General features: G+C 59.4%; 45 protein-coding genes and 4 pseudogenes. 37 read left to right on the top strand and 12 right to left on the bottom strand.

The features are described 5' to 3' along the window. Together putA and ACIPLA_RS10220 are read left to right on the top strand one after the other, a co-directional pair. A pseudogene (gene putA / locus ACIPLA_RS10225) lies at positions 1 to 2,842 on the top strand (trifunctional transcriptional regulator/proline dehydrogenase/L-glutamate gamma-semialdehyde dehydrogenase); the annotation flags it as partial. Between the two features lie 245 nt (positions 2,843 to 3,087). Beyond that, positions 3,088 to 4,890, top strand: a complete 1,803-nt coding sequence (locus ACIPLA_RS10220; protein WP_401173056.1) for an acyl-CoA dehydrogenase — start codon at positions 3,088 to 3,090, stop codon at positions 4,888 to 4,890. 143 nt (positions 4,891 to 5,033) lie between these two features. On the opposite strand, the gene ACIPLA_RS10215 is transcribed toward ACIPLA_RS10220, so the two are convergent. The 4 genes and pseudogenes from ACIPLA_RS10215 to ACIPLA_RS10200 form a co-directional block, all read right to left on the bottom strand. Further along, complete coding sequence (locus ACIPLA_RS10215) at positions 5,034 to 5,765, bottom strand: methyl-accepting chemotaxis protein (protein WP_401173074.1); 732 nt, start codon at positions 5,763 to 5,765, stop codon at positions 5,034 to 5,036. A 135-nt stretch (positions 5,766 to 5,900) separates the two neighbouring features. Continuing rightward, positions 5,901 to 6,938 (bottom strand): annotated as a pseudogene (locus ACIPLA_RS10210) (cache domain-containing protein); the annotation flags it as partial. Positions 6,939 to 7,083: 145 nt separating this feature from the next. Further along, positions 7,084 to 7,386 (bottom strand): cell division protein ZapA, encoded by a 303-nt coding sequence (locus ACIPLA_RS10205; RefSeq protein WP_007903196.1) that lies wholly within the window; start codon positions 7,384 to 7,386, stop codon positions 7,084 to 7,086. Then, the gene (locus ACIPLA_RS10200) at positions 7,383 to 7,613 is read right to left on the bottom strand and encodes a hypothetical protein (RefSeq protein ID WP_007903194.1); all 231 of its coding nucleotides are present in this window, start codon (positions 7,611 to 7,613) and stop codon (positions 7,383 to 7,385) included. Before ACIPLA_RS10200 ends, ACIPLA_RS10205 begins: the two co-directional genes overlap by 4 nt. Before the next feature lie 209 nt (positions 7,614 to 7,822). Here ACIPLA_RS10200 and ACIPLA_RS10195 point away from each other — a divergent pair. The 5 genes and pseudogenes from ACIPLA_RS10195 to selO form a co-directional block, all read left to right on the top strand. Then, positions 7,823 to 8,659: pseudogene (locus ACIPLA_RS10195) on the top strand (MCP four helix bundle domain-containing protein); the annotation flags it as partial. Beyond that, positions 8,642 to 9,514 carry a methyl-accepting chemotaxis protein gene (locus ACIPLA_RS10190; RefSeq protein WP_371317140.1) on the top strand — a complete coding sequence of 291 codons (873 nt, stop codon included), beginning with the start codon at positions 8,642 to 8,644 and terminating at the stop codon, positions 9,512 to 9,514. The pseudogene ACIPLA_RS10195 and the gene ACIPLA_RS10190, both read left to right, overlap by 18 nt. 256 nt (positions 9,515 to 9,770) lie before the next feature. Beyond that, the gene (locus ACIPLA_RS10185) at positions 9,771 to 11,513 is read left to right on the top strand and encodes a potassium/proton antiporter (protein ID WP_007903190.1); all 1,743 of its coding nucleotides are present in this window, start codon (positions 9,771 to 9,773) and stop codon (positions 11,511 to 11,513) included. Positions 11,514 to 11,547: 34 nt separating this feature from the next. Continuing rightward, positions 11,548 to 14,898 carry a mechanosensitive channel MscK gene (gene mscK / locus ACIPLA_RS10180; protein ID WP_218397091.1) on the top strand — a complete coding sequence of 1,117 codons (3,351 nt, stop codon included), beginning with the start codon at positions 11,548 to 11,550 and terminating at the stop codon, positions 14,896 to 14,898. Positions 14,899 to 14,946: 48 nt separating this feature from the next. Further along, positions 14,947 to 16,410, top strand: a complete 1,464-nt coding sequence (gene selO, locus ACIPLA_RS10175; RefSeq protein WP_218397089.1) for a protein adenylyltransferase SelO — start codon at positions 14,947 to 14,949, stop codon at positions 16,408 to 16,410. A gap of 16 nt (positions 16,411 to 16,426) precedes the next feature. Here the strand turns inward: selO and ACIPLA_RS10170 are convergent, their stop codons facing one another. Next, positions 16,427 to 16,645 carry a hypothetical protein gene (locus ACIPLA_RS10170; RefSeq protein WP_218397086.1) on the bottom strand — a complete coding sequence of 73 codons (219 nt, stop codon included), beginning with the start codon at positions 16,643 to 16,645 and terminating at the stop codon, positions 16,427 to 16,429. A 215-nt stretch (positions 16,646 to 16,860) separates the two neighbouring features. On the opposite strand from ACIPLA_RS10170, the gene trxC reads away from it, so the two are divergent. Further along, positions 16,861 to 17,295 carry a thioredoxin TrxC gene (gene trxC / locus ACIPLA_RS10165; RefSeq protein WP_218397084.1) on the top strand — a complete coding sequence of 145 codons (435 nt, stop codon included), beginning with the start codon at positions 16,861 to 16,863 and terminating at the stop codon, positions 17,293 to 17,295. A 132-nt stretch (positions 17,296 to 17,427) separates the two neighbouring features. On the opposite strand, the gene ACIPLA_RS10160 is transcribed toward trxC, so the two are convergent. After that, entirely contained in the window at positions 17,428 to 18,198 is a 771-nt protein-coding gene (locus ACIPLA_RS10160; protein WP_123499893.1) for a ParA family protein, read from the bottom strand. Between the two features lie 358 nt (positions 18,199 to 18,556). Here ACIPLA_RS10160 and ACIPLA_RS10155 point away from each other — a divergent pair, with 358 nt between their 5' ends. From ACIPLA_RS10155 to ACIPLA_RS10055, 21 genes are all read left to right on the top strand, one after another. Further along, entirely contained in the window at positions 18,557 to 19,282 is a 726-nt protein-coding gene (locus ACIPLA_RS10155; protein ID WP_218397082.1) for a beta-ketoacyl synthase chain length factor, read from the top strand. Next, positions 19,258 to 20,067, top strand: a complete 810-nt coding sequence (locus ACIPLA_RS10150) for a 1-acyl-sn-glycerol-3-phosphate acyltransferase (protein WP_008071041.1) — start codon at positions 19,258 to 19,260, stop codon at positions 20,065 to 20,067. Before ACIPLA_RS10155 ends, ACIPLA_RS10150 begins: the two co-directional genes overlap by 25 nt. Then, the gene (locus ACIPLA_RS10145) at positions 20,048 to 20,308 is read left to right on the top strand and encodes a phosphopantetheine-binding protein (RefSeq protein WP_401173055.1); all 261 of its coding nucleotides are present in this window, start codon (positions 20,048 to 20,050) and stop codon (positions 20,306 to 20,308) included. Before ACIPLA_RS10150 ends, ACIPLA_RS10145 begins: the two co-directional genes overlap by 20 nt. 9 nt (positions 20,309 to 20,317) lie before the next feature. Beyond that, a complete protein-coding gene (locus ACIPLA_RS10140) occupies positions 20,318 to 20,572 on the top strand; it encodes an acyl carrier protein (RefSeq protein WP_007903178.1) in 255 nt (84 codons plus the stop codon). Beyond that, the gene (locus ACIPLA_RS10135) at positions 20,569 to 21,114 is read left to right on the top strand and encodes a hypothetical protein (protein ID WP_007903177.1); all 546 of its coding nucleotides are present in this window, start codon (positions 20,569 to 20,571) and stop codon (positions 21,112 to 21,114) included. Before ACIPLA_RS10140 ends, ACIPLA_RS10135 begins: the two co-directional genes overlap by 4 nt. Then, positions 21,111 to 22,790, top strand: a complete 1,680-nt coding sequence (locus ACIPLA_RS10130; RefSeq protein ID WP_401173054.1) for an AMP-binding protein — start codon at positions 21,111 to 21,113, stop codon at positions 22,788 to 22,790. The genes ACIPLA_RS10135 and ACIPLA_RS10130 overlap by 4 nt, the downstream gene beginning before the upstream one ends. A gap of 164 nt (positions 22,791 to 22,954) precedes the next feature. Beyond that, positions 22,955 to 23,689 (top strand): glycosyltransferase family 2 protein, encoded by a 735-nt coding sequence (locus ACIPLA_RS10125; protein WP_401173053.1) that lies wholly within the window; start codon positions 22,955 to 22,957, stop codon positions 23,687 to 23,689. Next, a complete protein-coding gene (locus ACIPLA_RS10120) occupies positions 23,686 to 24,633 on the top strand; it encodes a glycosyl transferase (RefSeq protein WP_401173052.1) in 948 nt (315 codons plus the stop codon). The genes ACIPLA_RS10125 and ACIPLA_RS10120 overlap by 4 nt, the downstream gene beginning before the upstream one ends. Further along, positions 24,614 to 26,158 carry a histidine ammonia-lyase gene (gene hutH / locus ACIPLA_RS10115; protein WP_401173051.1) on the top strand — a complete coding sequence of 515 codons (1,545 nt, stop codon included), beginning with the start codon at positions 24,614 to 24,616 and terminating at the stop codon, positions 26,156 to 26,158. The genes ACIPLA_RS10120 and hutH overlap by 20 nt, the downstream gene beginning before the upstream one ends. Continuing rightward, positions 26,151 to 26,576, top strand: coding sequence for a thioesterase family protein (locus ACIPLA_RS10110; protein ID WP_218397074.1), 426 nt, complete (start codon positions 26,151 to 26,153; stop codon positions 26,574 to 26,576). The genes hutH and ACIPLA_RS10110 overlap by 8 nt, the downstream gene beginning before the upstream one ends. A gap of 143 nt (positions 26,577 to 26,719) precedes the next feature. Further along, positions 26,720 to 27,298 (top strand): outer membrane lipoprotein carrier protein LolA, encoded by a 579-nt coding sequence (locus ACIPLA_RS10105; protein WP_401173073.1) that lies wholly within the window; start codon positions 26,720 to 26,722, stop codon positions 27,296 to 27,298. Continuing rightward, the gene (locus tag ACIPLA_RS10100; RefSeq protein WP_401173050.1) at positions 27,282 to 29,621 is read left to right on the top strand and encodes an MMPL family transporter; all 2,340 of its coding nucleotides are present in this window, start codon (positions 27,282 to 27,284) and stop codon (positions 29,619 to 29,621) included. The genes ACIPLA_RS10105 and ACIPLA_RS10100 overlap by 17 nt, the downstream gene beginning before the upstream one ends. Beyond that, positions 29,618 to 30,778: a sodium:proton antiporter gene (locus ACIPLA_RS10095; protein ID WP_401173049.1), complete on the top strand. Its 1,161-nt coding sequence runs from the start codon at positions 29,618 to 29,620 to the stop codon at positions 30,776 to 30,778. The genes ACIPLA_RS10100 and ACIPLA_RS10095 overlap by 4 nt, the downstream gene beginning before the upstream one ends. Beyond that, the gene (locus tag ACIPLA_RS10090) at positions 30,765 to 32,012 is read left to right on the top strand and encodes an NAD(P)/FAD-dependent oxidoreductase (RefSeq protein ID WP_401173048.1); all 1,248 of its coding nucleotides are present in this window, start codon (positions 30,765 to 30,767) and stop codon (positions 32,010 to 32,012) included. The genes ACIPLA_RS10095 and ACIPLA_RS10090 overlap by 14 nt, the downstream gene beginning before the upstream one ends. Beyond that, a complete protein-coding gene (locus tag ACIPLA_RS10085; protein WP_123499914.1) occupies positions 32,009 to 32,734 on the top strand; it encodes a class I SAM-dependent methyltransferase in 726 nt (241 codons plus the stop codon). The genes ACIPLA_RS10090 and ACIPLA_RS10085 overlap by 4 nt, the downstream gene beginning before the upstream one ends. Beyond that, on the top strand, positions 32,734 to 33,216 hold the full coding sequence (locus tag ACIPLA_RS10080) for a hypothetical protein (protein ID WP_401173047.1): 483 nt from the start codon (positions 32,734 to 32,736) through the stop codon (positions 33,214 to 33,216). Before ACIPLA_RS10085 ends, ACIPLA_RS10080 begins: the two co-directional genes overlap by 1 nt. Then, complete coding sequence (locus ACIPLA_RS10075) at positions 33,213 to 34,409, top strand: beta-ketoacyl-[acyl-carrier-protein] synthase family protein (RefSeq protein WP_401173046.1); 1,197 nt, start codon at positions 33,213 to 33,215, stop codon at positions 34,407 to 34,409. Before ACIPLA_RS10080 ends, ACIPLA_RS10075 begins: the two co-directional genes overlap by 4 nt. Next, a complete protein-coding gene (locus tag ACIPLA_RS10070; protein ID WP_123499920.1) occupies positions 34,406 to 34,864 on the top strand; it encodes a hotdog family protein in 459 nt (152 codons plus the stop codon). The genes ACIPLA_RS10075 and ACIPLA_RS10070 overlap by 4 nt, the downstream gene beginning before the upstream one ends. Next, positions 34,864 to 35,592 (top strand): 3-oxoacyl-ACP reductase FabG, encoded by a 729-nt coding sequence (fabG, locus tag ACIPLA_RS10065; RefSeq protein WP_192346773.1) that lies wholly within the window; start codon positions 34,864 to 34,866, stop codon positions 35,590 to 35,592. Before ACIPLA_RS10070 ends, fabG begins: the two co-directional genes overlap by 1 nt. Next, a complete protein-coding gene (locus ACIPLA_RS10060) occupies positions 35,592 to 36,818 on the top strand; it encodes a beta-ketoacyl-ACP synthase (RefSeq protein WP_401173045.1) in 1,227 nt (408 codons plus the stop codon). The genes fabG and ACIPLA_RS10060 overlap by 1 nt, the downstream gene beginning before the upstream one ends. Before the next feature lie 29 nt (positions 36,819 to 36,847). Then, positions 36,848 to 37,291 (top strand): excinuclease, encoded by a 444-nt coding sequence (locus ACIPLA_RS10055; protein ID WP_218397057.1) that lies wholly within the window; start codon positions 36,848 to 36,850, stop codon positions 37,289 to 37,291. A gap of 36 nt (positions 37,292 to 37,327) precedes the next feature. Here ACIPLA_RS10055 and ACIPLA_RS10050 read toward each other — a convergent pair whose 3' ends face one another. After that, positions 37,328 to 38,242, bottom strand: a complete 915-nt coding sequence (locus ACIPLA_RS10050) for a LysR family transcriptional regulator (RefSeq protein ID WP_401173044.1) — start codon at positions 38,240 to 38,242, stop codon at positions 37,328 to 37,330. A 131-nt stretch (positions 38,243 to 38,373) separates the two neighbouring features. On the opposite strand from ACIPLA_RS10050, the gene ACIPLA_RS10045 reads away from it, so the two are divergent. The 5 genes from ACIPLA_RS10045 to queC all read left to right on the top strand — a co-directional run bounded on the left by ACIPLA_RS10045 (position 38,374) and on the right by queC (position 41,901). After that, positions 38,374 to 39,144, top strand: a complete 771-nt coding sequence (locus ACIPLA_RS10045; RefSeq protein ID WP_401173043.1) for an iron-containing redox enzyme family protein — start codon at positions 38,374 to 38,376, stop codon at positions 39,142 to 39,144. Then, a complete protein-coding gene (locus ACIPLA_RS10040; protein ID WP_401173042.1) occupies positions 39,144 to 40,040 on the top strand; it encodes a DMT family transporter in 897 nt (298 codons plus the stop codon). The genes ACIPLA_RS10045 and ACIPLA_RS10040 overlap by 1 nt, the downstream gene beginning before the upstream one ends. Positions 40,041 to 40,059: 19 nt before the next feature. Further along, complete coding sequence (locus ACIPLA_RS10035; protein ID WP_401173041.1) at positions 40,060 to 40,401, top strand: (2Fe-2S) ferredoxin domain-containing protein; 342 nt, start codon at positions 40,060 to 40,062, stop codon at positions 40,399 to 40,401. Next, a complete protein-coding gene (locus tag ACIPLA_RS10030; RefSeq protein WP_401173040.1) occupies positions 40,401 to 40,679 on the top strand; it encodes a DUF6953 family protein in 279 nt (92 codons plus the stop codon). The genes ACIPLA_RS10035 and ACIPLA_RS10030 overlap by 1 nt, the downstream gene beginning before the upstream one ends. Positions 40,680 to 41,211: 532 nt before the next feature. Next, the gene (gene queC / locus ACIPLA_RS10025) at positions 41,212 to 41,901 is read left to right on the top strand and encodes a 7-cyano-7-deazaguanine synthase QueC (protein ID WP_401173039.1); all 690 of its coding nucleotides are present in this window, start codon (positions 41,212 to 41,214) and stop codon (positions 41,899 to 41,901) included. Positions 41,902 to 41,949: 48 nt separating this feature from the next. Here the strand turns inward: queC and ACIPLA_RS10020 are convergent. Then, positions 41,950 to 42,820: pseudogene (locus ACIPLA_RS10020) on the bottom strand (queuosine precursor transporter). Beyond that, the gene (locus ACIPLA_RS10015) at positions 42,813 to 43,409 is read right to left on the bottom strand and encodes a helix-turn-helix transcriptional regulator (RefSeq protein WP_401173038.1); all 597 of its coding nucleotides are present in this window, start codon (positions 43,407 to 43,409) and stop codon (positions 42,813 to 42,815) included. The pseudogene ACIPLA_RS10020 and the gene ACIPLA_RS10015 overlap by 8 nt, the downstream one beginning before the upstream one ends. Before the next feature lie 396 nt (positions 43,410 to 43,805). Between ACIPLA_RS10015 and ACIPLA_RS10010 the strand changes: the two genes are divergently transcribed. Together ACIPLA_RS10010 and ACIPLA_RS10005 are read left to right on the top strand one after the other, a co-directional pair. After that, positions 43,806 to 44,189, top strand: coding sequence for a DUF6124 family protein (locus ACIPLA_RS10010; RefSeq protein WP_401173037.1), 384 nt, complete (start codon positions 43,806 to 43,808; stop codon positions 44,187 to 44,189). 37 nt (positions 44,190 to 44,226) lie between these two features. Beyond that, positions 44,227 to 44,481 carry a hypothetical protein gene (locus ACIPLA_RS10005; RefSeq protein WP_008009183.1) on the top strand — a complete coding sequence of 85 codons (255 nt, stop codon included), beginning with the start codon at positions 44,227 to 44,229 and terminating at the stop codon, positions 44,479 to 44,481. A gap of 43 nt (positions 44,482 to 44,524) precedes the next feature. Here ACIPLA_RS10005 and ACIPLA_RS10000 read toward each other — a convergent pair whose 3' ends face one another. Then, a complete protein-coding gene (locus tag ACIPLA_RS10000; protein WP_401173036.1) occupies positions 44,525 to 45,427 on the bottom strand; it encodes a LysR substrate-binding domain-containing protein in 903 nt (300 codons plus the stop codon). A gap of 152 nt (positions 45,428 to 45,579) precedes the next feature. Between ACIPLA_RS10000 and ACIPLA_RS09995 the strand changes: the two genes are divergently transcribed. Continuing rightward, positions 45,580 to 46,821, top strand: coding sequence for an MFS transporter (locus ACIPLA_RS09995; protein ID WP_401173072.1), 1,242 nt, complete (start codon positions 45,580 to 45,582; stop codon positions 46,819 to 46,821). Positions 46,822 to 46,992: 171 nt separating this feature from the next. On the opposite strand, the gene hemE is transcribed toward ACIPLA_RS09995, so the two are convergent. After that, positions 46,993 to 48,060, bottom strand: coding sequence for a uroporphyrinogen decarboxylase (gene hemE, locus ACIPLA_RS09990; protein ID WP_008067641.1), 1,068 nt, complete (start codon positions 48,058 to 48,060; stop codon positions 46,993 to 46,995). Between the two features lie 251 nt (positions 48,061 to 48,311). After that, positions 48,312 to 48,919, bottom strand: a 608-nt coding sequence (locus tag ACIPLA_RS09985; protein WP_401173035.1) for an FAD-dependent oxidoreductase, incomplete at its 5' end; no start/stop codon positions are given.

Here is a 48,919-nt window from a genome sequence, read left to right as displayed (position 1 = left end):
AGCCGACCGCCTCGAGCTGTCCCTGGATCTGCTGGAGCGCCTGTGCTTCGAGCCGCAACTGACCGGCTGGAACGGCATCGGCTTCGTGATTCAGGCGTACCAGAAGCGTTGCCCGTATGTGATCGACTACGTGATCGACCTGGCTCGCCGCAGCCGTCATCGCCTGATGATCCGTCTGGTGAAATGAGCGTACTGGGACAGCGAAATCAAGCGCGCCCAGGTCGAAGGCCTGGAAGGCTATCCGGTCTACACCCGCAAGGTGTACACCGACGTTTCCTACATCGCCTGCGCCCGCAAGTTGCTGTCGGTGCCGGAAGTCATCTACCCGCAATTCGCCACGCACAACGCCCACACGCTGTCGGCCATTTACCACATTGCCGGTCAGAACTATTACCCGGGTCAGTACGAGTTCCAGTGCCTGCACGGCATGGGTGAACCGCTGTACGAACAGGTTGTAGGCAAAGTTTCCGAAGGCAAGCTGAACCGTCCGTGCCGCGTGTACGCTCCGGTTGGCACTCACGAAACACTGCTGGCGTACCTGGTGCGTCGTCTGCTGGAAAACGGCGCGAACACTTCGTTCGTCAACCGCATCGCCGACCAGTCCATTTCGATTCAGGAGCTGGTGGCCGATCCAGTGGCCAGCATCGAGCAGATGGCGACGCTGGAAGGCGGCTTCGGCCTGCCGCACCCGCGTATCCCGCTGCCGCGTGACCTGTATGGTGCCGAGCGCGCCAACTCCAGCGGCATCGACATGGCCAACGAACATCGTCTGGCTTCCTTGTCCTGCGCCCTGCTGGCAACCGCTCATAACAACTGGAAAGCGGCGCCGATGCTCGGTTGCGCGTCCAGCACTGAAACCCCTGCGCCAGTCCTGAACCCGTCGGATCTGCGTGACGTGGTGGGTCACGTGCAAGAAGCCACCGTCGAAGACGTCGACAACGCAATTCAGTGCGCCCTGAACGCCGCCCCGATCTGGCAGGCCACCCCGCCGGCCGAACGCGCCGCGATTCTGGAACGTGCCGCCGATTTGATGGAAGGCGAGATCCAGCCGCTGATGGGCCTGTTGGCTCGCGAAGCCGGCAAGACCTTCGCCAACGCCATCGCCGAAGTGCGAGAAGCCGTGGACTTCCTGCGTTATTACGCGGTGCAGGCGCGCAACGATTTCACCAACGACGCCCACCGTCCATTGGGTCCGGTGGTCTGCATCAGTCCGTGGAACTTCCCGCTGGCCATCTTCAGTGGTCAGGTCGCTGCTGCCCTGGCCGCCGGTAACCCGGTACTGGCCAAGCCTGCGGAACAAACCCCGCTGGTGGCCGCTCAAGCCGTGCGTTTGCTGATCGAAGCCGGTATCCCGGAAGGCGTGCTGCAACTACTGCCGGGCCGTGGCGAAACCGTCGGCGCCCGTCTGGTCGGCGACGATCGGGTCAAAGGCGTGATGTTCACCGGTTCCACCGAAGTCGCTCGTTTGCTGCAACGCAACGTCGCCGGTCGTCTGGACGCTCAGGGTCGTCCGATTCCGCTGATCGCCGAAACCGGTGGCCAGAACGCGATGATCGTCGACTCCTCGGCGCTGACCGAACAGGTGGTGATCGACGTGGTGTCCTCGGCCTTCGACAGCGCCGGTCAACGTTGCTCGGCGCTGCGGGTACTGTGCCTGCAGGAAGATTCCGCTGACCGTGTCATCGAAATGCTCAAGGGCGCCATGGCTGAATGCCGTCTCGGTAATCCAGAGCGCCTGTCCGTGGACATTGGCCCGGTGATCGACGCCGAAGCCAAGGCCGGCATCGAGAAGCACATCCAGGCCATGCGCGACAAAGGTCGCAACGTGTACCAGGTGGCCATCGCCAACAGCGAAGAAGTCAAACGCGGCACCTTCGTGATGCCGACCCTGATCGAGCTGGAAAGCTTCGACGAACTGCAAAGGGAGATCTTCGGCCCGGTGCTGCACGTGGTTCGCTACAAGCGCAAAGAGATCGATCAACTGATCGGCCAGATCAACGCTTCCGGCTACGGCCTGACCCTGGGCGTACACACTCGCATCGACGAGACCATCGCCAAGGTGATCGACAACGTCAACGCCGGTAACGTCTACGTGAACCGCAACATCGTCGGTGCTGTGGTTGGCGTGCAGCCGTTCGGCGGTGAAGGCCTGTCGGGTACTGGCCCGAAAGCCGGTGGTCCGTTGTACCTGTACCGCTTGCTGTCGACACGTCCTACCGATGCGATCGAACAATCCTTCGCTCGCGGCGATGCTATCGCTGCACCGGACGTCCGTCTGCGTGATGCCATGAGCAAACCGCTGACAGCGCTGAAAACCTGGGCCGACAGCAACAAGTTCGCTGACTTGAGCACCCTGTGCGTACAGTTCGCGGCGCAATCGCAAAGCGGGATCACCCGTGTTCTGGCTGGCCCGACCGGCGAGCGCAACAGCTACGCCATCCTGCCGCGCGAACACGTGCTGTGCCTGGCCGACGTCGAAGGCGATCTGCTGACTCAATTGGCTGCGGTATTGGCCGTGGGCGGCTCGGCGGTATGGCCGGACGCTGAACCGGGCAAGGCCCTGTTCGCACGCCTGCCGAAAGAAATTCAGGCGCGGATCAAGCGGGTTGCCGACTGGACCAAGGACGAAGTGGTGATTGATGCGGTTCTGCATCATGGCCATTCCGACCAGTTGCGTGCGGTCTGCCAGCAAGTGGCCAAGCGTGCCGGGGCGATTGTTGGGGTTCATGGTTTGTCGCAAGGTGAGACCAACATTGCGCTGGAGCGCCTGGTGATCGAGCGGGCGTTGAGCGTTAACACTGCTGCTGCGGGTGGTAATGCCAGCCTGATGACCATTGGCTAAACCGCTTCAAAACCAGGCGCCCGCAAAGGACGCCTGGAATGCACCCCCCTTGTGGGAGCGGGCTTGCTCGCGAATGCGGTGGATCAGTCAATGTTGATGTCGACTGACACTCCGCCTTCGCGAGCAAGCCCGCTCCCACATTTGATTAGCGGTGCCCGCACCACACCATCACGCTCATCAATCATCCTGTTCAGCCTCTATTCCCACGCCTAGACTCGGTCCATTCCAAAAAAAGGTAGGCCGCCATGTCCGAGACGCTGCTCAGTTCCCGTAATCTGGCTTTTGAGCTGTATGAAGTCCTCGATGCCGAGGGCCTGACCCAGCGTGAGCGGTTCGCCGAGCACAACCGCGAGACCTTCGATGCGGCTATCGGCACCGCCCGCAGCATCGCCGAGAAGTTCTTCGCCCCGCACAACCGCAAGGGCGACGAGAACGAACCGCGCTATGAGGACGGTCAGGCCATTCTGATTCCGGAAGTGAAACCGGCGGTGGATGCGTTCCTCGAAGCCGGTTTCCTCAACGCCGCGCGCAGTTTCGACGCCGGCGGCATGCAACTTCCTACGTTGCTGTCGCAAGCGTGCTTTGCGCACTTTCAGTCGGCCAACGCGGCGTCGACTTCCTACCCGTTCCTGACCATGGGCGCGGCGAACCTGGTTGAAAGCTTCGGCACCGATGAGCAGAAGCAGCGCTTCCTGCAACCAATGATCGACGGTCGTTTCTTCGGCACCATGGCTCTCACCGAGCCCCATGCCGGCTCGTCGTTGTCGGATATTCGTACCCGCGCCGAGCCTGCGTCCGACGGAACCTATCGACTCAAGGGCAACAAGATCTTCATCTCCGGCGGCGATCACCCGCTGTCGGAAAACATCGTGCACATGGTGCTGGCCAAACTGCCGGACGCACCGGCCGGGGTGAAAGGTATTTCGCTGTTTATCGTGCCCAAGTTCCTGGTCAACGATGACGGCAGCCTGGGCAAACGCAACGACGTGTTGCTGGCCGGGTTGTTCCACAAGATGGGCTGGCGCGGCACCACGTCTACCGCGCTGAACTTCGGCGACAACGGCGAATGTGTCGGCTATCTGGTGGGCAAGCCGCACCACGGTTTGAGCTACATGTTCCAGATGATGAATGAGGCGCGGATCGGCGTCGGTATGGGCGCGGTAATGCTGGGTTACGCCGGGTATCTGTACTCCCTGGAGTACGCTCGCGAGCGTCCGCAAGGTCGCGTCCCCGACAGTAAAGATCCGACCACCGCCCCCGTGGCGATCATTCAGCATGCCGACGTCAAACGCATGCTGCTGACCCAGAAGGCTTATGTAGAAGGCGCGTTCGACCTCGGGTTGTATGCGGCGCGACTGTTCGACGACACCACGACACTTGAGAACGAAGCCGAGCGCAAACAGGCTCATGAGCTATTGGACTTGCTGACACCGATCGTCAAATCCTGGCCGTCGGAGTTTTGCCTGAAGGCCAACGAACTGGCGATCCAGATTCTCGGCGGCCACGGTTACACCCGTGAGTACCCGGTGGAGCAGTATTACCGCGACAACCGTCTGAACCCGATTCATGAAGGCACTCACGGCATTCAGTCGCTGGACTTGCTGGGACGCAAACTGGCGCAGAACGGTGGTGCGGGGCTCAAGCAATTGATCCGTCTGATTGCCGACACCGCCGAGCGCGCTCAAGCGTATGAATCGTTAACCGCGCTGCGTGAGCCGCTGGAGAAATTGGTGGCGCGCCTGCAAACGGTGACCATTGGCCTGCTGACGGATTTGGGGCAAGGCAAGGTCAACAGCAGCCTGGCGAACTCGGCGCTGTACCTGAAAGTGTTCGGGCACACGGTGATTGGCTGGCGCTGGCTGGAACAGGCGATTCGTGCCGAAGAAGGGTTGGCCAAGGGCAATACGGCGGATGTGAGCTTCTATAAAGGCAAGCTACAGGCGGCGCGGTATTTCCTGACGTGGGAAGTACCGGGTTGCCACCATGAGCTGGCGATTCTTGAGGCGCGGGATGATGTGTGCCTGACGATGCGGGATGAGTGGTTTTGATCCTATCCTTGTGGTGTTGCTGAAATTCGCGAGCAAGCCCGCTCCCACACTGGTTCTGCGGTGAACATATTATTTATGAACACCGTTGATCGAATGTGGGAGCGGGCTTGCTCGCGAAGGCGTCAGTACAGCCAATATATTTATCAGCTCAACTTGAACCCACCCATCTGCCGTGCCAAATCATCCGCCAACCGCTGCAACATCTGACAGTCTTCCCGACAAGCCCTGACTTCCCCCGCTGTCGCTCGAGCCAAATCAGAGATCCCCTGGACGTTGCGGTTGATCTCTTCCGTCACCGCCGACTGCTCTTCCGTCGCCGTGGCCACCTGATGGTTCATGTCGCTGATGCGCTCGACCTGCCCGGTAATTGCCGTCAACGACGCCCCGGTGCGCTGGCTCGACTCAACACCGGTGCCGGTCGCCGCTTGCCCGGCGTGCATGGAAGACACCGCATTCTCCGCGCCCTGCTTGAGGCTGCCGATCATCTGCTGAATCTCGTCGGTGGACGACTGAGTCCGCCGCGCCAATGTCCGCACTTCATCGGCCACCACCGCAAACCCGCGCCCCATGTCCCCGGCCCGCGCCGCTTCGATAGCCGCGTTCAAAGCCAAAAGATTGGTTTGCTCGGAAATCCCGCGAATCACCGCCAACACCTGATCGATGGACGCCACTTGATGGGCCAACTCGCCCACCGCACCGGCAGCAATACCAATCTCGTCGGACATGCTTTCGATATGCCGAATCGACCCACCCACCACTACCCGTGCCTGAAGTGCTTCATCCCGCGCGGTTTGCGAAGCGACGGCTGCATTGCCAGCGTTCTGCGCGATTTCCTGTACGGTCAGGCCCATCTCGTGGACAGCGGTGGCGACCATGTCGGTCATTTCCTGCTGACGGCCCGAGCGTTCGGCCGTGTTATCCACCACCCGCGCCACCTGGCCGACCGCCGTGCGCAAACGTTCACTGGTGGCCAAGACTTCGCCGATCATGTCGCGCTGACTCTCCAGGAACCGATTGAAGCCGCGAGCCAGATCACCCAGTTCATCGGCGCGACTGGAATCTAACCTGTGGGTCAAATCTCCACCACCGCTACCGATGGCTACCAGCGCCGCTGTTACCTGACGAATCGGCCGTACCAATCCACGGGCCAACAACACCACCAGCATCAGGCAAACCAGTGCCACCGCCAGGCCGATACCACTGCTCATCCACATCGCGCGGCGGGCTTCGGCGTAGATCTGCGACTGCGGCACTTCGGCCACTAGGGTCCAGCCCAGATCACGCAGCGGCAGGCTCAATGCCAGAAAATCTTCGCCATCGCGGACAAAACTGCTGGTGGCGAACGCGGTGGAGGTAGAGAGCTGCCCCATGACCGCTTGCGCCGCCGAGGCACCGATCTGCTCGACCAGCGTGCGTTTGCCGCTGAACTGCGTCTCGGGGTGAATCTGGATCAAACCGTCGGCGCGCACGAGATAGACCTTGCCGCGTTCACCGAAGTTGAAATTCTGGATCAGCTCCGACAGCTCTTTCATGCTCAGGCCCAGCCCGGCGACGCCCACGACCTTACCGGCTTGCTCGACCTTGAGGTCGATGAACAGCGCCAACTCACCGGTGGCGGTGTCATTGTCGATATTGAGGGTGCGCGGCTGATTGCTGTCGAGGAACGAATAGAACCAGGCGTCGTTGGGATTGGAACGGCTGAGCGTCCGGTCGAGGCCTTTTTCAGTGAAGTAATGGCTTGAAGCGGCCCCGATAATCAGCGCGGTAAAGGCTTTATGTTCGGCGCGGATGCCTTCCAGATAGTTCACGAAGGTGTCGGTCTGGGCGCTGTTCTCGCCCCCGGCCAACCAGTCGCGCACCATGCTGTTACTGGCGATGTCTTTCGCGGCGGTAAGAGGTTGAACGAGGATTCGTTCGATGTCGTTGCGCATCGCTTCGATGCTCGACGGCAGCGCTTGTTCGACCAGATAGCGCTGGGCGAGGCGGTTGACCACGAGGGTATAAACGCCAACCACGATCAGAATACTGACCAGCAGGGCGGTGCCCATGCTCAGGATCAACTGCCATTGAATACTGCGTCGCCAGAACTGCATGGAGCACCCCCAAAGAATAAGAGGCTGAAACACTGCAACAGCCATGCCGATTGTATACAACCCAAACGACAATTTATTCTTTGGTTGTGCGCAAAGCTGATCAGGCCTGATTGATGGTCTTGGCGATCACTTCAACCGTGGCGCTGACTTGCTCTTGGTAACGGTCGAGTTCTTGCTGGTGACGCTTTTGCATTTCGATCTGCTGCGAGCACAGATTCATCGCCGCCAGCACCAGCAAGCGGTCACCGATCAGCGTCGGGTATTTCTTTTTGGTCTCGGCCAGGGCGGCCTTCAACATTAATGCGGCGTCCAGCAGGGTCTGCTCTTCCCCGGCCGGCGCCTTGATCGAATAGTCTTCCCCCAGAATCGAGACGACTTTTACCCCTGCGGCGCCGTAACTCATGCGCTGACAGGGCCGGCGCTGACGCGCTCAACCAAGGCCTGAATGCGTGCGGCGGTGGCGCCTTGTTTCTCTTCCTGTTCCATCAGGCTCAGTTGCAGGCTTTCGTTTTCATCCTTGACCTGGGCCAGTTCTGCACTCAGGGATTGATTGGTGCCGAGCAGGGTCTGATTCTGCTGCACCAGGTCGCTGACCAGTTGTTCCAATTGGCTTAGGGATGCTTCCAACATTTTGATTTTCCGGGCATTTTCAAAGGGCGCGTACGATAAAGAAAAGTCACCATTGACGCCAGGGTTATTCGGGCGCAAGGCCTTGATTTTGCTGGCGGGCGACCGTCCTCGCGAGTCTTAAAGACTGTGTTTGGCGGCTCTGGTTCCTGCACTTCGTCGCCGCGGTCCTTCTGCGACAAAAGCGCGCAGCGTCTCAAGACTTTAGTCGTATGACCGATAAGCCATGCATACAGCAGTCTCAGCCCCGCACGGATGCGCTCTTTTCGGTGAACACCATGTCTTTACGAAATATGAATATCGCACCGCGGGCGTTCCTCGGTTTTGCCTTGATTGGCAGCTTGATGCTGGTTCTGGGAGTGTTCGCGCTGAACCAGATGAGCAAGATTCGCGGCGCCGCCGAGGAAATCACCTCGAACAGCGTACCGAGCATCAAAAGCCTCGACGAGTTCACTCAGCTGACCTTGCGCCTGCGCGTCCTGTCTTACCGTTTGCTGGTGAACCGCGAGCCGGACGTCCAGCAGAAAACCATGGACCTGCTGGAAACCCGTAATCAGCAGATTCGATCGGCTCAAGCCGTCTACGAAAAACTGATCGCCAGCCCGCAGGAACGTGCGGCCTATGATCAGTATGTGCAGTTGCTGGGGCAGTATCGCCAGATCGAAGACCGGATGAAGAGCCTGTCGCGCAACAATCAGATCGACGAACTGCGTACGCTGCTCAATACCGATTTGCTGACGAACTCTGAAGCCGTCAACTCCGTGCTCAACCGTTTGCTGGAGATCAACACTCAGCAGACCCTCGACACCAATCAGCAAGCCGTCGACCAATACGCCTCGGCCTTCAACCTGACGGTGACCCTGCTGGTCATCGCCACCGGCCTGACCCTGCTGTTCGCCTGGCTGCTGACCAACAGCATCACCAAGCCAATCGCCAATGCCCTGAGCGCCGCCGAAGCAATCGCCGAAGGCAACCTGACGCGCCCGATCACGGTCGACGGTGAAGACGAAGCCGGTCGCCTGCTGGCCGCCATGGCGAAGATGCAGGAAAAACTGCGTGACACCCTGCAACGGATTTCCGGTTCGGCCACGCAACTGGCGTCCGCCGCGGAAGAGCTCAACAGCGTCACCGATGAAAGCGCCCGTGGCCTGACCCAGCAGAACAACGAAATCGAACAGGCCGCCACCGCCGTCAATGAAATGACCAGCGCCGTGGAAGAAGTCGCCCGCAACGCCGTGAGCACCTCCGAAGCCTCGAAAAATGCCACCACGTCGGCGGGTGACGGTCGTGACCTGGTGCAGGAAACCGTGAGTGCCATCGAGCGCATGAGCGCCGACGTACAGAGCACCGCCACCCTGATCGGTGATCTGGCCAACGAGTCGCGAGACATCGGCAAGGTGCTGGACGTGATTCGCGGTCTGGCTGATCAGACGAACTTATTGGCGTTGAACGCAGCCATCGAAGCAGCCCGTGCCGGTGAAGCCGGTCGTGGTTTCGCAGTCGTTGCCGACGAAGTGCGTGCCCTGGCCCATCGCACCCAGCAGTCGACCAGCGAAATTGAACGCATGATCGGCAGCATCCAGAGCGGCACCGAACACGCCGTGGATTCGATGCGCAACAGCACCGAGCGCGCCGAGTCGACCTTGAATATTGCCCGTGGTGCAGGCATGTCGCTGGACACTATTAATAGTGCCATCGTCGAAATCAACGAACGCAACCTGGTGATCGCCAGCGCGGCCGAAGAGCAGGCACAGGTGGCCCGTGAAGTGGACCGCAATCTGGTGAACATTCGTGACCTGTCGGTGCAATCGGCCACGGGCGCCAACCAGACGAGCGCGGCCAGCAACGAGCTGTCGCGCCTGGCACTGGACCTGAACAACATGGTTGGGCGGTTTAGCCTGTAACCGAGTAAGGCCGAAACGATCGCAGCCTTCGTAGGAGCGAGGCTCGCCCGCGAAGGCGGTGTATCAGTAGACATAAATTGAGACTGACACACCGCCTTCGCGGGCAAGCCTCGCTCCTACGAAGAGCTGCAGCAGGCTGCGATCTTTTGATCTGCAAAAGCTTTTTGACAGCATCACATTTCAACAGGTTAGAATCGCTGGCACGCAGACTGCATGGTCAGTTTGTGCCCGCCTTTAGCTTTCTGGAGTACTGCCTTTGAATGCGACGACCATCAACAGCCTGTTCTTGATCGGCGCGTTGCTGGTAGGTGCGAGCATTCTGGTGAGCTCACTTTCATCGCGCCTCGGTATCCCGATTCTGGTGATCATCCTCGCGGTGGGCATGTCGGCCGGTGTCGACGGTGCCGGCATTATTTTCGATAACTACCCCACCGCTTATCTGGTCGGCAACCTCGCCCTGGCAGTGATCCTGCTCGACGGCGGCTTGCGCACCCGGGTGGCGAGTTTCCGCGTGGCGTTATGGCCGGCGCTGTCGCTGGCCACAGTCGGGGTATTGATTACCACCGGACTGACCGGAATGGCGGCGGCGTGGTTGTTCGACCTCAATATGATTCAGGGCCTGCTGATCGGCGCCATCGTCGGCTCCACCGACGCCGCGGCCGTGTTCTCGCTGCTGGGCGGCAAGGGCCTGAACGAACGAGTGAGCGCGAGCCTGGAAATCGAATCCGGCAGCAACGATCCGATGGCGGTGTTCCTCACCGTGACCCTGATCGACATGCTCGCCAGCGGCGAAACCGGCCTGCACTGGAGTCTGCTGGGGCATTTGGTGCGTGAGTTCGGCATCGGCGGCGTGATCGGCCTCGGTGGTGGTTGGCTCATGCTGCAACTGGTCAACCGTATCAATCTGGCCACCGGCCTTTATCCGATTCTGGTGATTGCTGGCGGATTGGTCGTGTTTGCCCTGACCAACGCCCTGCACGGCAGCGGCTTTTTGGCGGTGTACCTGTGTGGCCTGGTGATCGGCAACCGCCCGGTGCGCAGTCGCCACGGCATTTTGCACATGCTCGACGGCATGGCCTGGCTGGCGCAGATCGGCATGTTCCTGGTGCTGGGGCTGTTGGTTACGCCCCATGACCTGCTGCCGATTGCCTTGCCTGCACTGGGCCTGGCGCTGTGGATGATTCTGTTTGCCCGCCCGCTGTCAGTGCTGGTCGGCCTGTTGCCCTTCAAGGCATTCCATGGCCGCGAAAAGGCATTCATTTCCTGGGTTGGCCTGCGCGGTGCCGTACCGATCATTCTGGCGGTGTTCCCGCTGATGGCGGGGCTGCCCAATGCTCAGCTCTACTTCAATCTGGCGTTCTTTATCGTCCTGGTGTCGCTGCTGGTGCAAGGCACGAGCCTGCCCTGGGTTGCCAAGCTTTTGAAAGTGACCGTCCCGCCAGAGCCTTTGCCGATCTCCCGATCGGCGCTGGAAGTGCATGTCACCAGCGAGTGGGAGCTGTTCGTGTATCGCCTCGGTGCCGAGAAATGGTGCATTGGATCCCCTCTTCGCGAGCTGAAAATGCCCGAAGGTACCCGTATCGCGGCCCTGTTTCGTGGCCAACAACTGCTCCATCCGTCGGGTAGTACGGTGCTCGAAGTCGATGATTTGCTCTGCGTCATCGGCCATGAACACAACCTTCCGGCCCTCGGAAAACTCTTCAGTCAGGCTCCGCAACGGGGGCTGGATTTGCGCTTCTTCGGCGACTTCGTACTCGAAGGAGACGCCCAGTTGGGCGCGGTTGCTGCCTTGTACGGGTTGAAAGTCGAAGGCATCGATCCGAACATGTCCCTGGGCCACTTCATTGCCCAGAAAGTAGGCGGTGCGCCGGTAGTCGGTGACCAGGTGGAATGGAACAACACCCTCTGGACCGTCGCTGTCATGGAAGGGAACAAGATTGGTAAGGTAGGCGTCAGATTCCCCGAAGGAAGTCGCCCCGGCCCCGGCCTGTTCCTCTAAACTCCACACTTCGTCTCGTTTTCGATCGGTCTTTATGTCAACTCTGCGCACCTTTTTTATCATGGCCCTGCTGGGCTTGAGTCTTTCCATCAGCACGCTGCAAGCCGCCGAACCGCCGTCCAGCGAAGCCGTGCAGGCGAGCCTGGACAAGATCGCCGAGCGCAAACTGCCGGAAGCCGATCAAAAGGCCCTGCAAGCGGTCTTGCAGAGCACGCTCACCCAACTCAACAACCAGCGCGATTACGATCAGAAGCTGATTGATCTCAAGCAGCAGCTGACCAATGCGCCAAAGCAGAACATCGAGAACCAGCGCGAACTGACCCGCCTCAAGGCCACCAAAGTGGTGCCGGTGGCGCAACGCTATACCAAAGAAACCATTCAGCAGCTTGAGCAATTGCTGACCGAGCGCTCCACCCAGCAAAGCGATCTGCAGAAAGCCCTGGCCGAAGCGAACAGCCTGATCATCACCGCCCAGACTCGCCCCGAGCGCGCCCAGGCCGAAATATCTGCCAGCCAGACACGCATTCAGCAAATCAACAACATCCTCAAGCTCGGCAAGGACAGCGGCAAGACCTTGACCGCCGAGCAACGCGATCAGCTCAACGCCGAACTCGCGGCGCTGAACGCCTTGATCCCGCTGCGTCGCCAGGAACTGGCCGGCAACAGCCTGTTGCAGGATTTGGGCAACAGCCAGCATGACCTGCTCACGGAAAAATCCAATCGCCTGGATCAGGAGATCCAGGAACTGCAAACCCTGATCAACCAGAAGCGCCTGGCCCAGTCTCAAGAGACCGTCACCCAGCAGTCCATCGAAGCGCAGAAGGCCGGTGGCAGCAGCCTGCTGGCCACCGAAAGCGCGGCCAACCTGAAGCTCTCCGACTACCTGCTCAAAAGCACCGACCGCCTCAATGAAGTCACCCAACAGAACCTGCAGACCAAGCAGCAACTGGACAGCGTGACCCAGAGCGACTCGGCGCTGGACGAACAGATCAACGTGCTCAAGGGCAGCCTGCTGCTCTCCAAGATTCTGTACAAACAGAAACAGGCCCTGCCGCGTCTCAGGCTCGACCGCGACCTGGCGGATCAGATTGCCGACATTCGCCTGTACCAGTTTGAGGTCAGCCAGCAGCGGGAGCTGCTCAGCAACCCGACAACCTATGTCGACAACCTGCTGGCGACTCAACCGCCCGAGCAAGTTACCCCGCAACTGCGCAAGAGCCTGCTGGAACTGGCCACCACCCGTGCGGACCTGTTGGAGCGCTTGAATCGCGAATTGAGCGCTGTGCTCAACGAATCCATCACGTTGCAACTCAATCAGAAACAACTGCTCAGCACCGCGCAAAGTCTAAGGGCGACGCTGGATGAGCAAATGTTCTGGATTCCCAGCAACAAGCCGCTGGATCTTGAGTGGATACACGCCGTGCCGGAACGCCTGGAACGTCAGGTCACTACCCTGCCGTGGGCCTCAAGCGTGAGCGAGCTGACCGATGGCCTGACCCAGCGGCCGCTGCTGTTCCTGCCGCTGGCCTTTCTGATCGGGGCGCTGCTGTGGCGCCGAAAAAATCTGTATGCCCGCCTGAACAAAGTCCACCTGGATATCGGCCATTTCAAGCGCGACAGCCAGTGGCACACACCGCAAGCGATTCTGATCAACATCCTGCTGGCGATGCCGGTATCCCTGGGTTTGGCCTTGTGCGGCCTGGCGTTGCAGATCGACGCTCGCGGACAGAACGCCAATATGGGCGCGGCGCTGCTGCAAATGGCCCAGGCCTGGCTGGTGTTCTACACCGCCTACCGCATCCTCGCGCCGGGCGGCGTCGCCGAATTGCATTTCCGCTGGGAAAAACCTCAGGTCGAATTCCTTCAAGGCTGGATACGCCGACTCGGCCTGGTAGTGATGGCCCTGGTGGCGGTGGTGGCGGTCGCCGAGTTGCAACCAGCGATACTGGCCGATGACGTGCTCGGCATGCCGGTGGTGCTGACTTGCTACGCCTTGATGGCCTGGCTACTCAGTCGCCTGCTGGTCAGCAGCCCGACTCACCAGAACGCTTCACTGTTCCGCAAGGCCGTAGGTGTTCTGTTCACAGCCCTGCCAATCGCGCTGTTCGTCGCCGTGTGCTTTGGCTACTACTACACCGCGCTGAAACTCAGCGACCGGTTGATCAACACGCTGTACTTGCTGATGTTCTGGCTGGTGATCGAAGCGACCTTCGTCCGTGGTCTCAGCGTTGCGGCACGGCGCCTGGCCTATCAACGCGCCCTGGCCAAACGTCAGGCCGCCAAAGAGGCCGGCGACGGCGAAGCGGTGATCGAAGAGCCGACTCTGGACATCGAGAAGGTCAACGAGCAGTCCCTGCGCCTGATTCGCCTGGCCCTGCTCGGCGGTTTCATCGCGGCGCTGTATTGGGTCTGGTCGGACCTGATTTCGGTGTTCTCGTACCTGGACAACATCACTCTTTACGAATACACCAGCGGCACCGGCGCCAACATGAGCATGGTGCCGATCAGCATCGGCGACATGCTCGGCGCGTTGATCATCATCGGCATCACCTTTGCGCTGGCGCGCAACCTGCCGGGCTTGCTGGAAGTGTTTGTGCTGTCGAAGCTGAACCTGGCCCAAGGCAGTTCCTACGCCACGACCACGCTGCTGTCCTATGTGATTGCCGGCGTCGGTTTCGTCTCGACCCTGTCCACGCTCGGCGTGAGTTGGGACAAATTGCAATGGCTGGTGGCCGCACTGTCGGTCGGCCTCGGTTTCGGGATGCAGGAGATCTTCGCCAACTTCATCTCCGGCATCATGATCCTGTTCGAACGCCCGGTGCGGATCGGCGACACCATCACCATCGGCAACCTGTCGGGCACGGTGAGCAAGATCCGCATCCGCGCCACGACCATTACCGACTTCGACCGCAAGGACATCATCGTCCCGAACAAGACGTTCATCACCGGGCAACTGATCAACTGGTCCCTGACCGACACCATCACCCGGGTAACCCTCAAGCTCGGCGTCGACTACGGCTCGGACCTGGACCTGGTGAAAGAGCTGCTGCTCAAGGCTGCCCGGGATAACCCGCGCGTGCTGAAGGATCCGGAACCCCACGTGTATTTCCTGAACTTCGGCGAAAGCACCCTCGACCACGAGTTGCGTATGCATGTGCGCGACCTCGGCGACCGCAACCCGGTGCTCGATGAGGTCAACCGCTTCATCAATCGCGAGTTCAAGAAGCAGCACATCAACATCTCGTTCCGGCAGATGGAGGTCTACCTCAAGAACCTTCACGGCCAGGAATACAAGATGGTACCGATCGAGCCGGAAGCCAAAACCATCGTGCCGGTGGTCGACAGCAAACCGCGGCGCGAACCGCCACCTGTCGAACTCGACTAACCGCGCTATCCCTAGCAGAATGCTCGGACATTCTGCTGGAGATGGCCGTTGAAAGCCCTCGACGAACTGACCTTCGACAATCGCTTCGCCCGCCTGGGCGATGCGTTCTCAACCCATGTGCTGCCCGAGCCCATCGCCGCTCCGCGACTGGTGGTCGCCAGCCCCGCCGCCATGGCGTTGCTGGACCTGGACCCGGCCGTGGCCGAGACGCCGGTATTCGCCGAACTCTTCGGCGGCCACAAGCTCTGGGCCGAGGCCGAGCCGCGGGCAATGGTCTATTCCGGGCATCAGTTCGGCTCCTACAACCCGCAGTTGGGCGACGGTCGCGGCCTGTTACTGGGCGAGGTCTATAACAACGCCGGCGAGCATTGGGACCTGCACCTCAAGGGCGCCGGTCAGACGCCTTATTCGCGCATGGGCGATGGACGGGCGGTGCTGCGTTCGTCGATCCGCGAATTTCTCGCCTCCGAAGCCCTGCATGCCCTGAACATTCCCACCACTCGCGCGCTATGCGTGATCGGCTCCGACACGCCGGTCTGGCGTGAGAAACAGGAACGCGCGGCCATGGTCCTGCGTTTGGCACCCAGCCATGTGCGCTTCGGGCATTTCGAATTTTTCTACTACACCAAGCGCCCCGAGCAACAGAAAGAACTCGGCGAGCACGTGCTGGCCATGCATTTCCCGCACTGCCTGGAACAGCCGGAACCGTACCTGGCGATGTTCCGCGAAATCGTCGAGCGCAACGCCGAGCTGATCGCCAAATGGCAGGCCTATGGTTTCTGCCACGGCGTGATGAACACTGACAACATGTCGATCCTGGGCATCACCTTCGACTTCGGCCCGTTCGCCTTCCTCGACGACTTCGACGCCCACTTCATCTGCAACCACTCCGATGACCAGGGCCGTTACTCCTTCAGCAACCAGGTGCCGATCGGCCAGTGGAACCTCAGCGCCCTCGCCCAAGCCCTGACGCCGTTCATCAGCGTCGAAGCCCTGCGCGAAACCCTCGGCCTGTACCTGCCACTGTTCCAGGCCCACTACCTGGACCTGATGCGCCGCCGCCTCGGTCTCACCACTGCCGAAGACGACGACCAGAAATTGCTGGAGCATCTGCTGCAACTGATGCAGAACAGCGGCGTCGATTACAGCCTGTTCTTCCGCCGCCTCGGCGACGAATCACCGGAGCAGGCCCTCGCCCGTTTACGCGATGACTTCGTCGACCTCAAGGGTTTCGATGCGTGGGGCGAGCTTTACATCGCCAGGGTTGCCCGTGAAGGCGTGGTTGACCAGGAACAACGCCGCACGCGCATGCATGCGGTCAATCCGCTGTACATCCTGCGTAACTATCTGGCGCAGAAAGCCATCGATGCGGCGGAAAGTGGCGACTACTCAGAAGCTCGTCGTTTGCACGCGGTATTGAGCAATCCGTTCGAGGAGCAGCCTGGAATGGAGCGCTACGCCGAACGGCCGCCGGAGTGGGGCAAGCATCTGGAGATCAGTTGTTCGTCGTGAGGCTGAACGACACCGATTATTCAGACGGCCGGCGCTCATGGTCATAGGCTTCGATGTGGTCGCCTATGATCTCTACTAGGTTTTCCAATGGATGTAATTCCTCACCGCTCATCATTGCTAGCAATGCATACCGCGACTCAGCCAGCAGGTTGTACTCAGCTTCCGATTCAGGTCGTTTTAATAGCCAGGCTACAGATGGCCAGTATTCGACTGCTTGCTTGACGATATCGCTCATTATTTGCCCCTATTTGGCGCTTCGATCTTGCTGCGTGAAAATAGGGTTCAAGACTAAGAGTTGAACCGCTCGCAGCCAATCAGTCGGGGGCACCAGCACTCGTAGGGTGTATCTCTAACCAAGGAAGGTTATTGCCTACAAACTTCTGTCTTGATAAACATCATTTCCGACTCCAGATCCGTGCCACAGATTGCCTACTCATCCGGAACCTGATCATGACCGACCCACTCCTCATCCCCTGCCCCCACTGCAACGGCCTGAACCGCATACCCGCCGAGCGCCTCAACGATCATCCCAAATGCGGTCGCTGCAAGGCCGAGGTCTTGCTGAACAAACCGTTCGAATTGAAACAAGGCGATTACGCCAGTCAGATCAAGGGCGACCTGCCATTGCTGGTGGATGTGTGGGCGGACTGGTGCGGGCCATGCAAGTCGTTTGCGCCGGTGTTCGCGCAGGCGGCGGGGCAGTTGGCGGGCAAGTGTCGGTTGGCCAAGCTGGACAGCGAGGCGAATCAGCAGTTGTCGGCGCAGTTGGGGATTCGCTCGATCCCGAGCCTGATTCTGTTCAAGAACGGCCGGGAAGTGGCTCGCCAGAGCGGGGCCTTCCCGTTACCGCAGTTGATGAGCTGGTTGCGTAGTCAGGGGATTTGAATACAACACGATGCCAAATGTGGGAGCGGGCTTGCTCGCGAAAGCGGTCTATCAATCAGCGATGACGTTGACTGTATGACCCCTTCGCGAGCAAGCCCGCTCCCACATGGGTTCTGCGCCAACAACAGCGATTCAGGCATTTTCCAGAAGGTTGTGCAGATCGACAAATTGCAGAGTCAGTTTGTGCCGTGGGTCGAGATGGATCAGCGGCGTGTTGGCCTGATGGGATTCGCGCATCCGCACTGAACTGGCCAGGTACACCGGCAACACCGGTAGCCCTTCGGCGATCAATTCATCGAGGATTTGCTGAGGCAAACTGGCGCGGGCCTGGAACTGGTTGACGACAATGCCTTCAACCTCCAGCCCTTCGTTGTGGTCCTCCTTCAATTCTTCGATTTCCGCCAGCAGGCCATACAGCGCTTGACGCGAGAAACTGTCGCAATCGAAGGGAATCAGCACACGATCAGCGGCGATCAACGCCGACACAGCATAGAAATTCAGCGCTGGCGGTGTATCGAGGTAGATTCGGTCGTAATCGCCGTCCAGTTCCTCGAGCAATTTTCGCAGCTTGTTGATCTTGTGCTTGGCCTCAAGCTTGGGCTGCAAGTCAGCCAGCTCGGCGGTGGCGGTAACGACGTGAAGGTTGTCGAATGGAGTTTCGTAAATATCGACCTGGTTTTTCTTCGAGAACGGCCCGGAAGACAAAGTCTGCTTGAAGAAGTCAGCGATCCCCATCGGGATATCGTCACCGGTGAGTCCCGTCAGGTATTGAGTGGAGTTGGCCTGGGCATCGAGATCCACCAACAGCGTGCGATAGCCTTCGCTGGCGCTGACCGCCGCCAGATTGCAGGCAATACTTGACTTGCCCACGCCACCTTTCTGATTGAACACCACGCGCCGCATGTCAAAACCTCCGTGTATCAAAGAATGACCGAGTGTAGTAGTCCACGGCGCTGCTTAGCTACCTCGCTGGCATCGGGACTACACAGTCATGGGTAATTTCCATCGGAAAACGCCGCCAACTCGCCCATCGACAGTAGATAGAGCTGACAGACATGTCCGGCGCAACGTGGATAATGGCCAAACGACAGCTTTTTCGCGAACCAGACGGTACATTTCGTTGCACAAAATGTAACCAGCATTTGCTACACGCCCGCCGCACCGGGATAATGCGCGCCACTCGGCGTTAAGCGCCACGTAAGGTCTGCCGCGATTTTTTGCGGTTCACCGCGTCAAAAGGAAGCCCGCAGGGGCGGGATGAATGTCTGTGATCAACTTCAACATCGCCCAATGGCGCGCGTGGGCCCCCGGGCTTGAAAGCGTGGATGACTGGCAGGCCTGGAGCCGGCAACCGATCGTGCTCGAGCGCAGTGATGCCGCCCCCGATGTGTCGTTTCTGCCGGCCATGCAGCGTCGGCGACTCAGCCGTCTCGCGCGGATGGCGTTCAGCGTCGGCTGGCCTTTGGCCGATGGTCGCCAAGACCTACCGTTGGTCTTTATTTCCCGCCATGGCGAAACCCCGCGCACCTTCGACATTCTCAGCGATCTGGCGACTGATCAACCGTTGTCGCCCACTCAGTTCAGCTTGTCGGTGCATAACGCGGTGATCGGCCTGTGGTCGATCATGCGTGGCGAAACCAGCGAAATGACCGCCCTCGCCGCGGCTGGCGATGGCCTTGAACACGGCATGCTAGAGGCGGCGGCACTGCTTGAGGAAGGCGCACCCGCGGTACTGCTGGTGGTGACAGAAGAGCAACCGCCCGCAGCCTACTCGGCCTGGATCGACGATGTGCCATTCCCCTACGCGGTGGGCCTGTTGATTACGCCCGGCAATGAGTGGCAGCTGTCGCTGAACAGCACCTCGCAAGCGTTGTCCAAAACCCACTGGCCCCATGCCCTGAATCTGTTGCGTACCCTGCTCGGCCAGCAAACGACCTGCCAACATGCCTGGAAAAATCGTGTATGGACCTGGCAACGCAACCTGTGACCGATAAAAACCGCGACGCCTATTACTGGCGCCTGCTGGCCACTGCCGCAAGCTTCACCCTGTTCGGGTTGGGCGGGCTATGCCTGCGATTGGTGGTATTCCCGCTGCTGAGTTGCCTGCCGGGAGACGCTCAGGCCCATCGTCAGCGCGCCCGACAGACAGTGAGCCGCTGTTTCTGGTTTTTCATTCGGTTCATGGCTCGCACTGGCGTGCTGACTTATGACATCCAGGGCGCGGAAAAACTCGGACGGCCAGGGCAAATGATCGTTGCCAATCACCCCTCGTTGATCGATGTGGTGTTTTTGATCGGCCTGGTAGGCCACTCCAACTGTGTGGTCAAGAAAAGCCTCTGGGAAAACCCGTTCACCCGCGCCCCGCTACGCCGCACCGATTACATCAGCAACGATGGCAGCATGGATATGCTCGACGCCGCTGCCGACGCGTTGAAAAGCGGTCAGACCCTGATCATCTTTCCCGAGGGCACCCGCACCCAACCCGGTAAACCGCCGGCCTTTCATCGGGGGGGCGCGGCAATCGCCCTGCGCGGTGCGAGAATCCTCACCCCGGTGATCATCAAGGTCAGCCCGACCACATTGACCAAGGCCGAACCCTGGTATCGGATTCCCAAACGACGCGTGCACTTCAGTTTTCGCGTCGGGGCCGATATAGACCCACAGGCCTTCGCTACGCAAGGGCCTGCGCCTCAGGCCTCGCGCAAGCTCAATGATTATTTGCACCATTACTTTATTAAGGAGCTCGCCGAAGATGAGCGATCTACACCGTGAGATAAAAGAACTGATCATCGATGCCCTGGGCCTCGAAGACATCAGCGTCGACGACATCGGCGACAACCAGACGCTGTTCGGCGAAGGCTTGGGCCTGGACTCGGTAGACGCCCTGGAACTTGGCTTGGCCATCCAGAAAAAGTACGGCATCAAAATCGATGCCGACGCCAAGGACACCCGTAATCACTTCACCAACGTGGCGAGCCTTGCGGCGTTCGTCACTGCAAAACAGGCAGCTTGAGACCGGACCATGCAAACTCGTGACGATATTTTCAATACCCTGCGCGATGCTCTGGTCGAACTCTTCGAGCTGGAACCCGAGCGCATCAGTCTGGGGTCCAACCTGTATCAGGATCTGGAAATCGACAGCATCGATGCAGTCGACCTGATCGATCACATCAAACGCCAGACCGGCAAGAAAATCGCTGCCGAAGAATTCAAATCGGTGCGTACCGTCAGCGACGTGGTCGAGGCGGTCTACCGCCTGGTTCAACCCGCCGCATGAGCCGACTGATCGGCCTCGGCCTGCTGCTGGCAGGCCTGTTGTACCCCTTTGCGGTGTATTTCGGCATGGAGCATTTTGCCCCGTGGCAGTTCGGTCTGCTGCTGGGTAGCCTGTGGCTGGCGCGGGCGCTGACTGGCGAGCGGCGGCCTGGCAGCCTGTGGATGGCCGTGGTCGCCATCGCGTTCTGCCTGTTGCTGGCGCTGTTCGACAGCCCGGTGCTGCTGCGCTGGTACCCGGTGCTGATCAGCGCATTCATGCTGGCGCTGTTCGGCCTGAGCCTGAAATATGGCCCGCCGATGATTGAACGTCTGGCCCGACTGCGAGAGCCGGAATTACCGGCCAGGGCCATTCGCTACACCCGCCAGGTGACGATTGCCTGGAGCGTGTTTTTTCTCTGCAACGGCTTGTGCGCCGCTGCCCTGACCCTTTGGGCGCCGCTGAGTTGGTGGATGTTGTACACCGGCCTGATCTCCTATGGATTGATCGGCCTGATGTTTGCCATTGAATGGCTGATACGACAACGGGTAAGAGGCCGCCCATGAATTGGATAACACTTGAGCAACTGTTGCTCAAGGCTCAGCCGGACCGTGCCGTGACGGTGGAACCGGCGTTGAATCATGCGCAATTGTGCGAACAGGCCCTGAGCCTGGCTGCCGGCCTGCAAGTGCAAGGCGTACAGCGCATCGCCGTGCACCTTGAAGACGCTGCCGACCTGGCCATTGCCCTGCTCGGCGCCTGGCGTGCCGGGGTCAGCGTACTGCTGCCCGCCGACCTGCAAGCGCAGACGCGCCAGCGCTGGTCGACCGAGGTCGATCTGTGGCTGACCGATCACGCCGAGGATGCGCACCTGAGCGATTATCAGCATCCACCGCTACCGGCCAGCCCACTGGATCTGGATCGCTGTCAGCTGAGCCTGTGCACCTCCGGTTCCAGTGGTGAACCCAAGCGTATCGACAAAACCCTGCGCCAATTGGCCAATGAAGTCCAAGCGCTGGAGCACCTGTGGGGCGCAGATCTGGGCGAGGCCTGCATCATCGGCAGCGTTGCCACGCAGCATATCTACGGGTTGCTGTTTCGGGTGCTGTGGCCGTTGTGCGCCGGGCGCTCGTTCGTCCGCAAGCAATTGGCCTTCCCGGAAGACTTGCAGCGCGCCAGCCGCGAACACCCGGCCTTCGCCTGGGTCGCCAGCCCGGCGCTGCTCAAGCGCATGGGCGACAACCTCGACTGGCCAGCGCTGAGCGCGGTGCGCCGAGTGTTTTCCTCCGGTGGCGCGCTGCCCGCCGAAGCGGCGCAAAGCCTGCATGAGCGCCTGCAACAATGGCCGACGGAGATCTTCGGCAGTTCGGAAACCGGCGGCATCGCCTGGCGTCAGGGCCAGTATCTCTGGCAGCCCTTCGCCGATGTTGCGCTGAGCCAGGACAGCGATGGCGCCCTGATTATCGCCTCACCGTACTTGCCGGCCGGCCATATTGAACACACCGCCGATGCCGCGCGCATCGCCGCCGACGGCCGTTTCGAGCTGTTGGGTCGGCTGGACCGAATCGTCAAACTGGAAGAAAAACGTATTTCGCTACCGATGCTTGAACAAGCACTGATGGCTCACGACTGGGTCGCCGAAGCACGCCTCGGTGTGGTTCAGGAAAACCGCGCTTCATTAGGGGCGCTGCTGGTACTCAGCGAGCGAGGCCTGCGCGCCTTGCGCAATCAGGGTCGACGCAGCCTGACTCAAGCCTTGCGTCAGCATCTGAGTCAACATTGTGAAACGCTGGCCCTGCCACGCCGCTGGCGCTTGTTGCGGCAGCTACCGCTGAACGCGCAAGGCAAACTGCCCCAGGCCGAGGTCGAAGCCTTGCTGCTGGCACCCCGTCCAAAAGCGCCGGAAGTGCTGGAGCAGCTCGAAGTCGATGGCGAGTGGAGCCTGCAACTGGCGGTCCCGCCGGACCTGGCGTATTTCAGCGGCCACTTTCCCCGAGCGCCGGTATTGCCCGGTGTGGTGCAGGTGGATTGGGCATTGAGCCTGGGCCAGCAATTGATGAATCTGCCGGCAAAATTTTCCGGTATGGAAGTGCTGAAATTCCAGCAACTGGTACGCCCCGGTGATGAAATCCAGTTGCACCTGCGCTTCGACTCGGCGCGCAGCAAATTGTATTTCGCCTATCGCAATGAAACCGCCACCTGCTCCAGTGGGCGGATTTTGCTGGAGGCTGCTTGTGGATAAGTTGAGTTCCTCTGTAGCAGCTGCCGAAGGCTGCGTTCGAGTGCGAAGCGCTCGCATCTGGGCTACCACGTTTATTCTGAAAGACCTCGAATGCCGGTTTACGACCGCTTCGCGCTCGAACGCAGCCTTCGGCAGCTGCTACACGAGCGAGGGAATGAGCCATCATGCATAACCCCTGTGCCGTAATCCCGGTCTATAACCACGAAACCGCAATCACCGCCGTGGTCGATGCGCTGCTTGCCAGCGGCCTGCCCTGCATTCTGGTGGACGATGCCAGCAGTCCTGCCTGCGCCAAGGTGCTTGACCAACTGGCCCGGCGGGACCGGGTTTACCTGATCAGGCTCACCGTCAATCAAGGCAAGGGCGGCGCGGTGATGACCGGCTTGCGCGAAGCTTCGCGCCTGGGCTTCAGCCACGCCTTGCAGGTGGACGCCGACGGCCAGCACGACCTGCAAGACGTTAAAGTCTTCATCGAACATTCACGCGCCCACCCCGACGCGGTGATTTGCGGTTATCCGCAATACGACGCCAGCGTGCCGAAGGGCCGTTTATACGCCCGCTACCTGACCCATGTGATGGTCTGGATCAACACCCTGTCATTGCAGATTCGCGACTCCATGTGCGGCTTCCGTGTTTACCCATTGCCACCGACCCTGGCACTGATCGACTCGGCCAGGATCGGCAAGCGCATGGACTTCGACTCCGACATCCTGGTGCGCCTGGCCTGGCGCAATCAGCCGATGCAGTGGCTGAAAACCAGGGTTCATTACCCTCTGGATGGCGTCTCGCATTTCCGTCTGTTCCACGACAACGTACTGATTTCGAGCATGCACACCCGGCTGTTCTTCGGCATGTTGCTGCGGGCACCAGTGATCCTCTGGCGACGGTGGCGAGCATGAGCGACAACGCAGATAAACAGCACTGGGCCGACCGCCAGGAGCGCGGCAGCTTCTGGTTGATGAAGTTCACTGCCCTTTGCGCAAAAGTCTTGGGTCGCCGACTGCTGAGCCCGCTGCTGTACGGCATCGTGCTGTACTTTTTCCTGTTCGGACGCAGCGCCCGCCAAAGCGCCTGGCAATACCAGCAGCGGCTTGCCGACTGGAGCGGTCGTAGCGAATTGCGCCCGACCCATTGGCGGGTGTTTGGCCAGTTCATGGCCTTCGCCGATTCCATGCTCGACAAACTCGATGTGTGGAACGGCAAGCTGAGCATCGATCAAATCGAAATCATCGACCCGGCGCTGCTGCGCAATAAACTGCGCGGCACACGCGGGCAAATGCTGGTAGGCGCGCACTTGGGCAATCTCGAAGTCTGCCGGGCGCTGGCCGAAATCGGTGAGAAAGTCACCATGAACGTGCTGGTGCACACCAAGCACGCCGAACAATTCAACCGTCTGCTGGGTGAAGCCGGAGCGACCAATCTGCGGCTGATCCAGGTCAGCGAGCTGGACCCGGTGATCATGCTGCAATTGCATGAACGCCTGGAGCGCGGCGAATGGCTGGCGATTGCCGGCGACCGCGTGCCATTGCATGGCGGGCGCAGCGTGACGGTGGATTTTCTCGGCCATCCGGCAGCATTTCCCCAGGGCCCCTGGCTATTGGCCGGACTTCTTAAATGCCCGATCAACCTGATGCTGTGCCTGAAGAAACCCACTGGCGACTATCGACTGACCCTCGAACCGTTCGCCGACGCCATCGTGTGGAAACGCAGCGACCGCGAACAGGTCATTCATCAGTGGGCCTCCCGCTACGCCGAACGCCTGGGTCACTATTGCCTCGAAGCCCCCCAACAATGGTTCAACTTTTACCCTTTCTGGAAGACCGATGACGACGCCAACGCTTGAGCCAGTAACCTTCGGCGAACTCCCTTTGCGCATCGAACACGTGTTGGCCCTGGCCAACCGTCAGGTGCCGACGCAGTTGCAGGGCGACCCCGAGTTTCGCCAGCGCATCGCCAAGGGCCCGCAATTCCTTGACTCCCTGTTGGACAAGGAAGGCGTGATCTATGGCGTGACCACCGGTTATGGCGATTCCTGTGTGGTGGCGGTGCCGCTGCACCACGTCGAAGCCCTGCCCCGTCATCTGTATACCTTCCACGGTTGCGGCCTGGGCAAACTGCTCGACGCCCAAGCCACCCGTGCGGTGCTGGCGGCGCGTTTGCAATCGCTTTGCCAAGGCGTTTCCGGGGTACGCGTGGAACTGCTGGAGCGCCTGCAAGCCTTCCTCGAACACGACATTCTCCCGCTGATTCCGGAAGAAGGTTCGGTGGGCGCCAGCGGTGATCTGACACCGCTGTCCTACGTTGCCGCGACCTTGTCCGGCGAGCGCGAAGTGATGTTCCGTGGTGAGCGTCGACAAGCCGCCGATGTGCACAGCGAACTGGGCTGGGAACCGCTGGTATTGCGCCCCAAAGAAGCGCTGGCGCTGATGAACGGCACCGCCGTGATGACCGGCCTCGCTTGCCTGGCTTACGCCCGCGCCGATTACCTGTTGCAACTGGCCACGCGCATTACCGCGCTGAACGTAGTCGCGTTGCAGGGCAACCCGGAGCACTTCGACGAGCGTCTGTTCGCCGCCAAACCCCATCCAGGGCAGATGCAAGTCGCTGCGTGGTTGCGCAAGGATCTGGCGATCGATGCGCCGACCGCGCCACTGCATCGCCTGCAAGACCGCTATTCCCTGCGTTGTGCGCCGCACGTGCTCGGTGTATTGGCCGACAGCCTGAACTGGCTGCGCTCGTTCATCGAGATCGAACTCAACAGCGCCAACGACAACCCGATCATCGACGCCGAAGCCGAACGCGTGCTGCACGGCGGGCACTTCTACGGCGGCCACATTGCCTTCGCCATGGACAGTCTGAAAACCCTGGTGGCGAACGTCGCCGACTTGCTCGACCGCCAGCTCGCGCTGCTGGTGGACGAGCGTTACAACCATGGCTTGCCGAGCAACCTGTCTGGCGCCAGCGCCGACCGCGCGATGCTCAATCACGGCTTCAAGGCCGTGCAGATCGGCACCAGCGCCTGGACCGCCGAAGCCCTGAAAAACACCATGCCGGCCAGCGTCTTCTCGCGCTCCACCGAGTGCCACAACCAGGACAAGGTCAGCATGGGCACCATCTCTGCCCGCGACGCCATCCGCGTGCTGGAGCTGACCGAACAGGTCGCCGCCGCCACGCTGCTGGCCGCCAACCAAGGCGTCTGGCTACGCGGCCAGGCTGAAGATGCGCGGCCACTGCCACCGGCCCTGGCCGCGATGCACGAAGAGTTGGCCAAGGACTTCCCGCCGGTCATCGAAGACCGTGCGTTGGAAGGCGAATTGCGCCTGTGCCTGCAGCGCATCGCCGAACAACACTGGAGGCTGCATGCGTAGCAAGGGAGTGCTACACACCGACACGGAAATCCTCGTACCGTTCTTTGACGTCGACACCATGAACGTGGTCTGGCACGGCCATTACGTCAAATACCTGGAAGTCGCCCGCTGTGCGCTGCTGGACAAGATCGGCCACAACTACGACGCCATGGTGGCGTCGGGTTACGCGTGGCCGGTGATCGACTTGCAGCTGCGCTATGTGCGCGGCGCGGTGTTCGGCCAGAAGCTGAATGTGCGCGCCAGCCTGGTGGAGTGGGAAAACCGCCTGAAGATCAATTACCTGATCAGCGATCTGGCCACCGGCGAACGCCTGACCCGCGCCTGTTCCGTGCAGGTCGCCGTCGACATGAGCAGCCGCGAAATGCAGCTGGCGTCACCGAAAGTGTTCACCGATGCGGTTGAAAGGATGCTGCCATGAACCTGCGCTCCCTTTGTAGCAGCTGGCGAAGCCTGCGTTCGGCTGCGCAGCAGTCGCCCTGCGATTTCCCTGAAGCACCGCATGCGCAGGTTTTACGACGGCTTCGCCGCCGGACGCAGCCTCGCGGGCTCGGCAGCTGCTACATGTTTGTGGTGGCGCTGAGTTTTACTTCGCTGGCGCAGGCCTTCGATCTGCAACAGCTCAGCGATCAACTGGCCAAACCCGATGTGATCCACGGCAGCTTTGTCCAGGAAAAACACCTGCGCGCCCTGCCCCAGCCGCTGACCAGCAAGGGCACCTTCGTTCTGGCAAAAAACCATGGCCTGCTCTGGCTGCTGAAAACCCCGCTGCAACAGGACTACCGCATCAGCGACAAAGGCATTGCCCGGCGTGATGCCAGCGGCTGGCAAATGCTGCCGAACAAGAGTGCCGGCGCCGAACAGAACCGCTTGTTCCTCGCGGTGCTGCAAGGCGACAGCAGCGGCCTGCAACGGGATTTCGAGCTTTCGCTGAGCGGCGATGCACAGCGCTGGGAGCTGACCCTGACCCCGCGCTCGATGCTGCTCAAGCAGGTGTTCAATCAGATCAACATTGACGGCGGCGAGCTGGTGCATAGCATCGAGCTGCTCGAAACCCAGGGAGACCGAACCCTGTTGCGCATGCAGGACAGCACCAGCGCACAACCATTGAGCGATGCGGAGCAACATGACTTTGCCGAGTGAACGGATGCTGCCGCGGCTGTTTCTGATCCTGCTGCTGGCGGTGCTCGCGCTCGCCGGCTGGCAATGGCGTGACGGTGCACCGCTGTCGGCCAACCTGATGGAACTGGTACCAGGCACCGCGCCGGACGCGCTGGAACTGCGCGCCGAACAACGCATGCAAGAACCGCTGAACCGGGAAATGCTGGTACTGGTCGGCCATAAAGACCGCCAGCAAGCCATCGCCATGGCGCAAAAACTCGGCGAGCAATGGCAGGCCAGCGGCGTCTTCGAAAAGGTCCAGTGGACCCTGCAAGCCGACTTGCCCGCATTGCGCAGCCAATTGCTGCAAGGCCGACTGGCGATGCTGTCCGCGGCCGACCGGCAGCAACTCATTGAACACCCTGACGCCTTTATCCAGCAACGGGTACAAGCCCTGTTCGACCCGTTCACCGGCTTCAGCCTGGTGCCGAGCCAGGACGACTGGCTCGGCCTGACCGGGCGCATCCAGAACAGCCAGCCACAACACGGCTCGGTGCAACTGGACATCGGCAGCGGTACGCTGGTTGCCGATGCCGACGGTAAGAGTTGGGTGATGCTGCGGGCGCGAACCGCCGGCAACGCGTTCGATATGAACCTGCCGCTGCAAGTGGCTGACCTGCTCCAACACAGTCGCGAAGAAGCCGCCCAAGCAGATGTGCAACTGCTCGCCGCCAGTGGCTTGCTGTATGCCGCCAGCGGTCAACGGCAAGCCGCGCGCGAAATGACCTGGGTCGGCGGCGGCGCCACGGTCGGGATTCTGTTGCTGCTGTTGCTGGCCTTCCGGCGCTGGCGGGTGTTGTTGGCATTCGTCCCGGTGCTGGTGGGCATGCTGTTCGGTGCGGTGGCCTGCGTGGCGCTGTTCGGCCACATGCATGTGATGACGCTGGTGCTGGGCTCAAGCCTGATCGGCGTGGCGGTGGATTACCCGCTGCATTACCTCTCGAAAAGCTGGAGCCTGAAACCCTGGCATAGCTGGCCGGCGTTACGCCTGACCCTGCCGGGGCTGACCCTGAGCCTGATCACCAGTTGCATCGGCTACCTGGCCCTGGCCTGGACGCCGTTCCCGGCCCTGACCCAAATTGCCGTGTTCTCCGCCGCCGGCCTGCTTGGCGCCTACCTGTCGGCAGTGTGCCTGTTGCCGGCGCTTCTCAAGGGCGTGGATCTGCGGCCAGCACAGTGGCCGATGCGCATCGCCGAGAAGTTGCTGGAGCTGCGAGAATCGCTGCTGAAATACTTGCGCACGCCGGTCCTGCTGGCACTGCTGATCGCCTTCTGTGTCGGCGGTCTGTTGCAGTTGCAGAGCAAAAACGATATCCGCCAATGGGTCGGCACACCGCAGCAACTGACTGACGAAGCCCAGACCATCGCACGCATCACCGGCTATCAACCTACCAGCCAGTTTTTCCTGGTGCGCGCGGCCAATCAGCAGGCGTTGCTTGAACGCCTGACGGCACTGAGCGAGCGTCTGGATCAACTGGTCAATCTGGAAAAACTTCAGGGCTATCTATCGCTCAATCAACTGGTCAGCCAGCCAAGCGAACAGCGCAAAGTGCGTGAAGCACTGAACAAGCTGCCGCAGTTCTGGCAACCGTTGCTCGACCTCGGCGTGCCGGCCGCCGCGTTGCAGGCTGAGTTGGCAACGTTGCAGGCGCTGCCCACCGAAGACATCGACACAGCGCTGGCCGGCCCATTGGCCGAGCCCTACCGCACCCTGTGGCTGGGGCCGACCGATGACGGCGTGGCGGCGATGGTCAGCCTGCAAGGCTTGAACAATCCCACGCTGTTGCGGGTTCAGGCGCTGGACTTGCCGGGTGTGGAACTGGTGGATCGCCTCGGCGAACTGAACCAGGTTTTCGCCGCCACTCAAATCAGCGCCGCTGAATTGAAACTCGCCTCCTGCGTGTTGATCGTGCTGGTGCTGATCCTGCCATTCGGTTTCGGTGGCGCGCTGCGAATCGTCTCCCTGCCGCTGCTGGCGGCCCTGTGCAGCCTGGCAAGCCTCGGTTGGCTCGGTCAGCCGCTGACATTGTTCAGCTTGTTCGGCCTGTTGCTGGTGACGGCGATCAGCGTCGATTACGCGATCCTCATGCGCGAACAGATCGGCGGCGCCGCGGCGAGTCTGCTGGGCACCTTGCTGGCAGCGGTGACCACTTGGCTGTCGTTTGGCCTGTTGGCGGTGTCCAGCACGCCAGCGGTGAGCAACTTCGGCCTGTCGGTGAGCCTCGGCCTGGCGTTCAGTTTCATCCTGGCGCCGTGGGCCGGACGCCAAGTCCATGCCGCCCCAGTTACGGAGCCGGCAGCATGATGGTCGCGGTGTTCTGGATGATGGCCCTGGTGTTGTTCGCCGTGGCCACTCGTATCGGTCGTCATTTCGGTCTGATTCCGATCGTCAGCCAGTTGCTGCTGGCGACCTTCGGCCTGCCGTTGCTGATGTATTTCTGGATCGAACCGGGCTGGCAACTGAGCGGTGCCGACCTGATCTCGCCGGGCTGGCTGAAGAACCTCTACAGCCTGAGCTTTGCCTTGCTGCTGGGGCACATTCTCAGCGACGTGATCGACCTGCGGCTGGAACGCCAGAGCCTGAAAATCGCCCTGCCGAGTTTCTGTATTCCGTTCGCCTGCGGGCTGGCGACAGCGTTCTGGCTGTTGCCGCCACAGCCGTGGATCAGTTCGCTGGCGGTCGGTCTGCTGTTCGCCATCACCGCAATTCCGGTGTTGTATCTGTACCTGCGACACATCAACTACCCGCCCGCCGCCACCCGGCGTCTGGTGCAAACCGCGATCCTGATCGACCTGACCTGCTGGACCCTGTTCGCGTTCGCCCAGGGCAGCCTGCACCTGAGTAGCCTTTTGTTGCCGCTGGCCGGCGCCTGTCTGCCGTTGTTGCTGCGCCTGCTCGGGTTGCGCCAACCGTTGCTGCACAGCGGCTGCTTCTTCGCGCTGCTGGTGGTCGCCGAACACTTCAAACTCAATGCGCTGATTTTCGGTATCGGCTATCTGCTGTGCATGGCCGCGCTCAAGGTGCCATTGGTGCTGCCATTGTCGGCGGCGTGGATGAGCCGTTTGCAGACCTGGATCGCCATCCCGCTGATCCTCACGTTCGGCATCGTGCAGATCAACGTGCATAGCGCGATAACCAGCCTCGGCTGGGTGCAACTGGCCGCGCTCCTGCTGTTGCCGATCGCCAGCAAACTGTTGGGCAACTGGCTGGGCCTCGGCTGGGCTGGCGCCTCGTTTGAAGGTGCCAGCCGCTGGCGGGAAAGCCTTTTACTGAATATTCGCGGCTTGAGCGAGATCGTCTTTCTCAACCTGCTGCTGCAACAACAGCTCATCAGCCCGGCGCTGTACTTCGCGCTGATGTTGATGGGCCTGATCGCAACCCTGCTGCCGGCGCTCGCCGGCATGCACCGAATCCCTTTGAACATCGCCGCCCCGGCAAGGAGCACCCGTGCCAACAGTTGAAATGGAACGTCGTCAGGTACTGGTGATCGGCGCCGGCCCCTCGGGCGCCATCGCCGCCGCGCTGCTCAAGCGTAAAGGCCATGATGTGCTGATGATCGAGCGCCAGCATTTCCCACGGTTTTCCATCGGTGAAAGCCTGCTGTCCCACTGCCTGGATTTCGTCGAAGAAGCCGGCATGCTCGAGGCGGTCAATGCGGCTGGTTTCCAGCGCAAAAACGGCGCAGCGTTCGCTTGGGGCGATCAGTACAGCACCTTCGATTTCGGCGACACGTTCACCAATGGCAAGCCGACGACGTTCCAGGTCCAGCGCGCCGACTTCGACAAGCTGCTGGCCGATCAGGCTGAGCTGCAAGGTGTCGAAGTCCGTTATGGCGAAGCCATCGTCAGCGCCGATTTCAGCCTGGCGAAACCGCAGCTCGACGTACTTCGCGAAGACGGTAGCCAATACCGCGTCGAAGCCGGCTTCGTGCTCGATGCCAGTGGCTACGGCCGCGTGCTGCCGCGTTTGCTCGACCTTGAAGCACCGTCGAATTTCCCGGTGCGCCAGGCCGTGTTCACCCACGTCGAAGACTGTATCGACAGCCCGGCTTTCGACCGGCAGAAAATCCTCATCACCACCCATCCGACCCAGCGCGATATCTGGTTCTGGACCATCCCGTTCAGCAACGGCCGTTGCTCGGTGGGCGTGGTGGCAGCCGCCGAACACTTCAAAGGCCGCACCGAGAATCTGGACGACTGCCTGCGCGGCTTCATTGCTGAAACCCCAAGCCTGGCCGCTGTGCTGAACAATGCCGTGTGGGACACGCCCGCGCGAACCATCGGTGGCTACTCGGCCAACGTCAAAACTCTGCATGGCCCAGGTTTCGCCCTGTTGGGCAATGCGGCGGAATTTCTCGACCCGGTGTTCTCTTCCGGTGTGACCATCGCCATGCGGTCGGCGAGCATGGCCGCCGGGGTGCTGCACCGCCAACTGCAAGGTGAAAGCGTCGACTGGCAGACCGAGTTCGCCGAACCGCTCAAGCGCGGCGTCGACACCTTCCGTTGCTACGTCGAGGGCTGGTACGCCGGGACCTTTCAGGATGTGATTTTCTATCAGGGCGGCGCAGCGGAAATCCGCCGCATGATCAGCTCGATCCTCGCGGGTTACGCCTGGGATGAGCGCAACCCGTTCGTCAGCGAACCCAAACGTCGGCTGCGGATGATTTCGGACCTGTGCGCACAGGACCCGACATGAGTTACTTGAGCGACAACTACGTCGAAGAAACCCGTTTCGGTTTCTGGTTTCTGCGCAGTCACACCTGGCAGCACCATGTATTGCGAGTGGCGATCAATGATCTGCGCGACCTGTTCAGCGCGCCATTGCCCGCCAACCCGGTATTGCTGGATGCCGGTTGCGGCCAGGGCAAGTCGTTCCAGTACCTGCGCCAGACCTTCGCGCCTCAACGCCTGATCGGGCTGGATGCCGATCCTCACAGCCTGAACCTGAGCGGTGAAGAAGCGACTCGTCAGGGCATGGATGTAGAACTGATCGGCAGTGACTGCGCGAGCATCAACGTGCCGGACGCCAGCGTCGATCTGCTGTTCTGTCATCAGACCTTCCATCACCTTGTCGAGCAGGACCGGGCCCTGGCCGAGTTCTATCGGGTGCTAAAACCGGGCGGCTATTTGCTGTTCGCCGAGTCCACCGAGGCTTACATTGATACGTGGGTGATTCGCTGGCTGTTCCGCCACCCGATGCACGTGCAGAAGAGCGCCGCCGGTTACCTGGACATGATTCGTCGGCAGGGTTTTGAATTCGGCCCGCAGAATGTGTCTTACCCTTACTTGTGGTGGAGTCGCGCCAAGGATTTCGGCCTGCTCGAACGCTTCGGCTTGCGCCAGCCAAAACCCTTTGGCCAACGGGAAGAAACCCTGGTCAATGTAGTCGCGCGCAAGCCTCTTGAAGGGTGTGCCTGATGATCCGTTTCCTGCTTCTGGGTTGTGTCCTGTTGCTGAGCGCCTGCGCCAGCCAGGCACCGCTGCCCGAGCGAACCCCGAACCTGGCGTTGCCGCTGCAACTGCACATCGAACGGCAGATGGCCGAACAGCGTCAGGACTGGCTGCTGGTGATCCAGCGTGAAGGCCCGGGCATTCGCTGGTCGATGATGGACCCTTTGGGGATTCCCGTGGCACGGCAGAAACTGATCGATGGCCAATGGCAGGCCGACGGCCTGCTGCCGCCCAATCCGGAAGCCCGGGAGCTGTTCGCTGCCTTATTGTTTGCGTTGACCCCTGCGGGCGAGTTGCATCGCAACTATCCCGCCGCCCGGCAGGATGGCGGGCAACGATCCTTGTCACCACGCTGGAACATCCGCTATTCACAACCACTGAGCTTTGAATTGAACGTATCCCAAGGCCCGCACTATCGCGTCACTCCGTTAGGCGAGCACACGCCATGACAGCTTATCTGAACGCCCTCGGGGTGATCTGCGCCCTGGGCCGCGACAAGCAGGAAGTCGCCCGCAACCTGTTTGCCGGCGATTGCTCGGGCATGCGCAGCGAGGCCGGCTGGGTCGTGGAACGCTCGCTGCCGGTCGCGGCGGTGCGCGGTGAGCTGGCGCCGATTCCGCCTGAGCTGGCCCATCAAAGCAGTCGCAACAATCAATTGCTGCTGGAGGCTGCGCTGCAAATTCGCGAAGACATCGAGCAAGCAATCCAGACCTACGGCCGCGACCGTATCGGCGTCATTCTGGGCACCAGCACCTCGGGCATTCACGAGGCCAGCAGCGGTCTGGCCCATTACATCCGCGAGCATCAGTTCCCCGCCGACTATGACTATCAGCAACAGGAACTCGGCGCACCGGCGACATTTCTCGCCGACTGGCTGCAATTGAGCGGCCCGGCCTATGTGATTTCCACCGCCTGCACCTCCAGCGCCCGCGCGCTGATGAGCGCCCAACGACTGCTCGACCTGGGCATGTGCGACGCCGTGTTGTGCGGCGGTGTCGACAGTTTGTGCAAGCTGACCCTCAACGGTTTCTCGGCCCTGGAAGCGGTGTCCGAGCAGCGCTGCAATCCGTTTTCGGTCAACCGCAATGGCATCAATATCGGCGAAGCGGCGGTGCTGTTTCTGATGAGCAAAAACGCCGGCAACCGCCAACCGATTGCCCTGCTCGGCAGCGGTGCCAGCTCCGATGCACACCATATTTCCGCGCCGGAACCGACCGGCCGTGGCGCCCTGCAAGCGATGCGCAAAGCCTTGAGCCGCGCAGGCCTGCAACCGCAGCAGATCGGTTACCTGAACCTGCACGGCACCGCCACCCAACACAACGACGCCATGGAAAGCCTGGCCGTGACGACGCTATTCCCGCAAGGCGTGCCCTGCTCATCGACCAAACCGATGACCGGTCATACCCTCGGCGCTGCCGGTGCCCTGGAAGCGGCGTTCTGCTGGTTGAGCCTGAGCGTGGACAACCGCGAGCACGCCCTGCCGCCCCACGTCTGGGACGGCCAGCCCGACCCCGAATTGCCGGCCCTGCACTGGGTGACCCCGACTGACCACCTGACGTCCATTGCACCTCGCTACCTGATGAGCAATTCCTTTGCCTTCGGTGGCAATAACGTCAGCCTGATTATCGGAGACGCCCCATGATTGCCTGGCCGCTCGCCGAACTGCTGCCGCATGCCGGCGACATGATCCTCATCGAGCAGATCCTGTCGTTCGATGACGAGCAGATTCACACCCGACTCACCGTCAAACCCGGCGGCCTGTTCAATCGCCCCGACGGCAGCCTGCCGGCCTGGGTCGGTATCGAGCTGATGGCCCAGAGCGTCGCCGCGTACGCCGGCTGCCATGCGCGCCAGAAAGGCAATGCGGTGGAGTTGGGTTTCCTGCTCGGCACCCGTAAATTCGAATGCAATGTGGAACACTTCCCCGCCGGTACCGAGTTGACCATCCATGGAATACGCTCGCTGGAAGACGACAACGGCATGGGTGTGTTCGAATGCCACCTCACCGCCCCCGGCATCCACGCCACCGCCCGGCTGAACGTGTTTCGCCCGCCTCAGGCCGCGCACTATCTTCAAGAACCCCAAGGAGTCGAGTGATGACTGAATCCGTACTGGTCACCGGCTCCAGCCGTGGTATTGGCCGCGCTATCGCGTTGCGTCTGGCCCGGGCCGGGCATGACATCGTGCTGCACTGCCGCAGCGGCCTTGCGGACGCCGAAGCCGTCAAGGCCGAAGTCGAGGCTCTGGGCCGCAACGCGCGCATCCTGCAATTTGACGTGTCCGACCGTGCCCGTTGCAAAGCTATTCTCGAAGCCGATGTCGAAACCCACGGCGCCTATTATGGCGTGGTACTCAACGCCGGCCTGACCCGCGACGGTGCTTTTCCGGCCCTGAGCGAGGAGGATTGGGATCTGGTGATGCGCACCAACCTCGACGGTTTCTACAATGTGCTGCACCCAGTAATGATGCCGATGATCCGTCGTCGCGCCGCCGGGCGGATTGTCTGCATCACCTCTGTTTCCGGCCTGATCGGCAATCGCGGGCAAGTCAATTACAGCGCGTCCAAGGCCGGTTTGATCGGCGCAGCCAAGGCGTTGGCGATCGAACTGGGCAAGCGCAAAATTACCGTCAACTGTGTCGCACCCGGCCTGATCGACACGGCGATGCTCGATGAAAATGTGCCGGTGGAAGAACTGATGAAAATGATCCCCGCACAACGCATGGGCACCCCTGAAGAAGTAGCCGGTGCAGTTAATTTCCTGATGTCGGCGGAAGCGTCGTACATCACCCGGCAGGTTCTGGCCGTCAATGGAGGCCTGTGCTGATGAAGCGCGTCGTCGTCACCGGCATGGCCGGCATCACCTCACTGGGCAGCGACTGGGACACCATCGCCGGCAACTTCGCCGCCAATCGCAGCGGCATCCGCCGCATGGACGAGTGGGATCGTTTTACCGAACTCAGCACGCGCCTGGCCGGGCCGATCGATGACTTCAAAGTGCCGGGCCACTGGACCCGCAAACAACTGCGCAGCATGGGCCGCGTCTCGCGGCTCGCTGTTGGTGCTGCTGAGCAAGCGTTGGCGGACGCCGGGCTGCTGGGTGACGAGTCGATCAAGGACGGGCGCATGGGCGTCTCCTGCGGTTCGTCCACCGGCAGCACCGACGAGATCAAGGCGTTCGGCAACATGCTGCTCAACTCGGTGGCCGAAGGCTTGAACGCCAACTCCTACGTGCGGATGATGCCGCACACCACAGCGGCCAATGTCAGCATCTTCTTCGGCCTCACCGGCAGGCTGATCCCCACCTCCAGCGCCTGCACCAGCGGCAGCCAGGGCATCGGTTATGCCTATGAATCGATCAAGTTCGGCCGCCTGCCGCTGATGCTCGCCGGCGGCGCCGAAGAGCTGTGCCCGACCGAAGCCATGGTGTTCGATGCGCTCTACGCCACCAGCCTGAAAAACGACGCCCCGCAAACCAGCCCTCGCCCCTACGACACCGGCCGCGATGGCCTGGTGATCGGTGAAGGCGGCGGCATGCTGGTGCTCGAAGAGCTCGAACACGCCCTGGCACGCGGCGCACATATCCATGCCGAGATCGTCGGTTTCGGCAGCAACGCCGACGGCCAGCACGCCACCCGTCCGGAGCAGCTCACCATGCGCCGGGCCATGGAGCTGGCGCTGGAAGACGCCGGGCTGCAGCCTTCCGACATCGGCTACGTGAACGGTCACGGCACCGCTACAGAACAGGGCGACATTGCCGAAACACTGGCCACCAGTGCGTTGTTCGGCGAACACATGCCAATCAGTTCGCAGAAGAGTTTCCTCGGCCACACCCTGGGAGCCTGCGGCGCGCTGGAGTCCTGGTTCAGCATCGAAATGATGAACCGCGATGTGTATGTGCACACCTTCAACCTCGACGAGGTCGATCCCCAGTGCGGCAAGCTCGACTACCTGCGCGGTGAATTCCGGCAGATGAGCAATGAGTACGTGATGAACAACAATTTCGCTTTTGGTGGGGTCAACACCTCGTTGATTTTCCGCCGCTGGTCGTAATCGAATAACTCAGGGTCAAGGAGACCTTCATGCACTTCAAGAAACTCGCTGCCGCCACCCTGCTGATCTGCGCATTGCCGAGCATCAGCCAGGCCCGTGACACCGCGGTGTATCTGCCTTTTGACAAAGCAGTCGCCGAAGCCACCCGCGCCGGCAAAATCGATGGCAGCGTGAAGTTCTACCTGGCAGGCAATACACCGACTGGCAACGTCACCGTCCTCAGCACCGGCGCCGTAACCAACAAGAAAACCAACGCCTTCAACAAGTCTGACGAAGTGGCCTGCGAATGGGTCGCGCAATCGGCAATCATCAGCCTGCACCAGGCCGCGAAGAACGCCGGTGCCAACGCCGTGACCAACATCGTCAGCTTCTACAAGAAAAATGAGCGCAAGGATGCCAAGACCTATGAGTGCCACGCTGGGGCGCTCATGGCGGGCGTTGCGCTGAAAGGGGATTTGGCGAAGGTTCAGTAACTCAAGACACGTACCTGTGTGCTGGTGAAGCCTGGTTCAGTCTGGTTCTACCTGAGGTGCACGGGGCTCCCCTTCCAACGCCGTTGCGCCCTCGAACTCTGTCTGCAGTAGCGCCAAGAACGCCTCCCGAGCGGGATGTCGACCTGAGTTTTCATGCCAGTAAAACAGGTTGTCGATACTCGTCAGTTCCGGGAATTCGTATCCTTGCCACCCTGCACTGTGACGGTATTGCTCATAGATCCCGCGAGGTACCAGCGAAACGCCAGCACCCGCACTGACACAGCCAACTATGGCGCCATAGCTTGCGATGCTGACGATCGGCAGCACCTGTCCATGGCGCAATAGCCACTGCTCTAGCGCGAAGCGGTACGGACAGCCCGGTGGCCATATGAATATTTCCTTACCTTGCAGATCTGCCGCCTTGCGTAAAGGCCCATGGGACGCGGACGCGATGAGGATTAAATCTTCACGGTAGATCACTGCACGCTTGAGGCCGGGGTGTTCAATGTTCACTGCCACGATCACCCCATCAAGTCGGTGATGCTGAGTATCGTCCAGCAGTTGAGCCCAAGTGCCGGTGCTCAACTCCAGCGATACCTGCGGGTACAGCTCATGGTACTTGGCCAATAACCGGGGCAGCCGTCCCGTAGCACTAGATTCAATGGCGCCAATGCGCAGAGGACCGCCAGGCGTATTGGTGGGCGCTACCGCGCGCCGAGCCTCATCGGCCAAACCCAGGATTTTCGTCGCGTAATCAAGAAATACCTCTCCAGCAGGCGTGATTCGCAACCCTCGGCCGTCGCGGAAAAACAGCGGCGTGCCGAGCTCCCGCTCCAGGGACTTGAGCCGTGCGGTGATATTGGACGGTACGCAGTGCAGCAACTCGGCGGCGCGCGCGATGCTGCCAAGATCGTAAACCGTCTTGAACATGCGCAGTTGGGACAATTCCATGGCTCACCCAGAGTGAATGGATGGATCAGTTTAAGTCACTTGTAGTGAGGCCGTGTGTTTTTGATACTTCAATTAGCGCGCGTTGCACTGACGCCGTAGCCCTTCATATCCCTCGATGAGCAGGAGTTTCTATGGAGTTAGTTGAACGAAAAATCCAGTCCCTCGCCGAAAGTGTGTTCACCCATAAAGCATTGGATAACGCATTCTACCAACGATGGATGGGTGGCTCCCTTCCCCTCGCTGACGTTGAGGTGTTTGCTCGAAATTATCTGGCCCGTACCACGCAGACCTCTCGTATGGTTGCTCTGTCATTTATGGGCACTGACGACCTATACGCTCAGGTCGAAATCGTCAAAAACCTGTACTCCGAGATGGGCTACGGCAATCCGGAAAAAGCCCACCTCGCCTTGCTGGAAAGTTATCTGATCGACCTTCTCAGCCGTCTCGCTGATCGGCCTTACAGCATGGACGAACTCATGGCCCTGCCTGTGCTGGACAGCACCTGCACGTTTAGTCGCGAACAATTGAGTCTTTATACCGACGGTGGCCACAACAACAATCCGCGCCATGTGCTCGGCACGTTGTTGGCTCAAGAGTGGCTGGCCTATTCGATGCTCACCCGCTTGTATGAAGGGGCACGCAACTATAAACATCTGTACGTCAATAACGACGACTTTCATGAGCACTGCGAGTATTTCTACATCCACATCGGGGATGCGGAAAAAGAACACAAGATCCAGGCCGTGAAAGCCGCGACCCAGGAATGCACCACCGACCAGCACATAGAGGAAGTCAGCGCGTCGTTCAACCGTTTCCTGGACATCACCGAGCAGTACTGGAACGGTATAGCCCATGCCATGCCCAGCGTGCAAAATCGTGTTGCGTCCAGGATGACGTCTTGATGAATACAAGGCCTGGCGTAAAAATCGCTTTAGCGGCGTTTTTTGTCATCCTTTGCTGGGCCTATTCCCCCATTGGAATCCACATCGGGCTAAAGGCTTACGAGCCCGGTCATCTCGCGCTGGTGCGATTTCTCATCGCCTCAACGTTCATGGCCGGGGTCGCATTGGTGATGCGTATTTCCCTGCCTCGCCTTAAGGACCTGCCACTGCTGGCTGTGCTGGGATTCTTTGCCGTCAGCCTGCATCACATAGCTCTCAACTACGGCCAACAAGGCGTTAGCGCCGGGGCCGCCAGCGTACTGGCACAATCCACGCCGCTGTTCAGCACGTTATTGGCGCATTTCGTGTTCAAGGATCGGGTCAACGGCTGGCAATGGATCTGTGTGCTGTGCGGCCTATTCGGTGCCGCTGTGGTAGTCACCGGGGACCGTGGCTTTGGTGAACTGGACGCGCACGGGCTGCTGATCCTGCTGGCGGCGTTGTCCTGGAGTCTGTATTTCGCCTTGCAAAAACACCACTCCCATCGTTATGACGGGCTGACGATGGTGTGTTACACCATTTGGTCGGGCACGGTACTGCTCCTTGTGTATGTCCCGGGCCTGTGGAGCGAAGCGCAAAACGCCTCAACTTCAGTCAACTTGGCGGTGCTCATTCTGGGCATTTTCCCCAGCGCCCTTGCGTACCTCGCCTGGGCATATGTACTGGCGCATAGCAACGTGAGCCGCGCATCCATTTCGCTTTACCTGATACCGCCCACAGCCATGTTGATGGCCTCGTTGGTTCTGAGTGAACGCCCTTCAACCATGGTCATCGTCGGAACGGTCACGGTGCTGACGAGCGTACTCGCCCTCAATCTGGAACCATCGAAAGTTGCGGTTCCCGCCGACAAAGTTTGAATAGAGGTCGTGACCATCTATGAATGACACAGAAAATCCGACTCTGGCCTATGAACACCATGTGCTGATCTGCACCAACTTGCGCCCCGATGGTCGCCGTAGTTGCTCGGGCTCCGGCGCACATGAACTACTCAGCGCAGCAAAACGCAAGCTCGCCAAAATGGGGGAGCCTGGAACATCGCGCGCCAACGCATCGGGCTGCCTGGGCCGCTGCGACCACGGCCCGATCATGGTGATTTACCCAGCTAATCTGTGGTTCTCGTGCAAGACGCCGCAAGAGGTTGAACGCATTCTCAATCAACACCTCTTCCGTCCCGATAAGCAATTGTGTCCCAAGGGGCTTAAGCGGGAATCCACATAATGACTTGGACAGATGAAGACATGCGCATCGCCCAATGGATGTTGGCCGAATACCATAAACAAGACTATCTATCGCAAGCCTTTGCCGCGCGGGAGATCCGTCTGATGTTCGGCGAAGTTCACGTGTACCAAAATCGCCACGGCAACTGGGCCGTGAACAAGCCGATCCTCGAAGCCTTCAAAGCACTGACTGCTGAGTACGTGGTATGGAGCCGAAGTTTTCAACTATGGAGGCAAAGAACCGCACAAGATCCGGCAGGCATACGCGTGAGCCGCTGACATGAAATCCCGATGGATACCATGCTGCGGGATTCATGCCCCTGCCAACCCCCGCCCCCTGTAGGAGTTGCCGAAGGCTGCGATCTTTTGATCTTGATTGCCAGCCACTCCGACGCAACCATGGCCGGGGTTGCGTCGAAAGGGAATCTGGCGAAGGTTCAGTAAGACCTTGAGTTCAATGCCAACCTATTGAGGAGGACGAGCCGAAGCGCTCGTCCTGTGGCGAGCGAGCTTGCTCGCGCAGGGCTGCGCAGCGGCCCCCAAATCCTGACGTCACTGAAGATTTTGTGAGCGCTACGCACTCAAGCGGGAGCAAGCTCCCTCGCCACAATGACGAAGGGCGCCTTTCGAGGCGCCCTTTTTTCAAATATAAATCCACGAAAACGGACTCTCCACACCTCCACTCCAGCAAAGAAATGAAACAAAGGAAAGCGGAGCACCTCATTTCGGAAACGTCCCACAGCGAGACCTTAAGTTTCGCGATAGGGTCGATACCCCAGCGACATGTCAGGGTATTCCAAGGATGAAAAACATGAATAGAAAAGCGGTGATCGTTTTTAGTGGTGGCCAAGATTCAACAACCTGCTTGATCCACGCATTGCAAACTTATGATGAAATACACTGCATAACGTTCGACTATGGACAGCGCCATCGCGCAGAAATTGAAGTGGCGCAACAGCTTTCGGCAAAGCTTGGCGTGACAGTTCACAAGGTTTTCGACACTTCATTATTAAATGAGTTAGCGATCAGCAGCCTTACCCGCGACAACATCCCAGTACCAATTTCTGCCAGCTCAGGGGAGAGCCTGCCAAACACTTTCGTACCTGGCCGGAATATTCTGTTTTTAACGCTTGCTTCTATTTATGCCTATCAAGTGGGTGCCGAGGCTGTAATCACAGGCGTTTGTGAAACCGACTTTTCAGGCTATCCGGATTGCAGGGATGAATTCATCAAGGCTATGAACAAAGCCGTTGAATTGGGGATGGACTATAAATTACGAATTGAAACCCCACTTATGTGGTTAAACAAGGCAGAAACCTGGGCGCTGGCCGACCACTACAAACAGCTAGACTTAATTCGCCACCATACCCTGTCGTGTTACAACGGTATAAAGGGAAGTGGTTGCACCCAATGTGATGCGTGCAAACTTCGCGCAAACGGATTAGATGGGTTCATGAAAAACAAAATAGAAACGATGACCAGTCTAAAAGCAAAAATCTAAAGAAGAAGTACGCTACAAGGGGAGCTATTAGTTCCCCTTCATTTTCCGTTATGCCGTCGAAACCGCAGCCACATATTTTTTAAATAAGTGCCTTGCCCCATAGGCAGGCAAAATATTAAAAACAGCAAAGCACATCTTTATAGCTATCTGAATATAAATTATGTCTAGTATCTCATTACTCTGCATCGTCCCATAAAACGCAACAGTGCAAAAAATAAAGCTATCTACTATCACAGCAAAAAAGGTACTTAAAAACACTCGAAGAAATAGAAACCTGGAATTTGTGAGTTCTTTTATCTTGCATAACAAATAAGAATTGAAGTACTCAGAAAAAAAATGAAATAGACGAAGCGATCAAAACTGAAGATACATGAGTCATGACCTCGCTAAACGGAGCATCAAGTTTCCAACCTGGCAGTCCAGGTAGATAGCTAGTAGTGCTAAGCAACACAATAATTAACGCATTACTTGAAAAAGCAAATAGTATGGCCTTCTTCGCTAGCTTAAACCCATAAGACTCATTTAGCAGATCGACTATTAAAAATGTTAGCGGGTATAGAAAAACCCCAGGAGTGACGACCACATCAAATCGCTCAAGATAAACAAGCTTCGTGGCAGCTACATTTGAAAAAATGTAAAGCGCGAAAAGCAAAAGATTGAGTACAACATAAGTCAGCCAAGATCGCTCATGACGATCATTGACTTCGTATGCAGTTAATGCCGCCCCACCGGAATAAAATTTCCTGTAAACATCCTTAATCTCGACCTTGCTCAAATTGTCTAATATCTCGCTTTTCAACAGCTCGTTCAGTTTTACTCGAAGAATTTTCCCTGTAGAGATCACCATGATTACAGCGAGACTCTTGTTGCTCTCAAACCCAAGAAGCTTGTACTTACTATTCTCAGCAGCGTCATCCATTGAATCGTTGCTCCAGTACGTCCCCTACAATACAAAAAACATCAGAATCAAAACACGCACCACTAACTATATATAAAATTCCCGTTCTCTTTTCATACACCAACTTCTCCCTGACACTGTTCGACAAACCTTTCTTTACTATCAACAAATCTCCTGACTCATAAAAACCCGGAATATCTTTTTCTAATAAGACACCGATTACGTTGCAGGCTGATCCGAAATAGTAAGTAAGCGGGTAAGTGGCAGCCAGCTCACCGATTCTTTTTTCCAGACTCTTAATCAACAGATTCTCTTTAACCACCGGAACAGCCGCCGGATTCATATTCCCCAGCAGCGAAACGTCACTCTCAATTATTTCCTTTTCTTCAAAATTTACTGTCTCTATCTCTTTGTAGGACACACCAAAAAAATCAGAAATCTTGCGAATTGTAGATCGTTGAACATTCACCACCCTCCCTTCCAGTATGTTATATATCGTAGTCCGGGTCAGCCCACTGGAATTACACAAGGACAGCTGTGTTTCTCCGCGACTTCTTATCAGATACTTAATATTATTTTTTAAATTTTCTGTTTTTTCTTTCTTATGCATTAAATATTTACCATGTACTCATGCCTTCAGCACTACGCTGGCGTTTCGCTATGAACCCAGCATCCTACAGAATTAGGCCTTATACAAAATCAATATCACAAAAACCCTAAACAATCATTAGATAATATTTCACCCTCAGCACCAAGACAAACTCACCGTTGATATCTGTCACCACGCACAACGAAACTTCCCACATATATTTCTTACAGCACCACCCTACAAAATTCACCTGACAAGAAATGAATCATTTAATTGCGCAGATGTTCATTTATTTGATTAATTAAATAGAATTTTCTGGTAATAAATCTACCGCTCCACTCCCCTTTGTACGCCGACAACCAAACTTGGCTTGTGCATGGGCTCAGTGGTTTCTTAAATCTTGAAGGGAATTCCAATATGAAAAAGATCCCCCCTACCCCCTCGGATTCGCAAAATCCATCAACCGACGACACCGTCGATTTATCCAAGCTCTCCCAAATCACCGAACGCCGCGTCAGCGCCCGTCTGCGCAATCCGGGCCAACCCGACCCTGTCAGTCACCTCTTCACCATCGTCCCGAAGGCCGACACGGAATCTTTGCTCTGTCACGCCTGCGAAACCCTTGCCTCGCTGAATGTCATGACCACCGATCTCGCCGGCGAACTGGAAAGCTCGCGCCGCAATGTGGCACTGGCCATTCAGCAGTTGGCCGTACTGGCCGAGTTATTGGTTAATCGAGCGCTAGACAACCTGGACTTGCCCGGAGGGTTGCCTGAGGCTCCGTCAAACAGCCCACGCTGAGTAGTCCCGTTCTGTTATCAAATGGAGGTTTTTTGTCATGGATCGATACATGCCTATCACCGGCATCGACTGCACCATCGCATCGTTGGTGATCGACACCGAAGCACCACTGGACGTGTTGCACGAAACCGCGGCCTACCGCATTCGTACCGCGACCCAACTGCTGGAAAGTTTCGCGTTTAGCGAGGGCGTTTACAGCGAGCTGGCACGGGTATTGGTGACGTCACTGCGCGATGGTTGCGATTTGATGGATGTCATCGGGCGACGATTGCAGGTGCAGGTCTCGGTGTAGTGCCTGGGAAAAAAACGGGTGACCTCACTGGGGTCACCCGTAATTACGGCTTCAGAGGCTCAACCTTACGCGTCAACAACTCCACAAACGCCTTGGCCATCGGCGACTTCTGATCCTTGCGCTGCACCAGCCACACTGCCGACACCGCTTCCGGATCCAGCAACGGGCGGTAGACCACGCCATCAATACGCATCCGCTGATACGACGCCGGCAGTACCGACACCCCCAAACCTGCCGCCACCAGCCCGATGATGGTCATCGCCTCGCCAGCCTCTTGCGCGAAGTGCGGGCTGAAGCCGGCATCACGGGCCAGGCTGAGCAATTGTGCGTACAGACCACTGCCATAGCTGCGTGGGAAAAATACGAATGGTTCGAGGGCTAGCGCCGAGAGGAATAAACCTTCTTCGCTGCCATTCACCAGCGGATGCTTGGAGCTAAGCACCGCCACCAGTGGCTCGCGCATCAGTTCCACCACGCTGAGCGACTCCGGCAGCCCAAGCGGCCGCATGATGCCGACTTCGATCGACTCATCAACCAGTGCATCGGCCACTTGGGTGCTGCTCATTTCCCGCAGGTTCAGGTGCACTGCCGGGAAGCGCTGGCGAAACGAGAAAATCGCTTGGGGAATGGTCGAGTTGAACGGTGCCGACGAAGTGAAGCCGATCTTCAACTCACCCAGTTCACCGAGTTGTGCCCGCCGTGCAACATCGGCCGCTTTGTCGACCTGAGCCAGCACCAACCGCGCCTCTTCCAGAAACAACCGCCCCGCCTCACTGAGCTCGACCCGACGATTGGTACGCTCGAAAAGCCGCGCGCCGACCTCCTGCTCCAGCGCCTGAATCTGCTGGCTCAGCGGCGGTTGCGAGATGCCCAGCACTTGGGCGGCGCGGCCGAAATGCAATTCTTCGGCGACGGCAATGAAGTAGCGCAGGTGACGCAATTCCATGTGAACTCCATTAGGTCGCTAAACCTATCAAACAGGTCGAACAATATATTGGATAGAAACATTAGCCGGCTATATGATTTTTCCATTGCCTGACCGGGCTGCGCCCTCCGAGGTTCGAAGTGAAAACTGCTGTCGCCCCACTCGCCCATGAAATTCCGCCCACTGCGCTGGATGATGTCGTCGCCGAGCGAAGCGAGATCTACATCGAAAAAGGCACGCCGCTGTTCATGCGCACGGTGCTGGCGTTGTTCTCGGGCGGCTTCGCGACCTTCGCCCTGCTGTATTGCGTGCAGCCGATGATGCCGCTGCTGTCCCGCGAATTTTCCATCAACGCAGCCCAGAGCAGCCTGATCCTGTCGGTCGCCACCGGCATGCTCGCCATCGGCTTGCTGATCACCGGCCCCATCTCTGATCGCATCGGGCGTAAACCGGTGATGGTCGCCGCGCTGTTCGCCGCCGCGCTCTGCACCATGGCCAGCGCAATGATCCCGAGCTGGCAAGGCGTACTGGTGATGCGGGCACTGGTGGGCCTGTCGTTGAGCGGTCTGGCGGCGGTGGCGATGACTTACCTGAGCGAAGAAATCCATCCGCAGCACCTTGGCCTGGCCATGGGCTTGTACATCGGAGGCAACGCTATTGGCGGCATGTGTGGGCGGTTGATCGTCGGGGTATTGATCGACTTCGTCAGCTGGCACACGGCGATGCTGGTCATCGGTGGCCTGGCGCTGATTGCCGCAGCGGTGTTCTGGAAGATTCTTCCCGAGTCGCGCAACTTCCGCGCCCGCTCGTTGCATCCGCGCAGCCTGCTCGACGGCTTCACCATGCACTTTCGCGATGCCGGCCTACCACTGCTGTTCCTTGAGGCGTTCGTGCTGATGGGCGCGTTCGTCACGCTGTTCAACTACATCGGCTATCGCTTGCTGGCCGAGCCGTACCATATGGACCAGGCGTTCGTCGGGCTGCTCTCAGTGGTGTACCTGTCGGGCATCTACAGCTCGGCAAAAATCGGCGCCCTGGCCGACCAGCTCGGCCGGCGCAAAGTGCTCTGGGCAACCATCGTGCTGATGATCGCTGGCCTCGCCCTGACCATGCTCACGCCGTTGCCGGTGGTGATCATTGGCATGCTGATCTTCACCTTTGGCTTCTTCGGCGCGCATTCAGTGGCCAGTAGCTGGATTGGTCGCCGAGCGATCAAGGCCAGAGGACAGGCGTCGTCGCTGTACCTGTTCAGCTATTACGCCGGGTCGAGTATCGCGGGTACAGCGGGCGGCGTGGCCTGGCACTTGGGTGGCTGGAACGGGACCGGGTTGTTTATTGGCGGGTTGTTGGTGATTGCGCTGTTGGTGGCATTGAAGCTGGCGAAGTTGCCGCCGTTGGGCGATGTGAAGGCTTGACACAAAACCTTGTGGGAGCGGGCTTGCTCGCGAAAGCGGTGGATCAGTCGACATCGATGTTGAATGTTCAACCGCTTTCGCGAGCAAGCCCGCTCCCACATTGACCGAGTACTACCTGATGTCTCATACAAAAACGCCCGGCAAAGCCGGGCGTTTTTTATTGGGCCACGATCACTCGTGATACTGCGCCGACAGTTCATGCACCGCGCGCAGGAAGGCGCCAGCATGTTCTGGGTCAACTTCCGGGGTGATGCCATGACCGAGGTTGAACACGTGGCCGCTGCCCTTGCCGTAGCTGGCGAGAATGCGACCAACTTCGGCGCGGATGGCTTCTGGCTTGGCGTAGAGCACGGTCGGGTCCATGTTGCCTTGCAGGGCGACTTTGTTGCCGACGCGCTGGCGGGCTTCACCAATGTCGCAGGTCCAGTCCAGGCCCAGCGCATCCGCGCCAGCGTCAGCGATGCTTTCCAGCCACAGGCCACCGTTCTTGGTGAACAGGATGACCGGAACTTTGCGGCCTTCGTGCTCGCGGATCAGGCCGCTGACGATTTTGCGCATGTAGGCCAGGGAGAATTCCTGGTAAGCCGCTGCGGAGAGGTTACCGCCCCAGGTGTCGAAGATCTGCACCGCTTGCGCGCCGGCCATGATCTGGCCGTTGAGGTACGAAGTGACCGACTGTGCGAGCTTATCCAGCAGCAAATGCATGGCTTGCGGGTTGTCGTAGAGCATGGCTTTGGTCTTGCGGAAGTCTTTCGACGAGCCGCCTTCGACCATGTAGGTCGCCAACGTCCATGGGCTGCCGGAGAAGCCGATGAGGGGCACGCGGCCGTTCAGTTCGCGACGGATGGTGCTGACCGCATCCATGACGTAGCCGAGGTCTTTGTGCGGATCAGGAATCGGCAGGGCTTCGATGTCGGCCAGGGTGCTGATGACTTTCTTGAAGCGCGGACCTTCACCGGTCTCGAAGTACAGGCCCTGGCCCATGGCATCCGGGATGGTGAGGATGTCGGAGAACAGGATCGCCGCGTCCAGTTGCGGATAGCGGTCGAGCGGCTGCATCGTGACTTCGCAAGCGAACGCCGGGTTCATGCACAGGCTCATGAAGTCACCGGCCTTGGCACGGCTGGCGCGGTATTCAGGCAGGTAGCGACCGGCCTGACGCATCATCCACACAGGGGTGACGTCTACGGGTTGCTTGAGCAGGGCGCGAAGGAAACGGTCGTTCTTCAGGGCAGTCATGTCGGCATCCGGAAAAAAAGTGCGGGCATTTTCTCAGAGCCGGGCGCAAAAGGCACGGCAAGAGCCGCTCCTTTTGTCTATCGGGTCAATTTGTCGCGGTGGAACACTGTCTTCGCAACACCACAAAACGACTGTGGGAGCGGGCTTGCTCGCGAATGCGGTGAGTCAGTCGACATCAATATTGACTGTTACACCGCCTTCGCGAGCAAGCCCGCTCCCACATTTGATCGCATTCCAGTTTTGGAAAGTGATCAGACCCCCAAGTAATCCAGGATCCCTTCAGCGGCATTGCGGCCTTCGAAGATCGCCGTTACCACCAGGTCGGAACCGCGCACCATGTCGCCACCGGCGAAGATTTTCGGGTTGCTGGTCTGGTGTTTGTACTGGCCTTGTTCCGGCGCCACGACGCGGCCCTGGCTGTCGGTCTGGATGCTGAGCTGCTCGAACCACGACGCCGGGCTTGGACGGAAACCGAATGCGATGACCACGGCGTCGGCCGGGATGATCTCTTCGGAACCCGGGATCGGCTCGGGGCTACGACGGCCACGGGCGTCCGGTTCGCCGAGACGGGTCTCGACCACTTTCACGCCTTCGACACGGTCTTCACCGACGATCGCGATCGGCTGGCGGTTGTAGAGGAATTTCACGCCTTCTTCCTTGGCGTTCTTCACCTCTTTGCGCGAGCCCGGCATGTTCGCTTCGTCACGACGATAGGCACAGGTCACCGCTTTGGCGCCCTGGCGGATCGAAGTGCGGTTGCAGTCCATCGCCGTGTCGCCGCCACCCAGTACCACGACCTTCTTGCCTTTCATGTCGACGAAATCTTCCGGCGACTTTTCAAAGCCCAGGTTGCGGTTGA

The sequence above is a fragment of the Pseudomonas sp. NPDC086112 genome, assembly GCF_044746425.1.
Lineage (GTDB): Bacteria > Pseudomonadota > Gammaproteobacteria > Pseudomonadales > Pseudomonadaceae > Aquipseudomonas.
This window is presented reverse-complemented; position numbering and strand designations above follow the sequence as displayed.

Excerpts from the sequence above, each read along its gene's own strand:
- ACIPLA_RS10130 (WP_401173054.1), top strand. The coding sequence starts at position 21,111 with ATGAATTGGATAACACTTGAGCAACTGTTGCTCAAGGCTCAGCCGGAC.
- ACIPLA_RS10085 (WP_123499914.1), top strand. The coding sequence starts at position 32,009 with ATGAGTTACTTGAGCGACAACTACGTCGAAGAAACCCGTTTCGGTTTC.
- ACIPLA_RS10220 (WP_401173056.1), top strand. The coding sequence starts at position 3,088 with ATGTCCGAGACGCTGCTCAGTTCCCGTAATCTGGCTTTTGAGCTGTAT.
- ACIPLA_RS10135 (WP_007903177.1), top strand. The coding sequence starts at position 20,569 with ATGAGCCGACTGATCGGCCTCGGCCTGCTGCTGGCAGGCCTGTTGTAC.
- ACIPLA_RS10050 (WP_401173044.1), bottom strand. The coding sequence starts at position 38,242 with ATGGAATTGTCCCAACTGCGCATGTTCAAGACGGTTTACGATCTTGGC.
- ACIPLA_RS10095 (WP_401173049.1), top strand. The coding sequence starts at position 29,618 with ATGATGGTCGCGGTGTTCTGGATGATGGCCCTGGTGTTGTTCGCCGTG.
- ACIPLA_RS10170 (WP_218397086.1), bottom strand. The coding sequence starts at position 16,645 with ATGAGCGATATCGTCAAGCAAGCAGTCGAATACTGGCCATCTGTAGCC.
- ACIPLA_RS10140 (WP_007903178.1), top strand. The coding sequence starts at position 20,318 with ATGCAAACTCGTGACGATATTTTCAATACCCTGCGCGATGCTCTGGTC.
- ACIPLA_RS10190 (WP_371317140.1), top strand. The coding sequence starts at position 8,642 with ATGGCGAAGATGCAGGAAAAACTGCGTGACACCCTGCAACGGATTTCC.
- mscK (WP_218397091.1), top strand. The coding sequence starts at position 11,548 with ATGTCAACTCTGCGCACCTTTTTTATCATGGCCCTGCTGGGCTTGAGT.
- ACIPLA_RS10160 (WP_123499893.1), bottom strand. The coding sequence starts at position 18,198 with ATGCGGCGCGTGGTGTTCAATCAGAAAGGTGGCGTGGGCAAGTCAAGT.
- ACIPLA_RS10075 (WP_401173046.1), top strand. The coding sequence starts at position 33,213 with ATGACAGCTTATCTGAACGCCCTCGGGGTGATCTGCGCCCTGGGCCGC.
- ACIPLA_RS10005 (WP_008009183.1), top strand. The coding sequence starts at position 44,227 with ATGGATCGATACATGCCTATCACCGGCATCGACTGCACCATCGCATCG.
- hutH (WP_401173051.1), top strand. The coding sequence starts at position 24,614 with ATGACGACGCCAACGCTTGAGCCAGTAACCTTCGGCGAACTCCCTTTG.
- ACIPLA_RS10045 (WP_401173043.1), top strand. The coding sequence starts at position 38,374 with ATGGAGTTAGTTGAACGAAAAATCCAGTCCCTCGCCGAAAGTGTGTTC.
- ACIPLA_RS10150 (WP_008071041.1), top strand. The coding sequence starts at position 19,258 with ATGGACCTGGCAACGCAACCTGTGACCGATAAAAACCGCGACGCCTAT.
- hemE (WP_008067641.1), bottom strand. The coding sequence starts at position 48,060 with ATGACTGCCCTGAAGAACGACCGTTTCCTTCGCGCCCTGCTCAAGCAA.
- ACIPLA_RS10120 (WP_401173052.1), top strand. The coding sequence starts at position 23,686 with ATGAGCGACAACGCAGATAAACAGCACTGGGCCGACCGCCAGGAGCGC.
- queC (WP_401173039.1), top strand. The coding sequence starts at position 41,212 with ATGAATAGAAAAGCGGTGATCGTTTTTAGTGGTGGCCAAGATTCAACA.
- ACIPLA_RS10125 (WP_401173053.1), top strand. The coding sequence starts at position 22,955 with ATGCATAACCCCTGTGCCGTAATCCCGGTCTATAACCACGAAACCGCA.
- ACIPLA_RS10055 (WP_218397057.1), top strand. The coding sequence starts at position 36,848 with ATGCACTTCAAGAAACTCGCTGCCGCCACCCTGCTGATCTGCGCATTG.
- ACIPLA_RS10010 (WP_401173037.1), top strand. The coding sequence starts at position 43,806 with ATGAAAAAGATCCCCCCTACCCCCTCGGATTCGCAAAATCCATCAACC.
- ACIPLA_RS10030 (WP_401173040.1), top strand. The coding sequence starts at position 40,401 with ATGACTTGGACAGATGAAGACATGCGCATCGCCCAATGGATGTTGGCC.
- ACIPLA_RS10145 (WP_401173055.1), top strand. The coding sequence starts at position 20,048 with ATGAGCGATCTACACCGTGAGATAAAAGAACTGATCATCGATGCCCTG.
- ACIPLA_RS10205 (WP_007903196.1), bottom strand. The coding sequence starts at position 7,386 with ATGAGTTACGGCGCCGCAGGGGTAAAAGTCGTCTCGATTCTGGGGGAA.
- ACIPLA_RS10200 (WP_007903194.1), bottom strand. The coding sequence starts at position 7,613 with ATGTTGGAAGCATCCCTAAGCCAATTGGAACAACTGGTCAGCGACCTG.
- ACIPLA_RS10105 (WP_401173073.1), top strand. The coding sequence starts at position 26,720 with ATGTTTGTGGTGGCGCTGAGTTTTACTTCGCTGGCGCAGGCCTTCGAT.
- ACIPLA_RS10155 (WP_218397082.1), top strand. The coding sequence starts at position 18,557 with ATGTCTGTGATCAACTTCAACATCGCCCAATGGCGCGCGTGGGCCCCC.
- ACIPLA_RS10000 (WP_401173036.1), bottom strand. The coding sequence starts at position 45,427 with ATGGAATTGCGTCACCTGCGCTACTTCATTGCCGTCGCCGAAGAATTG.
- ACIPLA_RS10035 (WP_401173041.1), top strand. The coding sequence starts at position 40,060 with ATGAATGACACAGAAAATCCGACTCTGGCCTATGAACACCATGTGCTG.
- ACIPLA_RS10080 (WP_401173047.1), top strand. The coding sequence starts at position 32,734 with ATGATCCGTTTCCTGCTTCTGGGTTGTGTCCTGTTGCTGAGCGCCTGC.
- ACIPLA_RS10040 (WP_401173042.1), top strand. The coding sequence starts at position 39,144 with ATGAATACAAGGCCTGGCGTAAAAATCGCTTTAGCGGCGTTTTTTGTC.
- trxC (WP_218397084.1), top strand. The coding sequence starts at position 16,861 with ATGACCGACCCACTCCTCATCCCCTGCCCCCACTGCAACGGCCTGAAC.
- ACIPLA_RS10110 (WP_218397074.1), top strand. The coding sequence starts at position 26,151 with ATGCGTAGCAAGGGAGTGCTACACACCGACACGGAAATCCTCGTACCG.
- fabG (WP_192346773.1), top strand. The coding sequence starts at position 34,864 with ATGACTGAATCCGTACTGGTCACCGGCTCCAGCCGTGGTATTGGCCGC.
- ACIPLA_RS10215 (WP_401173074.1), bottom strand. The coding sequence starts at position 5,765 with ATGGTCGCCACCGCTGTCCACGAGATGGGCCTGACCGTACAGGAAATC.
- ACIPLA_RS10100 (WP_401173050.1), top strand. The coding sequence starts at position 27,282 with ATGACTTTGCCGAGTGAACGGATGCTGCCGCGGCTGTTTCTGATCCTG.
- ACIPLA_RS10060 (WP_401173045.1), top strand. The coding sequence starts at position 35,592 with ATGAAGCGCGTCGTCGTCACCGGCATGGCCGGCATCACCTCACTGGGC.
- ACIPLA_RS10070 (WP_123499920.1), top strand. The coding sequence starts at position 34,406 with ATGATTGCCTGGCCGCTCGCCGAACTGCTGCCGCATGCCGGCGACATG.
- ACIPLA_RS10015 (WP_401173038.1), bottom strand. The coding sequence starts at position 43,409 with ATGCATAAGAAAGAAAAAACAGAAAATTTAAAAAATAATATTAAGTAT.